47 protein-coding genes and 1 pseudogene (2 of these 48 cut by a window edge) are annotated in these 57671 nt (G+C 71.8%); 25 read left to right on the forward strand and 23 right to left on the reverse strand.

Going from position 1 to position 57671, the window contains the following annotated elements:
* A protein-coding gene (locus tag ACF1AJ_RS15055) for an MFS transporter (protein ID WP_391508072.1) crosses the window boundary here: on the reverse strand, window positions 1–553 show its 5' end (the start). The gene continues 659 nt to the left of window position 1, outside the view; only the first 553 of its 1212 coding nucleotides appear in the window; it begins with the start codon at window positions 551–553; its stop codon lies off the left edge, out of view.
* Window positions 554–610: 57 nt separating this feature from the next.
* Between ACF1AJ_RS15055 and ACF1AJ_RS15060 the strand changes: the two genes are divergently transcribed.
* On the forward strand, window positions 611–991 hold the full coding sequence (locus ACF1AJ_RS15060) for a MerR family transcriptional regulator (RefSeq protein WP_391508073.1): 381 nt from the start codon (window positions 611–613) through the stop codon (window positions 989–991).
* A 37-nt stretch (window positions 992–1028) separates the two neighbouring features.
* Here the strand turns inward: ACF1AJ_RS15060 and ACF1AJ_RS15065 are convergent, their stop codons facing one another.
* On the reverse strand, window positions 1029–1652 hold the full coding sequence (locus ACF1AJ_RS15065) for a TetR/AcrR family transcriptional regulator (RefSeq protein WP_391508074.1): 624 nt from the start codon (window positions 1650–1652) through the stop codon (window positions 1029–1031).
* A 157-nt stretch (window positions 1653–1809) separates the two neighbouring features.
* On the opposite strand from ACF1AJ_RS15065, the gene ACF1AJ_RS15070 reads away from it, so the two are divergent.
* Window positions 1810–2835: an aldo/keto reductase gene (locus ACF1AJ_RS15070; protein WP_391508075.1), complete on the forward strand. Its 1026-nt coding sequence runs from the start codon at window positions 1810–1812 to the stop codon at window positions 2833–2835.
* 28 nt (window positions 2836–2863) lie between these two features.
* Here the strand turns inward: ACF1AJ_RS15070 and ACF1AJ_RS15075 are convergent, their stop codons facing one another.
* Entirely contained in the window at window positions 2864–3349 is a 486-nt protein-coding gene (locus tag ACF1AJ_RS15075; protein ID WP_391508076.1) for a GNAT family N-acetyltransferase, read from the reverse strand.
* A 291-nt stretch (window positions 3350–3640) separates the two neighbouring features.
* Complete coding sequence (locus ACF1AJ_RS15080) at window positions 3641–4177, reverse strand: MOSC domain-containing protein (protein ID WP_391508077.1); 537 nt, start codon at window positions 4175–4177, stop codon at window positions 3641–3643.
* Window positions 4178–4331: 154 nt separating this feature from the next.
* On the opposite strand from ACF1AJ_RS15080, the gene ACF1AJ_RS15085 reads away from it, so the two are divergent.
* Window positions 4332–5519, forward strand: a complete 1188-nt coding sequence (locus tag ACF1AJ_RS15085; protein ID WP_391508772.1) for a Fic family protein — start codon at window positions 4332–4334, stop codon at window positions 5517–5519.
* A 32-nt stretch (window positions 5520–5551) separates the two neighbouring features.
* Here the strand turns inward: ACF1AJ_RS15085 and ACF1AJ_RS15090 are convergent, their stop codons facing one another.
* Window positions 5552–6106: a cysteine hydrolase family protein gene (locus tag ACF1AJ_RS15090; protein ID WP_391508078.1), complete on the reverse strand. Its 555-nt coding sequence runs from the start codon at window positions 6104–6106 to the stop codon at window positions 5552–5554.
* A gap of 56 nt (window positions 6107–6162) precedes the next feature.
* On the opposite strand from ACF1AJ_RS15090, the gene ACF1AJ_RS15095 reads away from it, so the two are divergent.
* From ACF1AJ_RS15095 to ACF1AJ_RS15105, 3 genes are read left to right on the forward strand one after another with little or no spacing between them, the layout of a single operon-like run.
* Window positions 6163–6600 (forward strand): MarR family winged helix-turn-helix transcriptional regulator, encoded by a 438-nt coding sequence (locus tag ACF1AJ_RS15095; protein ID WP_391508079.1) that lies wholly within the window; start codon window positions 6163–6165, stop codon window positions 6598–6600.
* Complete coding sequence (locus ACF1AJ_RS15100; protein ID WP_391508080.1) at window positions 6600–8069, forward strand: MFS transporter; 1470 nt, start codon at window positions 6600–6602, stop codon at window positions 8067–8069. The genes ACF1AJ_RS15095 and ACF1AJ_RS15100 overlap by 1 nt, the downstream gene beginning before the upstream one ends.
* Window positions 8066–8983: an arginase family protein gene (locus ACF1AJ_RS15105; RefSeq protein ID WP_391508081.1), complete on the forward strand. Its 918-nt coding sequence runs from the start codon at window positions 8066–8068 to the stop codon at window positions 8981–8983. Before ACF1AJ_RS15100 ends, ACF1AJ_RS15105 begins: the two co-directional genes overlap by 4 nt.
* A 13-nt stretch (window positions 8984–8996) precedes the next feature.
* Here the strand turns inward: ACF1AJ_RS15105 and ACF1AJ_RS15110 are convergent, their stop codons facing one another.
* Both ACF1AJ_RS15110 and nirD read right to left on the reverse strand, forming a co-directional pair.
* Complete coding sequence (locus ACF1AJ_RS15110) at window positions 8997–9719, reverse strand: sirohydrochlorin chelatase (RefSeq protein WP_391508082.1); 723 nt, start codon at window positions 9717–9719, stop codon at window positions 8997–8999.
* Window positions 9716–10087: a nitrite reductase small subunit NirD gene (nirD, locus tag ACF1AJ_RS15115; protein WP_309854883.1), complete on the reverse strand. Its 372-nt coding sequence runs from the start codon at window positions 10085–10087 to the stop codon at window positions 9716–9718. Before nirD ends, ACF1AJ_RS15110 begins: the two co-directional genes overlap by 4 nt.
* A 221-nt stretch (window positions 10088–10308) precedes the next feature.
* On the opposite strand from nirD, the gene nirB reads away from it, so the two are divergent.
* The 3 genes and pseudogenes from nirB to ACF1AJ_RS15130 all read left to right on the forward strand — a co-directional run bounded on the left by nirB (window position 10309) and on the right by ACF1AJ_RS15130 (window position 14828).
* Window positions 10309–12900 carry a nitrite reductase large subunit NirB gene (nirB, locus tag ACF1AJ_RS15120; RefSeq protein WP_391508083.1) on the forward strand — a complete coding sequence of 864 codons (2592 nt, stop codon included), beginning with the start codon at window positions 10309–10311 and terminating at the stop codon, window positions 12898–12900.
* Window positions 12897–13672 (forward strand): annotated as a pseudogene (gene cobA / locus ACF1AJ_RS15125) (uroporphyrinogen-III C-methyltransferase). Before nirB ends, cobA begins: the two are co-directional and overlap by 4 nt.
* A gap of 1 nt (window position 13673) precedes the next feature.
* The gene (locus ACF1AJ_RS15130; protein WP_391508084.1) at window positions 13674–14828 is read left to right on the forward strand and encodes a uroporphyrinogen-III synthase; all 1155 of its coding nucleotides are present in this window, start codon (window positions 13674–13676) and stop codon (window positions 14826–14828) included.
* Between the two features lie 19 nt (window positions 14829–14847).
* Here the strand turns inward: ACF1AJ_RS15130 and ACF1AJ_RS15135 are convergent, their stop codons facing one another.
* The 3 genes from ACF1AJ_RS15135 to ACF1AJ_RS15145 are packed head-to-tail and all read right to left on the reverse strand — an operon-like array spanning window position 14848 to window position 19967.
* The gene (locus ACF1AJ_RS15135; protein ID WP_391508085.1) at window positions 14848–16425 is read right to left on the reverse strand and encodes an FAD-dependent oxidoreductase; all 1578 of its coding nucleotides are present in this window, start codon (window positions 16423–16425) and stop codon (window positions 14848–14850) included.
* Window positions 16422–18524, reverse strand: a complete 2103-nt coding sequence (locus ACF1AJ_RS15140) for a molybdopterin oxidoreductase family protein (protein WP_391508086.1) — start codon at window positions 18522–18524, stop codon at window positions 16422–16424. The genes ACF1AJ_RS15135 and ACF1AJ_RS15140 overlap by 4 nt, the downstream gene beginning before the upstream one ends.
* A 12-nt stretch (window positions 18525–18536) precedes the next feature.
* A complete protein-coding gene (locus ACF1AJ_RS15145) occupies window positions 18537–19967 on the reverse strand; it encodes an MFS transporter (RefSeq protein WP_391508087.1) in 1431 nt (476 codons plus the stop codon).
* 218 nt (window positions 19968–20185) lie between these two features.
* On the opposite strand from ACF1AJ_RS15145, the gene glp reads away from it, so the two are divergent.
* Complete coding sequence (gene glp / locus ACF1AJ_RS15150; protein WP_391508088.1) at window positions 20186–21430, forward strand: gephyrin-like molybdotransferase Glp; 1245 nt, start codon at window positions 20186–20188, stop codon at window positions 21428–21430.
* Between the two features lie 19 nt (window positions 21431–21449).
* Here glp and ACF1AJ_RS15155 read toward each other — a convergent pair whose 3' ends face one another.
* On the reverse strand, window positions 21450–22688 hold the full coding sequence (locus tag ACF1AJ_RS15155; RefSeq protein ID WP_391508089.1) for a DNA polymerase domain-containing protein: 1239 nt from the start codon (window positions 22686–22688) through the stop codon (window positions 21450–21452).
* A gap of 321 nt (window positions 22689–23009) precedes the next feature.
* On the opposite strand from ACF1AJ_RS15155, the gene ACF1AJ_RS15160 reads away from it, so the two are divergent.
* Window positions 23010–23450 carry a hypothetical protein gene (locus ACF1AJ_RS15160; RefSeq protein ID WP_391508090.1) on the forward strand — a complete coding sequence of 147 codons (441 nt, stop codon included), beginning with the start codon at window positions 23010–23012 and terminating at the stop codon, window positions 23448–23450.
* Window positions 23447–23797 carry a hypothetical protein gene (locus ACF1AJ_RS15165; protein WP_391508091.1) on the forward strand — a complete coding sequence of 117 codons (351 nt, stop codon included), beginning with the start codon at window positions 23447–23449 and terminating at the stop codon, window positions 23795–23797. Before ACF1AJ_RS15160 ends, ACF1AJ_RS15165 begins: the two co-directional genes overlap by 4 nt.
* A 28-nt stretch (window positions 23798–23825) precedes the next feature.
* On the opposite strand, the gene ACF1AJ_RS15170 is transcribed toward ACF1AJ_RS15165, so the two are convergent.
* Complete coding sequence (locus ACF1AJ_RS15170) at window positions 23826–24107, reverse strand: hypothetical protein (protein WP_391508092.1); 282 nt, start codon at window positions 24105–24107, stop codon at window positions 23826–23828.
* Between the two features lie 82 nt (window positions 24108–24189).
* On the opposite strand from ACF1AJ_RS15170, the gene ACF1AJ_RS15175 reads away from it, so the two are divergent.
* The 10 genes from ACF1AJ_RS15175 to ACF1AJ_RS15220 all read left to right on the forward strand — a co-directional run bounded on the left by ACF1AJ_RS15175 (window position 24190) and on the right by ACF1AJ_RS15220 (window position 43295).
* Entirely contained in the window at window positions 24190–24741 is a 552-nt protein-coding gene (locus tag ACF1AJ_RS15175) for a hypothetical protein (RefSeq protein WP_391508093.1), read from the forward strand.
* A 138-nt stretch (window positions 24742–24879) separates the two neighbouring features.
* Window positions 24880–26520, forward strand: a complete 1641-nt coding sequence (locus ACF1AJ_RS15180; protein ID WP_391508094.1) for an ABC transporter substrate-binding protein — start codon at window positions 24880–24882, stop codon at window positions 26518–26520.
* On the forward strand, window positions 26498–27535 hold the full coding sequence (locus ACF1AJ_RS15185; protein ID WP_391508095.1) for an ABC transporter permease: 1038 nt from the start codon (window positions 26498–26500) through the stop codon (window positions 27533–27535). Before ACF1AJ_RS15180 ends, ACF1AJ_RS15185 begins: the two co-directional genes overlap by 23 nt.
* Window positions 27532–28410 carry an ABC transporter permease gene (locus ACF1AJ_RS15190; protein ID WP_391508096.1) on the forward strand — a complete coding sequence of 293 codons (879 nt, stop codon included), beginning with the start codon at window positions 27532–27534 and terminating at the stop codon, window positions 28408–28410. Before ACF1AJ_RS15185 ends, ACF1AJ_RS15190 begins: the two co-directional genes overlap by 4 nt.
* Complete coding sequence (locus ACF1AJ_RS15195) at window positions 28407–30128, forward strand: dipeptide ABC transporter ATP-binding protein (RefSeq protein WP_391508097.1); 1722 nt, start codon at window positions 28407–28409, stop codon at window positions 30126–30128. The genes ACF1AJ_RS15190 and ACF1AJ_RS15195 overlap by 4 nt, the downstream gene beginning before the upstream one ends.
* Window positions 30125–31549, forward strand: a complete 1425-nt coding sequence (locus ACF1AJ_RS15200; protein WP_391508098.1) for an NtaA/DmoA family FMN-dependent monooxygenase — start codon at window positions 30125–30127, stop codon at window positions 31547–31549. Before ACF1AJ_RS15195 ends, ACF1AJ_RS15200 begins: the two co-directional genes overlap by 4 nt.
* Window positions 31550–31660: 111 nt before the next feature.
* On the forward strand, window positions 31661–32650 hold the full coding sequence (locus ACF1AJ_RS15205) for an NADP-dependent oxidoreductase (RefSeq protein ID WP_391508099.1): 990 nt from the start codon (window positions 31661–31663) through the stop codon (window positions 32648–32650).
* 316 nt (window positions 32651–32966) lie between these two features.
* A complete protein-coding gene (locus tag ACF1AJ_RS15210) occupies window positions 32967–34790 on the forward strand; it encodes an ABC transporter ATP-binding protein (RefSeq protein WP_391508773.1) in 1824 nt (607 codons plus the stop codon).
* Entirely contained in the window at window positions 34787–35578 is a 792-nt protein-coding gene (locus ACF1AJ_RS15215) for an energy-coupling factor transporter transmembrane component T family protein (RefSeq protein ID WP_391508100.1), read from the forward strand. Before ACF1AJ_RS15210 ends, ACF1AJ_RS15215 begins: the two co-directional genes overlap by 4 nt.
* Before the next feature lie 166 nt (window positions 35579–35744).
* The gene (locus ACF1AJ_RS15220) at window positions 35745–43295 is read left to right on the forward strand and encodes a DUF5979 domain-containing protein (protein ID WP_391508101.1); all 7551 of its coding nucleotides are present in this window, start codon (window positions 35745–35747) and stop codon (window positions 43293–43295) included.
* A gap of 867 nt (window positions 43296–44162) precedes the next feature.
* Here the strand turns inward: ACF1AJ_RS15220 and ACF1AJ_RS15225 are convergent.
* From ACF1AJ_RS15225 to ACF1AJ_RS15240, 4 genes are all read right to left on the reverse strand, one after another.
* Window positions 44163–46301, reverse strand: a complete 2139-nt coding sequence (locus tag ACF1AJ_RS15225) for a sigma-70 family RNA polymerase sigma factor (RefSeq protein ID WP_391508102.1) — start codon at window positions 46299–46301, stop codon at window positions 44163–44165.
* A 46-nt stretch (window positions 46302–46347) separates the two neighbouring features.
* The gene (locus ACF1AJ_RS15230) at window positions 46348–46818 is read right to left on the reverse strand and encodes a hypothetical protein (RefSeq protein WP_391508103.1); all 471 of its coding nucleotides are present in this window, start codon (window positions 46816–46818) and stop codon (window positions 46348–46350) included.
* A 221-nt stretch (window positions 46819–47039) separates the two neighbouring features.
* A complete protein-coding gene (locus tag ACF1AJ_RS15235) occupies window positions 47040–47495 on the reverse strand; it encodes a hypothetical protein (RefSeq protein ID WP_391508104.1) in 456 nt (151 codons plus the stop codon).
* A gap of 150 nt (window positions 47496–47645) precedes the next feature.
* Entirely contained in the window at window positions 47646–49247 is a 1602-nt protein-coding gene (locus ACF1AJ_RS15240; protein ID WP_391508105.1) for a LuxR C-terminal-related transcriptional regulator, read from the reverse strand.
* 173 nt (window positions 49248–49420) lie between these two features.
* Here ACF1AJ_RS15240 and ACF1AJ_RS15245 point away from each other — a divergent pair, with 173 nt between their 5' ends.
* Window positions 49421–50026, forward strand: a complete 606-nt coding sequence (locus tag ACF1AJ_RS15245; RefSeq protein WP_391508106.1) for a hypothetical protein — start codon at window positions 49421–49423, stop codon at window positions 50024–50026.
* Between the two features lie 16 nt (window positions 50027–50042).
* Here the strand turns inward: ACF1AJ_RS15245 and ACF1AJ_RS15250 are convergent, their stop codons facing one another.
* The 6 genes from ACF1AJ_RS15250 to ACF1AJ_RS15275 all read right to left on the reverse strand — a co-directional run bounded on the left by ACF1AJ_RS15250 (window position 50043) and on the right by ACF1AJ_RS15275 (window position 56160).
* Window positions 50043–51641 (reverse strand): response regulator transcription factor, encoded by a 1599-nt coding sequence (locus ACF1AJ_RS15250; protein WP_391508107.1) that lies wholly within the window; start codon window positions 51639–51641, stop codon window positions 50043–50045.
* A 219-nt stretch (window positions 51642–51860) separates the two neighbouring features.
* A complete protein-coding gene (locus ACF1AJ_RS15255; RefSeq protein ID WP_391508108.1) occupies window positions 51861–52766 on the reverse strand; it encodes a hypothetical protein in 906 nt (301 codons plus the stop codon).
* A 68-nt stretch (window positions 52767–52834) separates the two neighbouring features.
* Window positions 52835–53200, reverse strand: coding sequence for a UBP-type zinc finger domain-containing protein (locus ACF1AJ_RS15260; RefSeq protein ID WP_391508109.1), 366 nt, complete (start codon window positions 53198–53200; stop codon window positions 52835–52837).
* Window positions 53197–54021, reverse strand: a complete 825-nt coding sequence (locus ACF1AJ_RS15265; protein ID WP_391508110.1) for an MBL fold metallo-hydrolase — start codon at window positions 54019–54021, stop codon at window positions 53197–53199. The genes ACF1AJ_RS15260 and ACF1AJ_RS15265 overlap by 4 nt, the downstream gene beginning before the upstream one ends.
* A complete protein-coding gene (locus ACF1AJ_RS15270) occupies window positions 54018–55304 on the reverse strand; it encodes an APC family permease (protein ID WP_391508111.1) in 1287 nt (428 codons plus the stop codon). Before ACF1AJ_RS15270 ends, ACF1AJ_RS15265 begins: the two co-directional genes overlap by 4 nt.
* Window positions 55305–55368: 64 nt before the next feature.
* A complete protein-coding gene (locus tag ACF1AJ_RS15275; protein ID WP_391508112.1) occupies window positions 55369–56160 on the reverse strand; it encodes an NAD-dependent epimerase/dehydratase family protein in 792 nt (263 codons plus the stop codon).
* A 124-nt stretch (window positions 56161–56284) separates the two neighbouring features.
* Between ACF1AJ_RS15275 and ACF1AJ_RS15280 the strand changes: the two genes are divergently transcribed.
* Window positions 56285–56410: a hypothetical protein gene (locus ACF1AJ_RS15280; protein WP_391508113.1), complete on the forward strand. Its 126-nt coding sequence runs from the start codon at window positions 56285–56287 to the stop codon at window positions 56408–56410.
* 109 nt (window positions 56411–56519) lie between these two features.
* Here ACF1AJ_RS15280 and ACF1AJ_RS15285 read toward each other — a convergent pair whose 3' ends face one another.
* A complete protein-coding gene (locus tag ACF1AJ_RS15285) occupies window positions 56520–57284 on the reverse strand; it encodes an SDR family oxidoreductase (RefSeq protein WP_391508114.1) in 765 nt (254 codons plus the stop codon).
* A 95-nt stretch (window positions 57285–57379) separates the two neighbouring features.
* Between ACF1AJ_RS15285 and ACF1AJ_RS15290 the strand changes: the two genes are divergently transcribed.
* On the forward strand, window positions 57380–57671 hold the start of the coding sequence (locus tag ACF1AJ_RS15290) for a LacI family DNA-binding transcriptional regulator (protein ID WP_391508115.1). The gene runs 707 nt beyond the window's last position; the window shows 292 of its 999 coding nt (coding positions 1–292); it begins with the start codon at window positions 57380–57382; the stop codon falls past the right edge of the window.

Consider the following 57671-nt stretch of genomic DNA (forward strand, 5'->3'; position numbering starts at 1 on the left):
CGATCACGAGGCCGGCCGCGCCCAGGAAGGCCCATTGCCACGCACCCGCTGCGGCCAGTGCGGCACCGGCGGGGACCCCGAGGACGGAGGCGAGGGTTCCCCCGCCGAGGACGACGGCCATGGCGCGGCCCAGCCGTTCCGGCGGCGCCAGCATCGGAACGTACGTGAAAACGACAGACCATGACACGGCGGCCGCGAGCGCCGAGACGAGACGGGCCACGACCACGACGGCGAAGACGGGAACGGCGGCGACGACGACGGTCGCGACCGCGAGCACGGCGAGCGAGACGACCAGCAGCGGCTTGCGCGGCACGTGCCGGGTGACCTGCATGGCGGGCACGGTGCCGACGACGATCGTCACGGCCCACACCGCGACCAGAGCGCCCACGGCTGATGCGTCGATGCCGAGGGTCGAGGACATCCCGAGGATGAGGGCGGGAGGGAGGAGTTCGGTGCTGACGGAGGCGAACAGGGCGAGCCCGAGGCCGAGCAGGAGCGGCGTCCGCATGCGGGCGGTCGGAGACGGGGCGATGCTTGCCGGGGATGCTGTCATGCTCGTACCGTAAACATTGACATCGATGAGAAGGTCAAGAGGATGGGGAGGAACGGCATGAGGATCGGCGAGCTCTCTCGGCGCACGGGTGTCGTCACCCGTCTCCTGCGCTACTACGAGGAGCAGGGGCTCCTCGAGTCGACGCGGTCGCCGAACGGATATCGGGACTACGCCGAAGAGGACGTCGACACCGTCCTGCGGATCCGCGGCCTGCTGGCCTCGGGGATGACGACCCGGCTCATCCGCATGGTGCTGGACATGGAGGGGGTGCGCGGGACCGAGTCCGCCGCCCAGTGCACCCGGACGGTCGCCGGAGAGGTCGCGGAGGAGCTCGCCCGCGTCGAGGAGCGGTTGCGCTGCCTCTCGCAGAGCCGCGAAACGATGCGGGAGTGGCTCACCACGGCCGGCTATCCGGAACTCCTCGCCGAACCGGCCTGACGGGTCGACGGACGGCTCGGCGGCCGCGTCGGACCGCTCAGACCTCGTCGGCCGGCGCCCGCAGCCCGGCCAGCAGGATGCGCACCATGCGGTCGGCTCGCGGCGACACCCCGCCATGCGGACCCGCGCCGTGGCAGAGGTTGGCGACGGCGCCGAGCAGCTCGGTGGCTTCCACGTCCTGCTCGATGTCGCCGGCCGCTCGCGCCGCGGCGAGGAGGCGATCGAGCGTCGGGGCGAGGTGCGTGGAGAAGTAGTCGGCCAGGGGTTCGTACGCGGGATCGCCCGAGTGAAGGGCCGCGGCGAGGCCGCGCTTCGTGCCGACGAACTCCGTGTAGCGCATGATCCAGCGATCCAGCGCCTCGCCCGGCGGGGAGGTCGCCTCGATCTCGGTCGCCGCGTCGGCGCAGGCGTCGATCTCGGCGCGGAAGACCGCGGAGATGAGGTCGGACCGCAGCGGGAAGTGCCGGTAGAGCGTCCCCACACCGACGCCCGCGCGGTCGGCGATGGCGCGCACGGGTGCCTCCACTCCGGACTCGGCGAAGACCGCCTTCGCGGCCTCGGTCAGCGCGGTGACGTTCTGGCGGGCGTCCGAGCGCTTCGGCCGGTTCGCCGCGGGGGCGACGGCGTCCGCGGTCGCGGAGGTGCGGGTGCTGGCGGCCATGGCGACTCCTCCGGTGGGCGGGCAGAAACGACGGGTGTTGTAAGTGGAACGTTGTTCCGGTACTGTTCGAGTTATCCGGAGTGGCGTTCCGCTTCTTCGGATTGTAGAGCACGGCAGAGGGCTGTGCCACGTCCTAACCACGTCTGGAGCAGAAGCAATGCAGTATCGAACTCTCGGCCGCACCGGCATCAAGGTCAGCCCGTACGCGCTCGGCGCGATGATGCTCGGGGCGCTCGGAAACCCCGATCGCGCGGAGGGCGTCCGCATCATCCACCGCGCGCTCGACGCCGGCATCAACTTCATCGACACCGCAGATCGCTATGGCGATTCCGAGGAGGTCGTCGGCGAAGCGATCGCGGGCCGCCGCGACGACGTCGTGCTGGCCACCAAGTTCTGGGGACCGGTCGACGACGACATCAATCATCGCGGCGCCTCCCGGCGCTGGATCATGCAGGCCGTCGAGCGCTCGCTCCGCAACCTGAAGACGGACCACATCGACCTCTACCAGCTGCACCGGCCCGACCCGGACACCGACATCGACGAGACCCTCTCCGCACTCACCGACCTGGTGCGTCAGGGCAAGGTGCGGGCGATCGGCTCGTCCTCCATGCGCGGCTCCGAGATCGTCGAGGCGCAGTGGATGTCGGAGCGCCGCGGCTACGAGCGCTTCCGCACCGAGCAGCCGAACTACTCCATCATCGACCGCGAGATCGAGCGCGAGATCCTCCCGGTCGCGCAGCGCTACGGCATGGGGACCCTCGTCTACAGCCCGCTGGCGGGTGGAACGCTCACCGGCCGCTACCGGGCCGGCGGCGAGAACGACAACTTCCGGTCGACCCGGACGGGGATGCGTCACTTCCGTGACGAGCGCCGGCTGGCGGCGGTCGAGGAGCTCATCCAGCTCTCCGACGAGATCGGCGTGAAGCTCACCCACCTGGCCATGGCCTTCGTCATCGCGCACCCGGGCGTCACCTCGGCGATCGCCGGACCGCGCACGATGGAGCAGCTGGAGGACACCCTCGCCGGCATCGACGTCGCCCTGTCGGACGAGGTGCTCGACCGGATCGACGCGATCGTGCCGCCCGGCGAGAGCATCGGCGCGATGGACATGGTCTACCGCGGCCCCGAGGTCGGCGACGCGTCGCTCTGCCGGCGGCCGGTCGCCGCGCGCTCGGCGGCGTGACGTCAGCCAAGGAGAGTGCGCGGCGGCGTCAGCCGAGCTCGCGGTGCATCGCGTAGCGCTCCAGCTCCGCTTCGCCGCGCTGCACACGCTCGACGTCGTCGACCACGAACTCCGCTCGTTCGAACACGGGACGGGCGACGCGGCTGGCATGCGTGGTCAGCCGGGTCAGCGAGCGCTCCCGTGCGAGTCTGATCACATCCGCGAGCAGGGCCGCCGCGACCCCTTGGCGCGCGGCGGCCGGAAGGGTGAAGAGCCGGTCGATGTAGCCGTCTCCACTCAGGTCGGTGAAGCCCAGAACGACACCGTCCCGCTCCGCGATCAGGGTTCCTGCCGCCAGGCGTTCGGCATCCCACGTCGTCGCCCGCGGCTCGTCTCCCAGCCACGCGTGGGTCTGCTCCTCGGAGTATTGTGCGCGCGCGGTCCCGAGGATCGCCCGGATGAAGATCTCGAGCGTGGCGGCGGCATCGGACGAACGGTACGCACGGATGATGATGTCGGTCGGTGGCGTATTCACGGTCTCTCTCTCGGCCGGTCGGTCGGCCACAGAATCCTACAAAGCCGCGGTCGCGGGATTGCCGCCGGTGTCGCTGTCACGTGGTCATGATCCACGAGGGGGCCGCGCACCAACCCCCCGGTACGGTGCGCGGCCCGGTCCTCGTCCGGTGGACGGAAGTTCAGGCCCCCGGAGCAGGGATGCACGTTCAGCGGGCGCCCCTTCTCGCCGTCCTGATTCGTGTCCCTACAGAGAGATGTCCGGACGGGGCGGAAAGGTTCCATTTTCCTTTCGAGCGCGGAACTCGGAGGCTCAGACCGGTGCGAGCGCCTCGAACGGCTCCGCCGGAAGGCGCACCTCGATGGCGTCGCCGGGGCGCACGATGCCTCCGGTCACGACGACGGCCATGACCCCGGCCTTCCGGACCGTGGCGCCGTCGGCGTCGGTGCCCACGACCTCCTTGAGCAGGCCGGGCTCGAACCGGTCGATCTGCACGCACGGGTTGCGCAGCCCGGTCAGCTCCACGACGGCCTCCTCGCCCAGGTGCAGGCGGGTGCCGCGGGGGAGGCCCAGCAGTTCGAGCCCGTCGGTCGTCACGTTCTCGCCGAGCTGACCCGGCGCGACGTCGGCCGTCACCTCGTCGAACAGCTCGCGATGGATGAGGTGGACCTGTCGCAGGTTCGGCTGCGTCGGGTCGCGCCGCACGCGGGAGAGGTGCTGCACCGTCGCGCCGAAGTGCGCATCTCCTTCGACACCGAGGCCGGCGACCAGGGTGATGGACTCCTGCGGCGGCTTTGAGAAGCGGTGCCGGGCGTCGCTGTTCACCGAGATCACGCGTGCGGTCGTCATCTCCCCATCGTGCCGCATCTCTCATGGAGTTGATCTTGCTCACACGATGAGCGCACTGCTTATGCTCCACTTGAATTACGACCCTGTAAGTTCAAGTAAATCGCGCTTTACTTGAGTACCCAGTCCGCGCGATCAAGCTAACTTGAAGGACACGATGGAAGCGCGAAAGTTTGCGAATAGTCCAATCGGCAACCTGATCCCGATTCGAGGTACCGATAGGCGGGGAGCGCCGTATCAGGACTTCGCTTTCGCTGCGCATCCCCTTGGGCAGCCACCGGCTCTGGCTACGTCGACATGGGCGCAGGTTTCGACTGCTAATCGAGCGCTCGGTCGGTTGCAGCAGGGCTCTTTAGTGGTCATCAACCCTGGGCTGCTCAGGCAGCCGACGGTTCGCCGCGAGGCGCAAAGCACATCGGCGCTCGAAGGAACCTACGCTCCCCTGGAGGATGTGCTCGCCGCTGACGTCATTGAAGGAAGCGAGCGGTCGCCAGCGCTCAACGAGGTGCTGAACTATGTGACTGCAGCTGAGGGCGGTTTTCAGTGGGTACAGCAGGGGCGCGCCATAACGTCCGGGCTTCTTTGCGACCTCCACCGAACCCTGGTGGCGGGCACCGCCGCGGACACTACTGAGGCGGGTCGGATCCGGCGAGTGCAAGTCGTCATAGGCTCACGGGGAGGAAGGGTCGAGGACGCGCGGTTCATTCCCATGCCGGAAGGACCTGCACTTGAAGCGGCTGTAAACGATTTGCTGGCGTGGATGCAGTTTCCACCGACTGATCTCGACCCGATCGTCGCCACGGCGATGGCGCACTACCAGTTTGAGACACTCCATCCATTCAACGACGGCAACGGCAGGATCGGTCGACTCCTGATTGTGTTGCAACTGGTCGCGCTTGGTGTTTTGCCCGAGGGTCTTCTGAGCGTGTCTCCGTGGTTCGAGCAGAGACGCGAGCAGTACCAGGACCTCTTGTCCCATGTCAGTGCTACTGGCGAATGGGACGACTGGGTGGCCTTCTTCGCGAAGGCAATCGAAGTTTCTGCGGTTGATTCGGCGAATCGAATCAGCGGCCTGGTGGACCTCCAGACTGCTTTCCATGAAACGCTGCGCGACGCGGGTGCTCGAGGCGCAGTGCGAGACATCGCCGACATCCTTATCGGATCGCCTTTCGTGAACATTCCGAATCTTCGCGACAAGACCGGTCTTACGTATCAGGCAGTCAGCAATGCCGTCCGACGTCTGGTCGAACTCGGAATACTCGAACAACGCAATAGCGCCGGGGTCATGGCATTCCGTGCGCCAGCGGTGATTGACATCATTTCCGCGCCTAGTTCAGCGGGCTAATTCAACTCGACTGGACTGAGACGCGCGCCGGCTCAGAGCGCCGCGGCCCACTCGTCGACGCTGGTGACGGTGGCCTGACGCGGGAAGACCTTCTCGGTGAGCACGCGGTGCACTTCGGGGTCGGCGTCGCCGCACGCGTCGGCGAGCACGGTGAGCCGGTAGTCGAGGTCGGCCGCCTGGCGCAGCGTCGACAGCACGACGCCGCTGGTTGCGATGCCCGCGAGCACGAGGTCGTCGGCGCCGAGGCCGCGGAGCAGCACCTTCAGGTCGCTTCCCGTGAAGGCGGAGACGCGCCTCTTCACCACGACCGGCTCCTGGCCGCGGGGAGCGAGCGCATCGACGACCTGGGTGGCGGGGCTGTCGACCAGCATGGCGTCGCCGGCGCTCGCCGCGCGGCCGCCGAACGCCAGGTTGGAGGCGGCGACCTCCGGGTAGCCGGGGCGGAAGGCGACGCGCACGAAGACCGGCGGGATGCCGTGGTCGCGCGCGGCGGCGAGGGCTCGGGCGGCCGCCTCGACCGTCGGCTCGAAGCCGGGGCGGCCGGCGATGCCGTTCTGGAAGTCCATCAGCAGCAGGGCGGTGGTCATCGGGGATCCTCTCGACAAATCTAGACAGGTACAACTGTGCAGTCTAGACTGTCGATATGAGCACAGGTCAACCGGATGTGACACCGCAGCAGATCGCCGTCGACCTCCGGGCGGTGCTCGCCCGGCTCCTTCGCAAGCTGCGTGAGGCCACATCCGACGCCATCACGCCCTCGCAGGCGTCAGCACTGTCACGGCTGAGCAAGGGCGGTGTATCGACGGTCAGCGCGCTGGCGATGGCCGAGCGGGTGCGCCCGCAGTCGATGGCGGCCATTGTGGAGGCGCTGGAAGGGCTGGGCTTCGTCACCCGCAGCCAGGACCCGAACGACGGCCGCCGGCAGATCGTCGACCTGACCGAGGCAGGATGGGCGCAGGTCGCGGGGCAGAAGGAAGCGGGTCTCGCCTGGCTCGACCAGGCGCTGTCCGAGCAGGCGTCGAAAGCAGAGCTGATCACGCTGGCAGCCGCGACCGCGATCCTCGAACGGATCCTCGACTGATGGCTCTCAAGCCTCCGCCGCCCCACCGCTTCGATCGGCGCCTGCTCGCGCCGATGATGCTCGGGGCGGTTCTCAACCCCATCAACACCGCCATCATCGCGGTGGCGCTCGCCCCCATCGGGATCGCGCTGGGGGCGCCGGCGTCCGAGACCGTGTGGCTGGTGTCCGCGCTCTACCTTGCCACGGCCATCGGCCAGCCGCTGGTCGGCCGACTGGTCGACATCTACGGGGTGAAGCGCCTCTTCCTCGCGGGCGGCACGCTAGTGGCGGTGGCGGGCGCGATCGGCCTCCTCATCCCGGAGTCCCACGACAGCATCTGGTGGCTCGTCGTCGCGCGGGTCGTGCTGGGCCTGGGCACCTGTGCGGGCTATCCGGCGGCGATGCACATGATCCGTGCGGAGGGGCAGCGCACCGGCGTCGCTTCGCCCGCCGTCATCCTCACGGTCCTCTCGGTGACGACGCAGACGGTCGCGGTGATCGGACCGACCCTCGGCGGTCTGCTCATCGGAGCGTGGGGATGGCGCGCCACGTTCGCGGTGAACCTCCCGCTCGGCGTCGCCAGTGTGATCCTGGGCTGGATCCTGCTCCCGCGCACGACGGGCCTGGAGCCGCCGCGTGACCAGCGGCCGCGCATCGACAGCCTCGGCATCCTCTTCTTCGCGGTGACGATGCTTGCGCTGCTCGTGTTCCTGCAGAACATCTCGGTGGCGGCGCTGTGGATGGTCGCCGTGGCGCTGGTCGCCGGCGCCGGCCTGGTCTGGTGGGAGCTCCGGGTGGATGCGCCCTTCATCGATCTGCGCGTGCTCGGCGGCAACGGGCCGCTGCTGCTGACGTACACCCGCTCGCTGCTCACCGCGACGATCTCGTACACGTTCGTGTACGGGTTCACACAGTGGCTGGAGGAGGGCCGGACGCTCAGCCCGACCGCGGCCGGCCTCGTGCTGCTGCCCGTGTTCGCCGCGGGAATCGGGGTCGCGCTGGCCTTCGGCCGCCGTCCGGAGGTGCTCTGGAAGCTCCTGATCGGTTCGATCGCGCAGCTCGCCGCCGGCATCCTCGTGCTGTTCATGGGCGGGACGACGCCGATCTGGTTCCTCATCGTCACGATGCTCGTGCTCGGCATCCCGCAGGGGCTCAACAACCTCGCGATCCAGAACACGCTGTACCACCAGGCCGAGCCGGAGCGGATCGCGTCCTCGGCCGGGCTGCTGCGCACCTTCTTCTACCTGGGCGCCATCGTCGCATCCGTCGTCTACGGCAACGTCTACGGAGCCCACGCCACCACCGGTGGCCTGCACGTGCTCGGCTGGGTGGTCATCGGCATCTCGGTGGTCTTCTTGCTGATCACCGTGCTCGACCGCAGCCTGCGTGCGATCGGCCACGAGAGTGTAGGCGGCGGGGATGCAGGCGGCGCGGATGCGGGCGGCAGCCCCGCCACCGGCGAACCGTCCGCTCGTACGATGAGGGCGTGAGCAGGTCACGTCAGTGGGGAGTCGTCGGTGTGCCGTCGAGTGCCGGCGGTCACACGCCCGGCATGGACCTGGCGCCGGCTGCGATCCGTGACGCGGGCCTGATCCGGCTGCTCGAGGAGCAGGGACACGACGTCCGCGACTTCGGGGATGTGCCCGGCTTCCGGCGGCGACCCGATCCGGCGAACCTGGACCGGCAGAACATCGGCGAGGTGCATCGGGTCGCCGTGGAGACGGCGGGCGCCGTCGCTGCGGTGATCGCCGCCGGGCGGACGCCGCTGGTGATCGGCGGCGACTGCACCGTGACGGTCGGCGTGGTCGCGGGCTTCCGGCGGGCGGGCGCGCCGACCGCACTCCTGTACGTAGATGGCGGCCCCGATCTGTACACGCCCGGCCGCATCGCGTACGGCAACGTCGACGCGATGGGAGTGGCGCATCTGCTGGCGCTTCCGGGCAGCGACCCGATCCTGACGACGCTGCAGGGGGACCCGCCGCTGCTGCGCCCGGACGAGGTGGTGCTCTACGGCGATGCGCTCCCGGAGGACGGCGACGACCTCGAGCGCACCCTGGTGGAGCAGCTGGGGCTCGTCCGTGTTCCGGCGACGCGCATCCACATGGATGCCGTGGAGGCCGCGCGCGCGGCGCTCGCAGCCGTGGAGGCGGCGGGAGAGCGCTTCGTCGTCCACTTCGATGTCGACGTGCTCGGCCACCTGCACCTGCCACTGGCGAACATGCCCAACCCCGACGCCGCCCCCTGGGGACTGAGCATCGCGGAGGTCATGGCCAGCCTGCGCGTGTTTTCGGACAGCGACCGGTTCGCCGGGATCGTGCTGACCGAGGTGAACCCGAGCAACGCCCCCGACGGCGGGGCGATGCGGGAGTACGTGGAGCTGGTCGCGAGCGGCCTGAGCGGCTGAACGCGCGTGGCGCTTACCTCGAGATCGATGACGCCGAGCGCGCGGCCGCCGCCGCATCCACCCGGTCGCGCACGACCTCGACCATCGCGTCGGGCGTCGACCGCGGCGTGAGCAGCGGTGCGGTCGCCACGTCGCCGCCCGCCCGCTCGGCGAGCGTGGCGAAGTAGCCGGGCGCGAGCAGGTACGTCGCCACGACCACGCGGGCGCCGGGATGCGCCTCGCGGGTCTGCCGGATCGCCTCGGGCAACGGCGGGGTCGCCGCCGAGATGAAGCCGACCGTGACGGGGCGCGCCAGCCGCTCCGCCAGGAGCGCTCCGGTGGTGCGGCAGTCCGCGACAGCGCGGGCGTCGGAGGAGCCGGCGGCGGCGAGTACGACCGCGTCGGAGTCGCGGAGACCCGCTTCGGTGAGACGCTGGACGAGCACGTCGACCAGGCGGGAGTCCGGGCCGAGGGCGCCGGTGACGGACGCGGGCAGGGGTGCCTCGGCCGCGCTGTCCGCCAGGTCGACATAGACGTGGTACCCCGCCGACAGCAGCAGGGGAACGATGAGGGCGTCGTCCGCGACCGCGGCGGCGGACGAGAGCGCGGTGGGCACGTCGGGCTGCTCGACGTCGACGTGGCAGCCGAGCACAGGCGCGTCCGTGGATGCCGCCACGCGTTCCACGAGACGGCGGACGGCGGTCTGCCCCTCAGGTGAGGAGGTGCCGTGCGAGGCGGCGACGACCGCCGTGCTCATGCGTCCTCCAGCTCGATCTCGATGAAGCCGCCGACGATGCGGGTGCGGAAGGTCTGCAGCGCGAGAGCGGGGTCGGTGAAGCACTCGCCCGTTCCCAGGTCGTACACCTGTTTGTGCAGGGGGGACGCGATGGTCGGGCGGTCGCCGCGGGAGCCGACGATTCCGCGAGCCATCACCGGTGCGCCGCCGTCGGGGTCCTCGTGTGCGACGGCGTAGACCTCGCGCGGGCCGAGGAGGAAGACGGCGATCTGGCGCATCCTCAGCAACACGGCCTCGCCCCAGGACGGCTCGAGGTCACCGACCCGGCACGCGCGCACCCAGTCCGCGCTCCGGGACTCCGAGAGGGGGGAGGTCTGCGTGATCGTCATGCCCCGAGACTAGGCAGCCGATGTTTCGGACGGCGGCCGCTGCTGTTACTTCCTCATGAAGCGGTCCTCACATCCACCGACCGCCTGTGTGCGTCGCGTGTTAACGCGCGGTTACAACCGCGAAATTCGGGGGAAACCGCACCGCCCTACGCTCGAAAGGCACGAGGCGGGAGCGAATCCCGCCGGTGCGGCGGCAGCCGCCACGACCGGAAGGGGCCCGCATGACCGGACGCACAGTGATCGTGGGAGGCGGACCGGCCGCCCATCGGCTGGTGGATGCGCTGGTCTCGCGCGGAGCCGGGGCGACAGCCGGCGAGCGATCCATCGTGGTGCTGGCCGAGGAGCCGCACCTGCCGTACGACCGCGTGCAGCTGAGCAAGCGGCTCGCCGACGGCGACGTCGACCTCACCCTCGAGCCGGCATCCCACTGGGAGGATGCGGCGGTCGAGCTGCGCGTCGGGGAGGCCGTCACGGCGATCGACCGCGTGGCGCGCACGGTGACCACCTCCTCCGGCGCGGTCATCGCGTATGACGACCTGGTGCTCGCGACCGGCTCCTCCGCTCCGGTCCCCGACATCCCCGGAGCGCACGCCAGCCGTGTGTACCGCACCATCGCCGACGTGGATGCGCTGGTCGCCGAGGTCGCGGGGCTGCGGGAAACCCTGGGGCGCGCGCCGCGGGTCGCCGTGGCGGGCGGCGGCCTGCTGGGGCTCGAAGCCGCCGGCGGTGTCGCCGCCCTCGGCGCGGAGTCCGTCATCATCCACTCGGGTGGCTGGCTCATGTCCGCCCAGCTGGACGAGGGGGCCGGCCAGGCGCTCGGCCGGCTGATCCGGGCGCGCGGCATCGACCTGCATCTCGGCACCAGGCCCCGCGAGATCCTGCTCGACGACGACGGACGCCCGACGGCCGTCCGCTGCGCCGACGGCCGCAGCGTTCCGGCCGATATCGTCGTCTTCGCGATCGGCATCCGGGCCCGGGACGAACTGGCCCGCGACGCCGGCATCGAGACGGAGGAACGCGGCGGCGTGATCATCGACGAGGCCTGCCGCACCTCCGACCCGGCCGTCTGGGCGATCGGGGAGGTGGCGGCGATCGACGGCCGGACGGTCGGTCTGGTCGCCCCGGCCAACGCGATGGCGGAGACCGTCGCCGACCGACTGCTCGGCGGCGACGCGACCTTCACCACCGTGGACGACGCCACGAAGCTGAAGCTCTCGGGGGTGGATGTCGCCAGCTTTGGCGACGCGCTCGCCCGTGAACCCGGGGCGCTGGAGATCGTCTACGCCGACCCGGCCCGTGGGCTCTACCAGAAGCTGGTGGTCAGCGACGACGCCCGTACCCTGCTCGGCGGCGTCTTCGTCGGCGACGCCTCCCCGTACACGAGCCTCCGGCCGCTGCTCGGCCGCGAGCTGGACGCGGAACCGGCCGCCTACCTCTCTGCGGCGGGAGCAGAACCGCCCGCGGGTGGCGCGCTCCCGGACGATGCGCTGGTCTGCTCGTGCAACAACGTCACCTCCGGCACCGTGCGGTCCGCCGTGGAGGACGGCTGCCACGACCTCGGCGAGCTGAAGGCCTGTACGCGGGCGGGTACGCAGTGCGGGTCGTGCGTCCCCCTGGTGAAGAAGATCCTGGAGGCTGAGCTCACCCGCACCGGCGCCACCGTCTCCCACGCACTGTGCGAGCACTTCGACCTGTCGCGCCAGGAGCTGTTCGAGTCGATCCGGGTTCTCGAGCTGACCAGCTGGGAGGAGACGATCGCGCGTCTCGGGCGCGGCCGGGGCTGCGACATCTGCAAGCCGGCGGTGGGCTCCATCCTCGCCAGTCAGCACAGCCAGTACCCGCTGGACGGCGGCCGCGGTCAGCTGCAGGACACCAACGATCGCGCCCTCGCCAACATGCAGAAGGACGGCACCTACTCGGTGGTGCCGCGCATCCCGGGCGGCGAGATCACCCCGCAGAAGCTGGCCGTGATCGCCCAGGTGGCCACCGACTTCGGGCTGTACACGAAGATCACCGGCGGCCAGCGCATCGACATGTTCGGTGCACGTCTGGAGCAGCTCCCCGAGATCTGGAAGCGGCTGGTGGACGCGGGCTTCGAGTCCGGTCAGGCCTACGGCAAGGCGCTGCGCAACGTGAAGAGCTGCGTCGGATCCACCTGGTGCCGCTACGGCGTCCAGGACTCGGTTGGGATGGCCGTCGACCTCGAACTCCGCTACCGCGGCCTGCGCGCGCCGCACAAGTTCAAGTTCGGCGTCTCCGGCTGCGCGCGGGAGTGCGCGGAGGCCCGCGGGAAGGACGTCGGCGTCATCGCCACCGACAAGGGATGGAACCTCTACGTCGGCGGCAACGGCGGCTTCCAGCCCGCGCACGCGCAGCTGCTGGCCTCCGACCTCGATGACGAGACGCTCATCCGCTACATCGACCGCTACCTCATGTACTACATCCGCACGGCCGACCGGCTGCAGCGCACGGCCCGGTGGATGGAGGACCTCGACGGCGGCGTCGAGCACGTCCGCGCCGTAGTCGTCGACGACTCGCTGGGCCTCGCCGACGAGCTGGAGGCGGCGATGGCGAAGCACATCGACACGTACGAGGACGAGTGGGCGGCGACGCTGCGCGACCCGGAGCGGCTGCGCCGGTTCCGGTCGTTCGTGAACGCGCCGGACACCCCCGACCCGTCGATCGCCCGGGTCGAGGAGCGCGGCCAGCTGCGCCCGGCCACCGCCGAGGAGCGCGCCGCAGGCCCCGTCCTCGTCGCGGGCTCGACCATCCCGGTCCGGCCGGGCGCCGCAGACGGAGGAGAGACACGATGACACGCACAGGAACGGTCACCCTCGTCGGCGGCGGACCCGGCGACCCGGACCTCCTCACGGTCGCGGCGGTGCGGGCGCTCGCCGCGGCGGACGTGGTGCTGTTCGACCGCCTCGCCCCGCATGACACGCTCGCGGAGCTCGCGCCGCGCGCGCGGCTGATCGACGTGGGCAAGCGGCCGGGACACCATCCCATCCCGCAGGATGAGATCGAGCGCATCCTCGTCCGGCACGCTCTGGAGGGCTCGGACGTCGTGCGGCTGAAGGGCGGCGACCCGTTCGTGTTCGGCCGCGGCGGCGAGGAGGTGGAGGCCTGCCGGCGGGCGGGCGTCCCGGTGCGCGTCGTCCCGGGAGTGACGAGCGCGATCTCGGTACCGGCCGCTGCGGGCATCCCGGTGACGCACCGGAACACCAGCAGGATGTTCACCGTCGTCTCCGGGCACGCCCGCTCTCGCCGGCCGAGCTGGAGCACCTGGCCGGCCTCGGCGGCACCATCGTCATCCTGATGGGGATCACGAACCTCCCCTCGATCACCGCGGGGCTTGCGCGGTTCGGGATGGACCCTGGCATGCCGGTCGCGGTCGTCGAGCAGGGCTACTCCGCGCGGCAGCGCACGACGTTCGGGAAGCTGTCGACCATCCTCACCGAGTCGGTGCGAGCGGGCGTCGGCTCGCCGGCGGTGGTCGTCATCGGCGAGGTGGTCCGGCTGGCGAACGACGGGGATGCGGCGTCGGCCGCCGCCCTCGCCGACGCGGCCGCGGTGACGGGGCCGTGAGATGAGCGACGAGCGCCCCGGTGACGAGCGCCCCGGCATCGCCGCGTTCCGCCCCGACCAGCTGGCCGGATTCCGCATCGGCGTCACGAGCGACCGCCGGTCCGCGGACCTGATCGACGCGTTCGAGCGCCGGGGAGCAACGGTTCTCCACGCTCCGACGGTGCACATGCGTCACGCCGACGACGACGCCCCGGTCATCGCCGACACGGAGCGGATCATCGACGCGGCGCCCGACGTGCTCCTGGCCACCACCAGCTACGGGATGCGCCGCTGGTTCGAGGTCGCCGACTCGGCCGGGCTCGGGGAGGCGCTGCAGCACACGCTCGCGGAGTCCACCATCCTGGTCCGCGGCCCCAAAGCGCGCGGCGCTGTGCGTGCCGCCGGCCTCGACGACGCCGGGATGAGCGACGAAGAGACGACCGCATCCCTCGTCGGCAAGCTGATCGCCGAGTACCCGCCCGGCATCACCGTCGCGGTGCAGCTGCACGGTCAGCCGGATGAAGCGCAGCTCCAGCGGTTGCGCGATGCGGGCGACACGGTGATCACGGTCGCCCCGTACTCCTGGTCGGTCGCCGCGGACACCGACGAGCGCGTCACCCGGTTGGTCGAGGCGATCGCCGCCCGGCAGCTCGACTGCGTGACGTTCACGAGCGCCCCGGCGGTCGACGGCCTGTTCGCCGCGGCGCTCGCCCGCGGCCGCTACACGGAGGTGGTGGATGCGCTGCGCGGCGACGTCGTCGCGGCCGGGGTCGGCCCCGTCACCGTCGCCCCGCTCGTCGCGGCCGGCATCGAGCCGCTCCAGCCGGACCGCTTCCGCATGGGGGCGCTCATCCGGCTGGTCTGCGAGCACCTGGAGGCCCGATCCACCCGCCGGGTCACGACCCGGCACGGCGACGTCGAGTTGCGCGGGAGCATCGCGATCGTCCGCGGGACGCCGATCCGGCTGACCCCGACCTCGCTGTCGCTCTTCCGGGCGCTGGTTGCCGCCAACGGTGCGGTCGTGTCGCGCAGGGAGCTCTCGATCGCGCTGGCGGACGCGTCCGACCAGTACGACGAGCACGCGATGGAGGTCTCGCTCAGCCGCCTGCGGCAGAGCCTCGGAACGCCCGGCCTGGTGGCGACCGTCGTGAAGCGGGGGTACCGACTCGACGTGTGAGGCGCCGTGACACCGGGCGTCATCCCGGCACCGCCTGCGCCGCCGCGAGGAGGCTCGCGATCCGGCCCTTGCATCCCCCGCATCCGGTGCCAGCGCGGGTCTCGCGGCCGACCTCGTCGACCGTGCCGCAGCCTCCCGCCGCGGCCTCGGAGATGCGCCCGGCCGTCACGCCGTTGCACCAGCACACCGTCGCCTCCGGACCCTCGGGGTCGTCCGCGAGAACGTGCGCGTCGTCGGCGGCGTCCAGCCGGAGCAGCGCGGACGGCTCGGCCGGGAGCGCGCCGCCGCGCTCGAAGAGCAGCGTCAGTTCCGCGCCGGCGTGGGGGAGTCCAACGGAGACGAATCCGGTGAGCGCATCGTCGCGGACCACGGTCTTGAGGTAGGCGCCCCGGGCCCGGTCGAGCCAGACGGCGACCTCGGCGGTCTCGTCCCAGGCGTCGGCAGCATGATCGCCTCCCGCGACCACGTCGAGGCCGGTCGCCTTCAGCATCACGACGGCCGGACGCTCGCGTAGCGCCACGGCGGCGTCCGCCCCGGCGGACCGGCCGGCCGCCTCGGCGCGCAGGCGGCGCGCGAGGGCGGCGGCCTGGCGCCAGCCCGGACCGATCAGCCCGGATGGCGCGCCGGGGACCCGACCATCGGCTCCCGCGTCCTCGGGCGACGCGACCTGTGCGCAGTCGCCGAGGGCGAAGACGTCCGGATCGCTCCAGCTGCGCAGCTCCTCGTCGACGAGGATGCCGGACGCGCACGCGAGACCGGCGGCCAGCGCCAGCTCCATCCGTGCGCCGACGCCGCAGGACAGCACCAGCAGGTCGCCCGCGATGTAGGTTCCGTCAGCGCAGCCGATGCCGTCGAACACTGGTCCGCTCGGCTCGTCGCGGAAGCCGATGCTCTCGGCGCGCGCATGCGCGGCCATGCCGACGCCGAGCGTGCGGGCGGCGCGGCTCAGCATCCGACCGCCCGGCTCGTCGAGGTTGCGCGCCATCGGCGTCGGACCGTGATGGACGACGACCACCTGCGCGCCGTGCTCGGCGGCGAGGAGCGCGAACTCCATCCCGAGCACGCCGGCTCCGAGCACGACGATGGTGCCGCCGCCGGCGACCACGGGTGCGACCGCCTCGGCGTCGGCCAGGTCGCGCAGGGCGACGACGCCGGTGGGCAGAGGACGCGCACCCTGGTCGAGCGCGACTCCGGGCGCCGCCGAGCGGTCGCGCCGGGCGTGCTGGAGGCCGTCGAGCGTCGGGATGTTGGCGCGCGCACCCGTGGCGAGCACGAGCCGGTCGTAGGGGAGCTCCTCGCCGGTGTCGAGCAGCACACGCTGGCGCTCCCGGTCGATCGCGACTGCCACCTCCCCGAGCCGGATATCGGCACCGGCAGCGCGTGCCGCAGCGGTGTCCGTGAGGTCGAGACGCTCGCGTGCGGCCGCCCCGACGGCGTATTCGGCGACGAGGACGCGGTTGTAGGCGTCCTCGCGCTCGGCGCCCACCACGGTGAGCGTCGCCTCCCCGTCGGCGACGGAAGGCAGCAGCTCCTCCACGAAACGGGCACCGACCGGGCCGTAGCCGACCAGCACGACGCGCAGCGGGCGTCCGCTCATGCCGCCTCCTCTTCCGCAGCGGGGCGGACCGTCACGGCGGTCCGCTTGAACTCGGGCATCGCCGAGATCGGATCGACGACCGCCTCGGTGAGCAGGTTGGCGCACTGCCGGCCGGCGAAGTGGAACGGCAGGAACACCGTGTCGTGGCGCATGCCGGCCGAGAGCAGGGCGCGTGCCGTCACAGCGCCGCGTGCGTTGCCGACGGTGACCCGGTCGCCGTCGGCGATGCCCAGCCGGGCGGCCGTCGCCGGGTGCAGTTCGGCGCGCACCTCGGGCTGTGCGGCGACCAGCTCGGGCACCCGGCGCGTCTGCGCGCCCGACTGGTAGTGCTCCAGCAGGCGCCCGGTGATCAGGGTGAGCTCGCCCGGGAGCCGTCCGGTCGTGAGCTCGCGGGCCCGCACGGGGACGAGACGCGCTCGCCCGTCGTCGTGGCCGAAGCGGTCGAGGAAGAGGCGGGGCGTGCCCGTCGACCCGGCGGGGTACGGCCAGTGGGCCGCCTCCCCGGTCTGCGCCTGTGCGTCGAGGAGGGCGTGGCTGAGCCCGGAGTAGTCGGCGACACCGCCCGCGGAGGCCCGGGCGAGTTCGTCGAAGACCTCCGCCGGGTCGGTCGGCCACACCGATGCCGCGTTCAGCCGGTGGGCGAGGTCGGCGAGGATGTCGAGCTCGCTGCGCACCCCGGGCGGCGGGTCGAGCGCGCGCCGCCGTCGCAGGATGCGGCCCTCCAGGTTCGTCATCGTGCCCTCCTCCTCCGCCCACTGCGTCACCGGCAGCACCACGTCGGCCAGCTCGGCGGTCTCCGAGAGGACGAAGTCGCAGACGACGAGGAGGTCGAGCGCCTCGAGCCCGGAGCGGATGACGCCGGCGTCCGGGCCGGAGACGACCACGTTGGAGCCGTGGACGAGCAGCGCCCGAACGCCGTCGGGCCGCTGGCCGAGCATCCCGAGCAGTTCCACCGCGGGGACGCCGGGGCCGGGGATGACGGCCGGGTCGACGCCCCAGACCGCGGCGACCGCGGCGCGGGCCGCCGGGTCGGTGATCTTGCGGTAGCCCGGCAGCTGGTCGCATTTCTGCCCGTGCTCCCGCCCGCCCTGCCCGTTGCCCTGCCCGGTGAGCGTGCCGTAGCCGGATCCGGCCCGGCCGACCAGGCCGAGGGCCAGCGCCAGATTGATGGCGGCTGTCGCGGTGTCCGTGCCGTCCACGTGCTGCTCCACGCCGCGCCCGGTGAGGATGAAGGTCCCGCGCCCGCGCGCGAGCCGGCGGGCGACCTCCCGCAGCTGCCCGACCGGGACGCCCGTGTGCTCCTGCACCCGCTCGGGCCACCATCCCGCGACACTGCGGCGCACCGCGTCGAAGCCGGTCGTGCGCGCTTCGAGGTACGCGGTGTCGGCGAGGCCTTCGGCCAGCACCACGTGCAGCAGCCCGAGCAGCAGGACGAGGTCGGATCCGGGCGCCGGTTGCAGGTGCATGCCGGCGCCATCCGCCGTGAGCTGCGCCGTCTGCGACCGCCGCGGGTCGACCACGATCAGCCCGCCGGCCGCGCGGGCCCCCGCCAGGTGTCCGAGGAACGGCGGCATGGTCGCCGCGACGTTCGAGCCGAGAAGCAGGATGGCGTCCGCGTCGTCGAGGTCGGTCACCGGGAACGGCATCCCGCGGTCGACGCCGAACGCCCGGTTGCCCGCGGCCGCCGCCGACGACATGCAGAACCGTCCGTTGTAGTCGATGCGCGAGGTGCCGAGCGCCAGCCGGGCGAACTTGCCGAGCAGGTAGGCCTTCTCGTTGGTGAGACCGCCGCCGCCGAAGACGCCGACCGCGTCGGCCCCGTGCTCCCGCCGGATGGCCGCCAGCCGTTCCGCGACCAGACCGAGGGCGTCATCCCAGCTCGCGGGCCGCAGCTCGCCGTCGCGACGGACCAGCGGGACGGTGAGCCGGTCGGGCGTCCGCAGGAGCTCGGCCGAGGTCCAGCCCTTCTTGCACAGACCGCCGCGGTTCGTCGGGAACGCGCGCCCGGCCACGGTGACCGGGGTCGCTGCGAGCGGGTCCGGCGTCAGGGTCATCGCGCACTGCAGGGCGCAGTACGGGCAGTGGCTGTCGGCGGTCATGGAGCGGCCGGCCTAGATCCGGACCCCGCGGCGACGCCCGTGCAGGGCCACACCGACGGTCACCGCGAGCAGCACGGCGTACGCGGCGACGAACCAGAGCAGGCCGGACTCGTAGCCGCCGGTCGAGGTCTTCGACAGGCCGAGCACCTGCGGGATGACGAACCCGCCGTATGCGCCGAACGCCGAGACGATTCCAAGGGCGGCCGCCGCGGTGCGCTGGGCGGAGACGTCGCCCGCCGTGCTGTGGCCGTCGGCGGCGCCGGCACGCAGCGCGAACAGGGTGGGGATCATCCGGTAGGTGGCCCCGTTGCCCGCGCCGCTCGCGATGAACAGCACGAGGAAGAAGGCCAGGAACAGCCAGAAGTTGTCGAGCGGAAGCGTGAGCACCACCGCGAGCGCGCCCGCGCCCATGACGACGAAGGCCGCGATCGTGATGACGCTGCCGCCGAACCGGTCGGCCAGTCGCCCTCCGAACGGACGGGCCAGCGAGCCGACCAGTGCGCCGAGGAAGGCGAGCGAGAGCGTCGCTCCGGCCACGGGGAAGGCGCTGAAGGAGGGGAACTGGTCGGCGATCAGCTTCGGGAAGACGCCGGAGAAGCCGATGAACGACCCGAACGTCCCGATGTAGAGCAGGGCCATCAGCCACAGCTCCGGGGCCTTGAGCGCCGCGAGGGAGGCGGTCAGGTCGGCCCGGGCGTTGGTCAGGTTGTCCATGCGCCGCCAGGCGCCGACGATCGCCACGATGATGAGCGGCACCCAGATCAGGCCCGCGAGGGGCAGCTGCAGGGTCGCGCCGGCTCCGATGGTGATGACGATCGGGACGGCGAACTGCGCGACGGCCGCGCCGAGGTTGCCGCCGGCCGCGTTGAGGCCGAGCGCCCATCCCTTCTTCCGCTGCGGGTAGAAGAACGTGATGTTCGCCATCGAGCTGGCGAAGTTGCCGCCGCCGAAACCGGCCAGCGCCGCGACCAGCAGCATCACGCCGAACGGCGTCTGCGGGTTGGCGACGCAGACGGCCAGGCCGATCGCCGGAATGAGCAGCAGCGCCGCCGAAATCATCGTCCAGTTGCGCCCGCCGAAGCGCGGGACCATGAACGTGTAGGGGAAGCGAAGTGTCGCCCCGACCAGGCTCGGCATCGAGATCAGCCAGAAGGTCTGGGCGGTGTCGAAGGTGAAGCCGGCCGCGGGCAGCGACACGACCACGATCGACCACAGTTGCCAGACGACGAAGCCGAGGAACTCGGCGAAGATCGACCAGCGCAGATTGCGCCGGGCGATGGCTGCGCCCTGGTCGCGCCACTGCGCCGGGTCTTCGGCGTTCCATCCCTCGATCCAGCGGCCGGGGCGGACGGTCAGGGCGGTGCCGGGGGCGGTCGCTTCGGAAGCGGTCGCATCGGGGGTGGCGTTCCCGGTCGTGGCCGGTGCGGAGACGGTGCTGGTCATCGGTGGACCTCCTGCGGGGAACCTGCGGGTGAAGTGGGTGTCCCCACGCTAGGAAGCGCGTGTTTCCGCCGACCGCTCCGTGCGTGAAAGCGGCGTAACGAACACCTCTCGGCCGGCGCCCGGCGCTGTGAGGGGAACGTAACGGGGCGAGCGCCTCCGGGCAACGGGTCCGTCATCGTCGCCGCATAGCGTCTCTCTGACAGACCTCGGAGGTGGAGATGGATGCGACAGCGCTGACCGTCGACGGCTACCGCGCCGCCGTGCTCGAGCCGGTGCGGCCCCTGCCCGCGGAGGAGGTCGCGCTCGTCGACGCCGTCGGCCGCGTGACCGCGCGCGAGCTCGCCGCCCGGCAGCCGGTGCCGCTGTTCGACAACTCCGCGATGGACGGCTACGCGGTGCGTGCGGCCGACCTCGTCGGCGCGAGCGCGGCCCATCCCGTGACGGTCAGGGTCGCCGACGGCGCCCGCGCCGGTGACCGGCGCCCGGCACCGCTCCGGCCGGGGGAGGCGGTGCGCGTGATGACCGGGGCGCCGCTGCCCGCCGGCGCAGACCTCGTGGTCCCGGTCGAGCTCACCGTCGCCGGACGGTTCACGGGTGACGCGACGGTGACCCTCTGGCCGTCCGCCAAATCGAACATCCGTCGTGCGGGGGAGGACGTCGCCGCCGGGGCGCCGCTGCTGCCCGCGGCCACCCCGCTCACCGCTCGTGCGCTCGCCCTGCTCGCGGCGACGGGGCACAGCACGGTGGAGGTGCGCAGGCGTCCGCGCATCGCCGTTGTCTCCAGCGGCGACGAACTGGCGGGAGCAGAGCCGTCGTCCCGCGACCAGCAGGATGTCGCCGCGTGCGTCATCCCCGATTCGAACGCGGTCTACCTCACCGCGGCGGCCCGGTCACTGGGCTGCGAGGTCAGCGGTGTGCACCGCGCCGGTGACACCGAGGAGGCCCTGCGGGCAGCCCTCGACGCCGCGTCGCAGGACGCCGACCTGATCGTCTCGACCGGCGGCCTCGGCGCCGGGACGCACGACCTGCTGGGCCGGCTCGTCGCGGCATCACCGGGAGGGATGCTCGCCCGCGTCGCGATGCGGCCCGGCCGCCCTCAGGCGCACGGCAGCTGGAGCGGCGTGCCGTGGCTCGCCCTCCCCGGAACGCCCACCGCCGCCTTCGTCTCGTTCGAGGCGTTCGTTCGACCGGTGCTCGACCGCCTCGCGGGCAGGGCGACGACGGACACGTCGGGCGCGGAGGTCGTCTCGTCCGGCTGGGCCGGGTCCGCCGGGGCGGTGCGCTACGTGCCGCTCGCGGTGACCGACCGCGGCGACGGCGTATCGGTGACCCCGGTGGGCGCGCCGGGTGCGGCCTCCCACGCGCTGTCCGCGATGTTCACCGCACCGCTCATCGGCGTGGTCGGAGCCGACATCGAAGACGTGGTCGCGGGTCAGCTCCTGCCCGTGATCGCGCCGGCCTGAGCGGGCGTACTCGCGGCGGCTACTCCCGGCCGGGCCACTGCCGCCCGGCCCACGGGTCGTAGTCGGCGATCAGCGGCTCCTGCTCCGGGCGATCGGGCTCGGGAACGTGCTGCAGGTTCACCCGGACGCGGTACCAGAGCGAACTCGAGCCGCGCATCCCGTCGACCAGTTCGTCCGCCGGGTGCAGCTGCGCCGCGACGTCCGGGTGGGCGGCCTTCCACTGTTCGAGCGCATCCACCGCCTCCGGCTTCGTCTTCGTGCGGGCGACCTCAATAAGGGGCATCTGCGAGACGCGCCGCCCGGCGCCGTCCCCGCTGCGCGGAGGTTTCTCGGCCGGCCCGAGCTTCTTCGCGAGCGCGAGCAGGGCGTCCAGCGAACCGACGGCGTCGTCGATGCCGTCATGGGGGTCGCCGCGCTCGGCGAAGCGGTCGAGCACCGTCCGGACGGTGAACTCCTCCGGGCGCCGATCGCGCACCTCGTCCCAGTCGAGCGGGGTCGAGACGCGCGCGTCGGGCAGCGGGCGGATGGAGTAGGCCGAGGCCACCGTGCGGTCTTTCGCGTTCTGATTGAAGTCGACGAACACGCTCTCGCCGCGCTCCTCCTTCCACCACCGGGCCGTCGCGAGCCCCGGCGCGCGGTTCTCGACCTCGCGGGCCAGCGTCTCCGCCGCCAGCCGCACGTCGGCGAACCCCCACTCGGGCGCGATGCGGACCAGGATGTGCAGGCCGCGCGATCCGCTCGTCTTCGGCCAGCCGACCAGCCCGTGATCGTCGAGCACCTCCCGGGCGACGAAGGCGACGTCCACGATCTGCGACCAGTCGACACCCGGCATCGGATCGAGGTCGACGCGGAGCTCGTCGGGATGGTCGAGATCCTCCGCGCGGACCGCATGCGGGTTGAGGTCGAGGCAGCCGAGGTTGGACACCCAGGCGAGCCCGGCCGCATCCCGCACCACCGCCTCCTCCGCCGACGTGCCGCTGGCATAGTGCAGCGTCGCAGTGTCGATGTAGTCGGGATGCCCCTCCGGCACGCGCTTCTGGAAGAACGGCTCCTGCGACAGCCCCTTCACGAAGCGCTTCAGCACCATGGGCCGGCCGCCCGCGCCGCGCAGCGCGCCGTCGGCGACCGCGACGTAATAGCGCGCGAGGTCGAGCTTGGTCAGCCCGGGCTCGGGAAAGACGACCTTGTCGGGGCTCGAGATGCGCACCTCCTGCCCCTCCACCTCGAGGAACGTCTCGGACTTCTTCGACGGGCTCATGCCCGCCACGGTAGCCGTGCCCGCGCGGCCGGGCCAGGGTCGGGTCGCGCGGCCGTCCGCCCGCGCAAACGGAGGACATCTCGCACCTCTGGTCTCGAACTCCCTCCCTTCGTGTCCGATCCACGGCGCGCCGCGCCGGATCGCCTCCCTTTCCGCATCGGGCAGCCCGCCCCGGCGCCGCGTCGCAAAGGGAGGAGAAAAGCAGGATGCGCCCGCGCGCCGACGGGGAACGGAGGTGTTCAGGGCAGGTATCGTGCCCGACCACCTCCGTTTCTGCGGGCTGCCCGCAGGCTCTGGGCCGCCGGGCCGGCTGCTGCTAGCGTGCCGTTCGGGGGGTACGCGATGCGGCAATGGGTGTTCGCGACGGCGATGGCGGCGGTGGTCGCGGTGGGGCTGAGCGGGTGCGTGTTCCCGCCGACACCGTTCGACGGGAAGCGCACGGCGGAGGACCGCATCCCGACCGACCTCATCCCGGAGGTCCAGGGCGGCGACATGTCCACCTCCCGCTACCAGGGCAGCGCCGACGGCTGGGACATCTACCTGCTGCGCGGCACGCATCCGTTCGGCATCTGCCTGGCGTACACCGACGGCACGCCGGAACGCTCCGGCGCCGCGTGCTCGGGCGGGACCTGGATGCGAGCGGGACTGCCCGACGGCGACGAGTTCGAGGTGAGCCTGAACGGCTTCATCGACACCCCGAAGCCGGGCCAGACGGTCCTCTCGACCTGGGTGCGTCAGGTCAGGCACGGAACCGGCGGATGACCGGCCGGTGGGGCCGTCGGCGCTGGGCCGGGCTGGCGATCGGGATCGTCTGCTGCGCCGTGCTCGTGGGAGTCGCGACGTTCTTCATGCAGGTCCACGACGCAACCGCCGACTGGTGGCCGCGCGCCATCCCGACCCGGGTGCAGTACGACCACCGCGACTTCACGTGCGGCGACAACCCGCGGATGTATGACGTCGAACCGGAAGCGCTGACCGGCCTCCAGCCACGGGGACGCACGATCGGCGGCGGCGTCATCTACGCGCCCCCGGGCTACGACCTGCCGGCGGGCATCGTCGTCTCGGCGAACGGCGAACTCCGAGCGTGCCCGCTCAGCGGCGGGTTTTGATCCGTGCCTCGACCCGGCCGCACGCCCTTCAGGCCCGCGCCTCGCCCGCCAGCCGCGAGTTGATGAGGGAGAGGGCCGATGCGAGGGTGTCGGTCCGCGCGCTCTCGGTGAAGCCGGGTCGGAGTATGAGCACGCTGAATCCGGTGTCGTCACGCTCCACGTATGCGAGCAGGCCGGCCGGGTCGGTCGGCGCGACGCGGGTGTCGGTGATGCGCCATGATGTGTCGGTCAGCGGGATGATCTCCAGGGCGGGGTCCACGGGGATCCCCTCGAAGCTCGCCAGCATCGCCGTGCCTCCTGTTGCTGCCATGATGCCACTCGATCACCGGGCTCCGGAGACGGCCAGGGATTGACAGAGGCGCCGGGCGGCCTCGTCGGACACAATGGGTGCCATGGGATCCATGGACCTCAACCCGCCCGTCGACGAGCACGACGGCGTCCGGGTCCACCGCGCGCTGTGGCGGCACTGGGGAACGCCCGCGGCGATCTACGGGACGATCGTCTACGCCAGCGTGATCGCGGCGACCTCGGTCGATAACGAGGACAGCGGCTCGGCCGTGCAGATCCTCGTGTTCAGCCTGGTCAGCATCGTCGTGTTCTGGCTGGCGCACGTGTACTCCGACGCGCTCGGGTTCCACGGCGACGCCGACCGTCTGGGCGACCGGATGCGCGACTCGCTGCGGCACGCGCTGTTCGAGTCGAGCGGGATGCTGGAGGCCGCCGTCATCCCGAGCGTCCCGCTGCTGCTCGCCTCGCTGCATGTCCTCTCCGCCACCGCCGGCGTGTTCCTAGCCCTGTGGCTGTGCGTGCTGCTTCTCGCCCTGCTCGGGTTCCTGGTCTTCCGCGTGCGCGGCCGTGGGGTGTGGGTGTGCCTGGTGGGGGCGGTGGTGACCGGGCTGTTCGGCGTGGTCGTCATCGTGCTCAAGTCGCTGCTGTCGCACTGAGCCCATAGCGCCGCCGGGCGCGCCGCGGAAGCATGCGTGACGGGATGTGACGGCAGCGAAACAGAAGGACACGCAGCATCGACGCCGCTTGCGGACTCCCGCATTCTGATGCGCATCCCCGATGCCAGAGGAGTCCTCATGCGTTCCCGTCCCACCCGTTCCCTCGGCGCCGCAGCCGTCGTCCTGACCGGCGCGCTGGCGCTGACCGCCTGCGCCGCAGGCTCCGATGCCGCCGCCGGAGGCGGCACGAAGGTCGACGGCGGCACCATCGTGTACGCCCACCAGCAGGAGCCGGCCTGCGTGTTCGGCGGCTGGATCGAGCAGGCGTACCTCTCGTACCAGGTGCTCGACAACCTGACGTCGCTGGATGAGGACCACAAGGTGGTCCCGTGGCTCGCGACCTCCTGGAAGCAGTCCGACGACGGACTGACCTGGACCTTCGACCTGAAGAAGGACGTGAAGTTCACCGACGGGACGCCGCTCACGGCCGCGGCCGTCGCCTACAACTTCGACTACTGGCTGAAGGGCGGCAACAGCACGGCGCAGGTGTGGCTCGACGGCTACTACAAGGATGCGAAGGCCGTCGACGACACCACCCTCCAGATCGACCTCTCCCGGCCGTATCCACGCCTGGCCGACAACCTGTCGCAGGGCTACTTCGGCATCCAGTCGCAGCACGCGCTCGAGACCCGCAGCAAGGAGCAGAACTGCGAGGCGCCGATCGGCTCCGGGGCGTTCATCGTCGACAAGTGGAACCGCGGCCAGGACATCATCCTGAAGAAGAACAAGGACTACACGTCTCCTCCGGCCAACGCGAAGCACACCGGCGCCGCCTACGTCGACGAGATCGACTGGAAGTTCGTGGCCGACCCGACCACCCGCGTCGCCGCGCTGCAGGGTGGCCAGGTGGACGCCATCTACGACGTCCCCGCTGTCCAGTGGAGCACGCTGAAGTCCGGCGGCTACCAGCTGGAGAAGTACGTGACGCCGGGCCGTCCGCAGCAGATCTCGTTCAACACGCAGCAGGGCCCGTTCACCGACGAGAAGGTCCGTCAGGCGTTCGCCTACAGCCTCGACCGCAAGCAGATCGTCGACACCATCGGCCGGGGAGTCATCCCGTTCGAGGGCAACGGCGGTGTCAGCCAGACGACCCCCGGCTACAGCGAGAAGGCGGCGGACTGGTACAGCCAGGACCTGAAGAAGGCGGATGCGCTGCTCGACGCGGCCGGGTGGACGCGCCAGGGAAGCACCGGCGTCCGCGAGAAGGACGGCACGAAGCTGACCGTGTCGCTGCCGTACGGCGCAGGCTCGATCATCAACGCGGACGGCGCGGCCATCCTGCAGGGCGTCAAGGAGCAGGCCGCGAAGGCCGGCTTCGACGTGAAGCTCGTGCCGGTTCCGCAGAGCGAGTTCTTCTCGGGCAAGTACGCCGGCCCGGACACCCACGACCTGGCCGCCGGCTACTGGACGGCCGTCACCGCGGGCATCCTCTACATCAACTGGCGTCCGTCGACCCCGGACCACCCCAACTACTCGAACGCCGCGTTCTACAACGACCCGACGCTCGAGCAGTACATCCTCGACGGCAACTCCGCCCCGACCGTGGAGGCGCAGAACGCCGCCTACGAGAAGGCGCAGGACTACATCGCCGAGCACGCGCTGTCGATCGGCGTCTACGACCGGCTGAGCACGCTCGCGGTCGCGCCGAAGCTGCGCGGGGTGTGGCAGGAGAACGCACAGGGAGGGCCGACGTTCTATGACGCCTACTTCGTCAAGTGAGCTGACCGCCGCTTCCCCGTCGGGAGCTGCGACGGGGCCGATCGCGCAGAACGCGATCCGGCCCCGCCGCGGTCGCGCGGTCGCGATCACCCTGCTGCGCAAGATCGGCGCCGCCGTCGTGGTGCTGTGGGGCGCGGCCACGGTCGCGTTCTTCGCGCAGCTGGCGCTGCCCGGCGATCGCGCGACGACCATCCTCAACATCCGGGCCGGCCAGGCGCAGGCGCGCACGCCGGAGGAGCTGGCGCAGATCAACCAGCAGTACGGGCTGACCAAGCCCGTGATCATGCAGTACCTCGACTACCTCCGCGGGCTGGTATCCGGCGACTTCGGCACCTCGTACCAGCAGTACCGGCCGGTCACCGCGGTGATCGGCGAGCAGCTCGGCAGCACGCTGACCCTCTCGCTGACGGCCATCGCGTTCGCGTGGCTGATCATGGTCGTCTGGGTCACGCTGACGGCTGGTCGCGGCCCGCGGCTGACGGCCTTCGGGTCGACGGTGGATGTGGTGACCGCCGGGCTGCCGGCCTACTGGCTCGGCATCATCCTGCTCCTGGTCTTCGGCCTCGGGCTGCACTGGTTCCCGATCATCAGCGGATCCTCGCCCGCCGGCATCGTGCTCCCGGCACTGACGCTGGCCATCCCTCTCGCCGGGTTCATGGCGCAGAGCGTGCGCACCGAGTTCGAGCGGTCGCTGGATCAGCCGTTCGTGCTGTCGGCGCGGATGCGCGGCATGGGCGAGTGGGGCATCCGGCTGCGGCACGTGCTCCGGCACGCGGTGATCCCGGCCGTGACGCTCTCCGGCTGGGCGCTGGGGGCGACCCTCTCCGGCGCCGTGATCGTGGAGTCGATCTTCTCGCGCCCGGGCATCGGCTCGGTGCTGGTCAGCGCGGTCAACGCGCAGGACCTCCCGGTGGTCACCGGGATCGTCACCCTGGTGGCGGTCGTGTACGTGGCGGCCAACCTCATCGTGGACGTCGTCTACACCGTCATCGACCCCCGCCTGGAGCTGACATGACCGCGCTCGGCACCCCTCCCTCCACCGCCGCTGCGGCCGTCCGCCCGACTCTCGCGGCCCGTGTGGGTCGCGTCCCGTGGGGCCTCGTCGTCGCCATCGCGTTCGCCGTGCTGCTGCTGGTCGCGGTGATCGCGCCGCAGGTGCTGACGACGCACCTCCCGACCGCGATCGACTACCAGGCGGCGCTGCAGCCGCCGAGCCTCGCGCATCCCTTCGGCACGGATGAGTCCGGCCGCGACCTCTACACCCGCGTGGTCTGGGGCGCTCGCGACTCGCTGACCATCGGGCTGGGCGCGGCGGCCGTCGGCGTGGGCCTCGCGCTCGTGCTCGGCACGCTCGCCGCGCTCGGGGTGAAGCCGGTGGCGGTTGTGATCGACCGGTTCGTGGAAATCCTGTTCGCCTTCCCGGCCCTCCTGCTCGCCCTGCTGCTGATCGCGATCGCCGGGCCGAGCGCCGCGACGCAGGTCTTCGCAGTGGGCATCGGAACCGCCCCTGGGTATGCGCGGATGATCCGCGGGCAGATCCTCGGAGCGCGCGACTCGGGATACGTCGAGGCGGCGACCGCGCTCGGGCACTCGCGCTGGCGCATCCTGCGCGCGCACATCCTGCCGAACGCCCTGCGTCCCCTGGTGGCGGTGTTCGCCCTGTCGATCGGGCAGTCGATCGTGTGGGCGTCGAGCCTCTCGTTCCTCGGTCTCGGTGTCGCGCCGCCCGCATCGGAATGGGGTGCCCTGCTGGATGCGGGGCGCCAGTACCTGACGACGGCGTGGTGGCTCGTCGTCATCCCCGGACTCGTGATCGTCGCTGTGGCGCTCGCCGCGACGACCATCGGACGGCACATCCAGGCGCGCCTGGAGAAGGGAGAGCGGTCGTGAGCATCAGTACGGAGACCACGGAGACCACGGAGACCGACGCCATCGTCCAGGAACTGGACTGGCCGGCGACCCGGCTGCGGGTGCGCAACCTCCGCACCGCGTTCCGGGTCGACGGCGCGCTGCGTCCGGTCGTCCACGGCGTGAGCTTCGACCTGCGGCCCGGGGAGTGCGTCGCGATCGTCGGCGAGTCAGGCTCGGGCAAGTCGGTCACCGCCCGCTCGCTGGTCGGCCTCGCGGGCCGCTCGGCGGTGGTCGAGGCGGACGAGCTGACGATCCACCACGAGGACGTCCGCGGGTTCGGCCCGCGCGAGTGGAAGCGCATCCGCGGCCGCGACATCGGATTCGTGCTGCAGGATGCGCTGGTGTCGCTCGACCCGCTGCGCCCGGTCGGACGGGAGATCGACGAGGCGCTCCGCCTGCACGGCTGGGGCGGACGCCGGGCGCGCCGGGAGCGCGTGCTCGACCTGCTGACGCGGGTGGGCGTGCCGTTCCCGGCCGTCCGAGCGAAGCAGCGGCCGGACCAGCTCTCCGGCGGCCTACGGCAGCGTGCTCTGATCGCCTCCGCCATCGCCCTCGATCCGGACATCGTGATCGCGGACGAGCCCACCACCGCACTCGACGTGACCGTGCAGGCGCAGGTGCTCGACCAGCTCGAGCTGATGAAGGAGCGCGGTGCCTCCGTGATCCTGATCAGCCACGACCTCTCGGTGGTCGCCCGGCTCGCCGATCACATCCTCGTGATGCGGGGTGGCGACGTGCTGGAGCAGGGGCCGGCCGACCAGGTGCTCGGGGCGCCGGCGCACGAGTACACGCGCGCTCTGATCGCCGCGGTACCCGGCGAGGCGACCCGCGGGCACGCGCTCACCCCGGGGGCGGCGGCGGTACCGGCCAAGCCGCCGGCCGGCGCCGTGGTGCTCGAAGCGACCGACCTCGTGAAGCGCTTCCACACCTCCGACGGCACGGTCACCACGGCCGTCGACCGCGTCTCCTTCTCGCTGCGTGCCGGGGAGACGCTCGGCATCGTGGGCGAGTCCGGATCGGGCAAGAGCACCACCGCGCGTCTCGCGCTCGGACTGGAGGCGCTCGACGGCGGAACCGTCCGCCTGCTCGGAGAACCCTGGGCGCCGCTCGCGGAGAGCAGGCGGCGGGGTCTGCGCAGCCGGATCGCCGTCGTGTACCAGGATCCGCTGAGCTCGTTCGATCCGCGCTGGAACGTCGAGCGCATCCTGCTCGATGCCCTCCGCTCCGAGCGGTTCGCGTCGGCGGAGGAGCGGCGCGCCCGGGTGCTCGAACTGCTGGAGCAGGTCGGCCTTCCGGCGAACGTCCTCCCGAGATTCCCGCTCAAGCTCTCGGGCGGCCAGCGGCAGCGCGTCGCCATCGCCCGCGCGCTCGCCCCGCGCCCGGACGTGATCGTGCTGGACGAGGCCGTCTCGGCGCTCGACGTCACCATCCAGGCGCAGATCCTCGACCTCCTCGCCGAGCTGCAGCGCGAGTCGGGCGTCGCCTACCTGTTCATCTCGCACGACCTCGGCGTCATCAGTCACCTCAGCGACCGCGTCCTCGTCATGAAGGACGGGGTGGTGGTGGAGGAGGGCTCGCCGGATGATGTCTTCGAACGGCCCGCGCACCCGTACACTCGTGCCCTGATCGCCGCCATCCCGGAGTTCGATCCGGCCGCGCGAGCCGCCACCAGCCCTGAAAGCGAGACCGCCGCATGAGCGAGCCAAAGCAGCTCTTCGTGAACCTCTTCGAGATGGCCTGCGTGAGTCACATCACGCACGGCCTCTGGACGCTGCCCGGCAACAACCGGGAGCGCTTCGCCGACCTCGACTACTGGCTGGAGCTGGCGCAGCTGCTCGAGCACGGCGGCTTCGACGGCATCTTCCTCGCCGACGTGATCGGTGCGTACGACGTGTTCCGCGGCGGCCCGGAGACGGCCCTGCGGGAGGGGCTGCAGAGCCCGAACCTGGATCCGCTGCTTCTGGTCCCGGCGATGGCCGCAGTGACCGAGCGGCTCGGATTCGGCGTCACCTTCTCGACGACGTACGAGCCGCCGTTCGCCTTCGCCCGCCGCATGTCGACGCTCGACCACCTCACCAAGGGCCGCATCGGCTGGAACATCGTCACCTCGTACCTGCCCAACGCGGCCCGCAACTTCGGCCTCGACGGGGAGGTGCCGCACGACGAGCGTTACCGCTATGCCGACGAGTACCTCGACGTGCTCTACAAGCTGTGGGAGGGGTCCTGGGATGACGACGCGGTGGTCGCGGACCGTGCGGCCGGCGTCTTCACCGACCCGTCCAAGGTGCGGTACATCGACCACGTCGGGGAGCGGTTCCGCGTCGCTGGCCCGCACATCGTCCATCCCTCCGTCCAGCGGACGCCGACGCTGTTCCAGGCGACCGGATCGCCCGCCGGCATCGAGTTCGCCGGGCGTCACGCCGAGGTCGTGTTCACCGGCGGCCGCACGAGCGAGGAGTTCCGCCGGAACGCCGACGGGATGCGCGACGCGGCCGTGCGGCACGGGCGCGAGCGCGACGACATCCGCTTCATCGCGATGGCCGGCGTCATCGTCGGCCGGACGCAGGAGGAGGCGGAGGACAAGTGGCGCCTGTACCGCGAGCGCGCGAGCCTCGACGGCATCCTCGCGCACAGCAGCCTGCCGGTCGACCTGACCGCGTTCCCGCGCGACATCACCGTGCGGGAGGCGCTGGCGCGCGCCGAGTTCCCGGCCGAGAAGGTGCCGTACCTGCCGCTCGACACCACGGTCGGGCAGGCACTCGACTTCATCAAGGTGGGCCGCGACGAGCGGTTCCTCGTCGTCGGCGACCCGAAGACCGTCGCCGACGAGATCGAGCGCTGGCTGGATGAGGACGGCCTCGACGGCATCAACCTTCGGCAGTATCACTCGTTCGACACCGCGCGCGACTTCGCCGAGCTGGTGGTCCCGGAGCTGCGTCGCCGCGGACGGCTGCCGGAGGAGGGCGCCACCTCGGCGACGCTGCGCGAGCGGCTGTTCGGGGCCGGGAACTCCCGGCTCCCGTCGCGTCACATCGGCACCCGGTACCGCGGTGGAGCGAACCTGGATGTGCCGGTCGAGCCCCTGCAGCTGCACTTCGAGCACGCGGCGTCGTTCTGACGGCGGTTTCCTCGGGTTCCTGGAAGAGAACCGTAGATTGTAGAGTTTCTAGCCAAGCTAGGTATATCCTGACGCCACGGCCGGCCCGGCCGATAGTAGAAGGAGCATCCCATGGCGAAGAAGCCCGGGGAGACGGTGGTCTTCGAGTACGACGGCAACGGGGATGTGGACGTCCTCGAGAAGCGGAGCCGGCCGCTGCCGAATCCGAGCGCGGACGAGGTGCTCGTCGAGGTCATCGCGACGGGCATCAACCACATCGAAGGGTTCATCCGCACCGGCCGTGAGGAGGCGTGGGCGGACGAGCCGTTCCCGCGCGGCTCGGGAAGCGACTTCGCGGGGATCGTCATGACCGCGGACGCCGGCGGTCGCTTCCGGAAGGGGGCACCGGTCATCGGGCACGTCCGGACCGGCGCTCATGCGGAGCACGTCGTCGTCCCGGTCGGGGCACTGGTGCCGAAACCGCCGCACGTGCCGTGGGAGGTCGCCGGCGGTCTCTACCTCGCCGGTGTGACCGCCCTGGACACGTTGGACGACCTCAGCATCGGACCCGACGACACCGTCGTGGTGTCCGCAGCGGCGGGTGGCGTCGGCAGCATCGAGGCGCAACTGGCGAAGCATCGCGGCGCCCGGGTCATCGGCACCTGCGGTGACCGCAACTTCGACTATCTGCGCCAGCTCGGCATTCGGCCGGTGCGATACGGCGAGGCGATCGAAGAACGCATCCGCGCCGAGGCGCCCGGCGGAGTCACTGCCCTGATCGACAACTTCGGGCAGGACGGCCGCGCCCTCGCAGAGTCGCTCGGCGTTCCGCCGTCGCGGTACCGGTCGAGCGAGGACCGCCGCGACACCGAGCTGCGACTGCTGCAGGACGACCCGGAGACGATGGCGCACGGCACCGCACAGCTCGGGCGCGTGGCCCAGTTGGCGGAGGAGCGTGCGTTCACCCTGCTGATCTCGGGGTTCTATCCGCTCTCCGACATCAAGTACGCCTTCGACGACCTCCAGACCCTGCACTCGCGCGGCAAGATCGTGCTGGGGACGCATCCCGTCACCACGTACTGGACCCTGAAGACCCGCGACGTGCAGGAGGCGCGGGCGTAGCGTCCGCGGCCCGGCCGCCCGCCCGCCTGCCTGCCCGCCGCTGCCGAAACGGAGGAGATCCGGCCGCATCCGCTGCTAACCGCCTCCGTTTCCCGCTGTTGTGCGGCGCGTCGCGCTCGATCTCCTCCCTTTCCACAACGCACCGAAACGGAGGAGAACTCGGGGGACGCGCGAGCGCTGCGGCAGAAACGGAGGTGATGAAGCCGGATGCGGCCCGGCGCCCCTCCGTTTCCGATTTCTTCGCGCCGTCCCGACCCGTGCCGTAGCGTGGACGAGGTCGGCGAGAGGAGGGGTGTCCGTGGGCGATCGGAGGTCCGTGGACGCCGTTCCGTCCGCATCCGGCGCCCCCGCATCCACCCCTGCATCCGTCCCCCCCGCCGAGGCGCACGGCGTGCGCGTGCGACACGACGGAGCCATCGGCTGGACCCCCGACGGCATCGACGTCACCGTCGCGCCGGGTGAGGTGCTGCTGGTCCTCGGATCGAGTGGATGCGGCAAATCCACGTTCGCGCTGACCCTGAACGGGCTCGTGCCGCACGCCGTCCCCGCCGACCTCGAGGGGACGGTCCGGGTCGGCGGTGTGCCGACGCGGGATGCGACCGTCGCCGAGCTGAGCGAGCACACCGGCATGGTGTTCCAGGATCCGGATGCGCAGCTCGTCGCGCGCACGGTGCTGGACGAGGTGTGCTTCGGGCCCGAGAACCGTCTGGTCCCGGTCGCCGAGGTCGAAGCCCGGGCCGAGTCGGCGCTCCGGGCCGTCGGCCTGTGGGAGCGCCGGAACGACGACCCCGACACGCTCTCCGGCGGCGGGCGGCAGCGGCTGGCGATCGCGTGCGCACTGGCGCTCGATGCCCCGCTGCTCGTCCTGGACGAGCCGACCTCCAATCTCGACCCCGTCGGCGCCGAGGAGGTGTACCGGCTTCTCGGGCGACTGACGGGCACGGGATCGACGCGGTCGGTGGTGCTGATCGAGCACGACTTGGACCTGGCGCTTCCGATCGCCGACACCGTCCTGGTGCTCGGCGCGGCGGGCCGTCCGTTCGCGTACGGTCCGGCGCGCGAGCTGATCCGCGATCGTGCCGAGGAGCTGAACGAGCTCGGCGTCTGGCTGCCGACCGCGACCGCCGCGGCGCTGCGCCTGCGCGCCGCCGGCCTCCCCCTCGATCCCCTGCCCCTCACTCCCGCCGACCTCACCCGAGCCCTCTCCCCAGCCCCCGTCCCCCCACCGTCGAGTACGCAAACTTCGCACGCTCCGGAGCCGGATCGTGTGCAATTTGTGCGTACTCGACGGCGGGTGGAGGCCCCCGAGGGCGAGGAGCACGAGGGTGAGGAGCACGGGGCGGCGGCGGTTCGCGTCGACGGGCTCACCGTGCGGCGCGGGCGGCGGACCGTGCTGGAGGATGTGTCGCTGCGCGTCGGGCGCGGGGAGTTCCTCGCGGTCGTCGGGCCGAACGGCGCGGGCAAGACCACGCTCGTGCAGGCGATCGCCGGCGTCATGCGCGCCCCGCGCTCGACCATCGACGTGCTCGGGCTCGACCCGGCGCGGGCGTCCGTCCGGGCACTGCGCGAGACCGTCGGGTTCGTCTTCCAGAACCCCGAGCACCAGTTCGTCACGCACACGGTCGAGGACGAGCTGGCGTTCGGGCTGCGGCAGCGTCGCCTGTCCACGGCAGAGATCGCGGACCGAGTGGATGCGATGCTCGCGGTCCTGGGACTCGCCGACCACCGCTCCGCGCATCCCTTCCTCCTCTCCGGCGGGCAGAAGCGCCGCCTGTCGGTGGGCGCGGCGCTCATCGAGGGAGCGCCGGTGCTCGTGCTCGACGAGCCGACGTTCGGCCAGGATCGCGCACGCGCGACCGAGCTGCTCGACCTCCTCGCCGAACTCAACCGCGGCGGCACCACCGTGATCGCCGTGACGCACGATCTGGGGCTGATCGGCGAGTACGCCTCCCGCGTGGCGATCGTCGCGGGCGGCCGGCTGCCCGTCGTGGGCGGAACGGCCCGAATCCTCGGCGACCCCCTGCTGCTCGAATCGCACGGACTCCGTCAGCCCGTCCTGGCGCGCGCCCTCGCGGATCCCTCGGTGCCCGAGCCACTGCGAGGCCTGACCCGGCTCGCCGACCTCCCTGGCGCCCGATGACCGCGACTGCCACCGCACCGCATCTCGCGGAACGCCCACCCGGCTTCCTCGCGCGTCTGAACCCGCTCGCGAAGGTCGGCGCTGTCGTCCCCGCGTGGATCGGGCTGCTCGTCACCCGGGATGCGCTCGTGCCGCTCGTCCTCCTCATCGCGGCTGTCGTCCTCCTCCTGGTCGGCGCTCGGCTCTCGCCTCGCGCACTCGTGCTGCTCCTCGTCGGGATCCCGGCCGGCGTCCTCGTGACGGCGATCGGCTTCGGCCTGTGGGCGGAACCGGGTAAAACCGCCGACCCGACCGTGATGTTCGCGGTGGGCTCGTACGAGTTCACGACCGGCGCGCTGATTGTCGGTCTGACGACCGCGCTGCGAATCGCCGCGATCCTCGCGCTGGCACTGATCGGCGGCCTCACGACGAGCGGACCCGACCTCGCCCGCGCGCTCACCGCGCAGCTGCGCGTCCCCTACCGGTTCGCGTACACCGCCGTCGCGGCCTACCGGTTCGTGCCGCTCTTCGCCTCCGAGCTCGCCGCGATCCGTCGCGCGATGCGGGTGCGCGGTGTTGCACCCGGTCGCGGGCCCATCGCCGCCGTTCGCCGGGGCTCCGCGATGGTGGTGCCGCTCCTCGCCTCCAGCATCCGTCACGCCGATCGGGTCGCACTCACCATGGAGTCCCGCGCTTTCGGAGCCCACCCGCGCCGCACCGAACGCACCCCACCCCAGTGGCGGCAGCGGGACACGGTGTTCGTCGCCGCCCTGTGGGCGGCTACGGCTGCAGTGCTCGTCCTCCTGTGACCCGTTTTGCCCCCAGAACGGGGCAATACGGCTCGGATCCAGGGTGAAGCCGGGGTGAAAAACGCTCAATTGCGTCCCTGATTCCGAAAGACTCCGGCAGTAACCGACGCGTCGCGTGTTCCCGCACCTTCGCGATCTCCGACTGTTCTGCCCTAAGGACTACGTCTTGCTTACCCGACTCCGTTCGTTGTTCCTGCCTGCCCGCGGTGCGCACGCCCGCCGCCGTACGCTCCGCGCCCCGGCCAGCGTCGCCGCGGGCATCGTTCTCGCGCTTGTCGGCGCGGTGGCCGTCGGTGCTCCCGCGGCGAACGCCGACGATCTGGGCTCCGGTGTGCTCAACCTCTCCAAGACGGCGAACATCACGGAGGTCACCCCCGGACAGAGCTTCCTCTACACGATCAACTACGGCTGCTCGTCCACGACGACGGGATGTGTCAACGCAGTGCTGACGGACCCCGTCCCGGCGCCGCTGCAGATCGTGGGCAAGCCGACCGTTGTCGGTGCGGGCAGCGCCACCACGACGGTCGACGGCAACACGATCACGGTCGCGTTCGCAGACAGCGTGCCGAACACCGTCCCGGCGAGCACGGGTCTCGCCGCGGGTACGACCGGGTCGGTGCAGATCCAGGTCACCATGCCGCAGAACGTTGACAAGTCCCTCGACGGCACGCAGCTGACCAACAACGCGACCTTCACGGCGACGAACGCGTCGACCGTCAGCGGCTCCGTGCCGGTGACGGTGCACGTACCGGACGTGATCACCGCGTCCGTGTCCAAGACCTGGACTCCCGGCTCGACGCAGTACAACCCGGGCGAGACCTCGCAGGTGGCTCTGACCGTCGCGAACACCTCCAACATCCCCGCCACCAGCCTGACGATCGCCGAGCCGGCAGATCCCGCCGCGGCCGGCAGCACCTTCGAGTTCTATGACCTCGCGGGCTTCGGTGCCGTGACGTTCCCCGCCGGAGCCGATCAGGTCCAGGTCATCGCGCTCACCGCCGGCGGCCCGGTCGACGGACCGGTCGGCGCCACGCCCCAGCTGCCATCCGGCGTGCAGCCGGGTGACGTGACCGGCCTCCGCTTCGTGTTCTCGTCGAGCACAGGTGACACCATCGACGCCGGCGGCGCCGCCGGATCGGTCGCCCTCAGCTTGGTGCAGCGCGCGACCGGCCGGACCGGAGGCGCGAGCCTGGTGACCGGCGGAACCCGCACCAACCAGGTCGGCGCGACCGTCAGCACCCCGAGTGGAGACGGCCAGGCGCCCCTCGCGTCCGCCCAGCAGATCGTCGCCCCGCTCACCGTCTCGGTGTCGGCCGACAAGTCGTTCGTCGACCCGCAGATCCCCGCGGGTGACTCGTCCGTCGCCACGGTCATCGCCAAGAACACCTCGACCGGCCCGCTCACCAGCCTGACGGTGACCGAGCCGGGGTCCGGCACCTTCTTCACGAACAAGGTCACTTTCGGTGGCTTCACCTCCGCGGCCGCGTGGCCGCAGGGCGCGACCGGCGCCACCGTCCACTGGCTCGTCAACACCGGGACCGCGCCCGCCGACTCGACCGTCGACCAAGCGTCCGGTCTGCCCGGCGCACCCACGCTCAGCGGCGGGCAGTACCTGACCGGCTTCCAGATCGTCTACACCGGTTCGATCGCCCCGGGAGCTACCGCCAGCATCCCCTTCACGGTCAACACGACGACGGACGCGGGACCCGCCGGCTCCGGTTTCGTCACCTACCCGAACGCCGCGACGGTCGAGGGTGCCAACCCGGCCGGAACCGCGACCGACACCGCGAACGCCAACCTCGACGTGTACTTCCCCGAGGTCAAACTGACCCTCGACAAGACCATCACGCCCAGCACGGTCATCCCGGGAGGGACGAGCCTCGTCCAGCTCTCGGCACAGACGCCGACCGGCACGAGCTCCGTCCGCCCAGACACGATCGTCATCACCGAGCCGCAGGACACCGCGAGCGCGCCCTACTGGAACGCCTTCGACGCCACCGCGATCGCTCCGACCGGTGTGCCGTCCGGCTCCAAGCTGACCATCGAGTACACGACAGACGGCACGACGTGGAAGACGCTGACCGTCGTCGACGCGACCGCCGCCTCCAAGACGTACTCGGCGACGCTCGACAGTGTGCTGCCGAACGGGACGACGCACTCCGACGTCCGCGGCCTGCGCTTCACCTTCACGGACGCCGACGGCTTCGGCCAGGCGACCAACGTCAAGCCGGCCATCACCTTCACCGCTCGCGGCCAGCTCCGCGACGGCAGCGGCCCCACCAACCCCGGCACCTACCCGACCATCACCCCGTACCAGAACTGCGCGGTCAGCCAGGCGTCCGGCACCGTCGCCGGCTCCGGCATCACCAGCCAGCCCGTTGCCGACTGCGCCACGGTCGGCGTGCAGGCGACGCAGGGCGGCCCCGGCCCGCTGCTCGCCGCGAAGAGCTGGGACGGCACCAAGGTCGTCCAGGCGCAGTCCGGCGCCACCACCGGCGTGACGCTCGGTTGGGGCAGCCAGGTGAGCGGGATGCAGTCGATGACCATCCAGGATCCGGCCGCGCCGAGCCCGATCGAGGGCAGCGTCTTCCAGGCGTTCGACCTGGTCCGCATCGACGCGATCACGCCCACCTCCACCGCGGGGGCGACGCTCGACCCGCAGATCCGCTGGGACAAGGTCTCCAAGGTCGAGCTGTTCGATGGGACGCAGTGGAACGACATCACCTCTGCCGCCTGCCCGACGGCCAACGCCTGTGACGGCGTGTTCCCCGGCTACACCCTCACCGCGGCGGAGCGCGCGAGCACCCAGGGCGTGCGCCTGACCGTGATCGAGAGCCCGAACCGCGCTGCGCGCATCCAGTCCACCGGCGATCCGACCGCCCCCGCGGTCGGCAGCGGCGTCGCCGCGGTGAGCGCGAGCGCCCAGCCGGGCGGCCGCGCCGTGCACCTCGACCTCGCCATCCGCAACGCCGTCCGGGGCGGCGCCGCCACCGACTGGGTGACCGGCACGCGCACGTACAACCTCGCCGGTTCGCCAGGGGCGGTCGACAACACCGTGCGGGTCGGCGCGCAGCCGTTCAGCGGCGCACCGGTCAGCCGGGACGCGAACGACCACGTCACGATCATCGACCCGACGTTCACCACAAAGGTCACGAAGACGGCCTCTCCGCAGACGCTCGTCATCCCGCAGCCCGACGTCCCGGCCTCCGCGTACCCGAGCACGACGTACACGACGACGGCGACCAACACGTCCACCAGTAACACCTGGCAGCTGCGACTCTCCGACCCGACCGAGTGCGCGAACGCGGCCACCTCCGACCCGTGCGTGTTCGCGCCGTACGACGCTGCGGCCAACCCGTTCGAGCAGCTGAACCTGACGAAGATCGTGGTCGACCTGAGCCAGGCGTCGGGCGTCCAGACGAACGCCAGCAGCGTCTCCCTGCTCCACCTGGCCGCCGACGGCAGCACCACGACCGAGACGGTCACGCTGGCGCAGGCCATGGCGATGACCCCGGCCGACCTCAGCGACGTCGTCGCGGTCAGCACGCTCCTCCGCGGCACCAACGCCCAGGGAAGCGACGGCACCGGCGGCACGATCGCCCCACTGCAGAAGGTCGGCCTGACGCTGACAGCGCAGCTGCGCAAGACGACTCGCACCGGCGGGACGCCTCCCGTGCCCAGCACCATCATCAACAACGCGCACGCCACGCTCCACGACGACGTCTATCCGGCCGTGCAGGCCGCCGACGAGCAGGGCGTCACGGTGACGCTCCAGAACGGCAACCTCCAGGTCACGACCGGCAAGACCATCAATCCGACGAGCACCCTGCAGGCGAACCCCGTCGACCCCATCCAGGTCAACCTGCGTGCCCGGTCGACCGGGACCCTGTCGCCCAAGGTCCTCGTCATCGAGGATTCGGATGACAGCTTCTGGAACGCCTTCACCCTGAAGTCGTTCACGCTGCCCAACACGCCGACTGGCGCCGACCGCGTCCAGGTGGATGCGCGCACCGGTCAGGGCGCGAACGCCCAGTGGCAGTCGGGAACGCCGACCGCGATCGGTTCGGCCGCCCTGCCCGCCGGCGTCGCCGCCGCGGACGTGACCGGCCTGCGGTACACCTACACGCGTGCTGACGGCGCCGCCTTCTCCGCCTCGGAGGACAAGGACGACGTCCGGCTCAACGTGTCGCTCCGGACGACCCTGCGTGACGGCAGCGGTCCCGTGACCTCGACGGTCGTGGCCCAACCCATGCCGGGTGAGACCGCTGCGGGCACGGTCTCCGACACGGTCACCGCCGACGCGTCCTACAACGACGTGCACGCCACCCAGGCGAACGCCAGCGCGACCTTCACCGTCGACCCGGGCACCGCGAAGCTCCAGGTCGAGAAGACCAGCCCGGGTCAGGCGGCCTCCGGTCGCGAGGTGAACTGGACGCTGCGGTTCAAGAACAGCGGAACCGGCAGCCTGGCGAACCCGGTGGTGACGGACACCCTGCCGGCCGACGGTTCGCTGCTCTACGTGCCGACCAACGTCCCGACGTTCAGCACCACCACCGGGGGCACGCTGCCCGTCGACGGCGCGGTGATCACCCGCACCTACGATGGCGCGACCGGCACCATCCGGTTCACCTGGCCGGCAGGCTCCCAGCTCGCGCCGGGAGAGACCTACAGCATCACCATCGGCCTGCAGATCAAGCCGGGACTCGCCCCGGCGAAGACGGCCGTGAACACCTTCGGCGTGTCCACCGACCGCCAGCTCACCAGCGCGGACTGCACGGCCCTCAACCCGGGCAACGGGCGAGCCGTGACCTTCGTCGGCAACACCTGCTCGACCAGCAACGTCGTGACGACGCTGTCGCAGGGATCGTTCACCGCATCCAAGGGCGTCAAGTCGTCCACCGGACTCGCGCAGAACGTCGTCAACCCGGCCCTGCCCTGCACCGCCGACGCGGACGGCTACTACCGGTACCCGTGCGCCGCGGTCAGCGCGATCGGCGCGACCGACGACTGGAAGCTCGAGATGGTCAACGGCGGAAACGTCGCGGCGAAGACGCTCACCGCGGTGGACGTCTTCCCGTACCCCGGCGACACCGGCGTGGTCGACTCGTCGGCCCGCGGCTCCGTCTACACGCCGAAGTTCCTCGGCGACCTGACCTTCCAGCCGACCGGCGACGCCGCGGGGGCGGTGATGACCTGGTACGTGACGACCGCCGCGAAGCCGTGTGCGGCCGACATCACGCCGGGCTCCTCCTGCCCCGCCGGCGCGTGGGTTCCGTCGAGCCAGGTCGGCTCGACCATCCAGGCGGCCGATGTGACGGGCGTCAAGATGGTCTTCGACTTCAGCGGCACCGCATCCGGCACCCTCGCGGCCGGCGCCGCCGTGAAGGTCACCTACACGAGCACGAATGTGCCGACCGTCGCGGCGGGCGACCACCGCGCGCCGGTGACCGCACCGGTGACCGGGGTGCGCGCCTGGAACTCGTTCGGCTTCTACCCGACGTATGTCACGGGCTCGCAGCCGGCCGGACCCCAGGAGCCGATCAAGGCGGGCGTCATCCTCACGGGCGGTCCGCTGCAGATCACCAAGACCGTCACCGGAGCGGCGGCGCAGTACGCGCCGACCAGCTTCCAGGCGGATGTCAGCTGCACCATCGGCGGCGTCGCCGTGGGTCTCGCGGCGAACGCCACGGTGACGCTGAGCGCGGCGAACCAGTACACCGCGCGGATCGACGGCATCCCGACCGGCGCCCAGTGCGCGGTCGTGGAGCACGGCGCGGACGGCTCCTACGGCGAGGCGAGCCGGACCGTCACGCCCGGTTCCGTCACGATCGCAGCAGCCGACGCGACGGCGCCCGTGCCTGACGCGCAGAAGGTCTCGATCGTCAACGACTACGGCACGACCGACCTCACGGTGACGAAGCATGTGGACACCGCGGCGACGGCCGGCTCCTTCGGGCCGTTCGGCGTGAGCGTGGTCTGCACGGCCCCGCTCGGCCAGAGCATCCCGCTCGCAGCCGGTGACGCCGCCTTCACGCTCCAGGACGGCGGGTCGCACACGATCAGCGGTCTCCCCGCGCGCTCCAGCTGCGTCGTGACGGAGACGGACGCGGACGGCGCGGCGGCAACGCCGAACCACGTCGCCATCTCGGTCGACGGAGCCCCGGCGACCGACGGGACGCAGGCGACCGTGCTGCTCGGAACCGGACCGCAGGCGACGACCGCCGACATCACCAACCACTACGCGGCCGGTACCCTCGCGATCACCAAGATCGTCGACGGCGACGCGGCGGCGGGATACGGTGACGGGCCCTTCACCATCCACGTCACCTGCGTCTACGCGGGCGACCAGACGCTGTTCGACGGCGACCTCTCCATCGTGGGCGGCCAGACCCTCACCGTGCCGGGCGTCTACCCGGCGGGCACCGAGTGCTCGGTGGTGGAGTCGACCGACGGCGGCGCGACCGGAAGCACCGTGGACACCCCGACCGTCACCATTCCCGGGGCGACCGACGGCTCCGTGCCGGCGGTCACCGTGAGCGTGACCAACACGTTCTCCGCGGGCAGCGTGACGATCGTCAAGCAGCGCGTCGGCGACGGCGTGGCCCGCTACGGTGCCGGTCCGTTCACGGCGCAGCTCGTCTGCACCTGGCAGAAGGACGGCCAGACGCTCACCATCCCACTGCCGAACGCCGGACTCGTCACGCTCGACGACGCGAACGGCTACACGGCCACGGTGACCGGCCTCATCCAGCGCGCGCACTGCGACGTGACCGAGACCGCGACCGGTGGGGCGACCGCCGTGTCCATCGCACCGAGCAGCGGCGTGACCGTCCCGGCGGGGGCACCGGCCGGGGTGACGATCACGAACACGTTCGACACCGGCTCCCTCGTCATCGACAAGAAGCGGGTCGGCGACGGCGTCGCCTCGTTCGGCGCCGGCCCGTTCACCATGCAGGTCACCTGCACCTACGAGGTGGACGGGGTGGTCACCCCGATCGACCTCGGCACCGACGGCACGGTGGTCCTCTCGAAGGCGAACGGCTACTCCGCCGGCATCGACGGCCTGATCGCGGGCGCATCCTGCGCCATCGAGGAGACCGACGCCGGGCTGGCGACAGCCACGACGATGGACCCGGCCGACGGAACGGTGACGATCGCGGCGGGCACCGCAGCGACCGTGACCGTCACCAACCGCTTCGACGTCGGACACCTGCGGATCGCGAAGACCGCCGACCGGTCGACGGCGGCCGTCGGCGACACGATCGTCTACACGATCACCGTCACCAACGACGGACAGATCGACGCGAAGGATGTGGCCGTGACCGACCACCTCCCCGCGGGAATCCAGGTGCTCGGTGCCAAGCCTGCGGCTGCGAAGGCGACCGACGGCGAGCTGCACTGGGTGATCCCGGGCATCGCTGCAGGTGAGAAGGCGACCATCACGCTGGCGGCGAAGCTCATCGCGCCGCAGGACACCACCAACCGAGCCAGCGTCGAGACCCCGAACGGCCCGTGGGACCCGTCCACCGGCGACGAGCGGTGCGGCGACGGTGCGACGGCATGCGCCACGGTGACCGACCCGCCCGTGCACGGGCTGGCGAGCACCGGAAGCGAGCTGCTCGGTTCGCTGGCCTGGGCGATGACCGCGCTGGCCGCGCTCATCGCCGGAGCCGGACTGCTCCTGCTGCGTCGCCGGCCGAGGCTCCGGAAGCGATGAACCAGACCCGATCTGGTCAGCGACCGGCCGAGGGAGAGGCTGGGTAAGCCCTCTCCGTCGCGCGGCGGGGAGGACGGGAACCTCCCCGCCGCACTTTTTTGCGAAACCCGCGTCATGATCCGGCCCTTCGGCACTCTCTTAAGCAGGGTCGCTCGACAGGGCCCGTGAGCGCGGCGCATTCGGCCCGCCGCCTCGCGGTGCCGCTCGTGCGGTCGCGGTGGGCCGGGTTTTCCCGGCTCGGTCCACCGCAGCGCGTCTCCCGGACTCCCGGAGGCGATCCGGACCTGTCCTCGCCCTGTCACCCTCCGTTCTGGTGGGCGCCCCTCGGTTCCTATCGCAGCCGAAAACGGAGGATGCGGCCCCCGACGCGCCGCGTCCGTGCGGGGAACGGAGGGGACCGCGGAGCGGTCGGGCGGAATGTCCTCCGTTCGCGCGATCCGCCGGTGTGGCGGCGCGGATGTCCTCCGTTTCTGTCCCAGTCGGGAACGGAGGATGCGGCCCCCGACGCGCCGCGTCCGTGCCGGGAACGGAGGTGATCGCGGAGCGGTCGCGCGGAATGTCCTCTGTTTCGTGCGGGCGGGCGGTGTGGCGGCGAGGATGTCCTCCGTTTCTGTCCCAGTCGGGATCGGAGGATGCGGCCCCCGACGCGCCGCGTCGGTGCGGGGAACGGAGGGGACCGCGGAGCGGTCGGGCGGAATGTCCTCCGTTCGCGCGGGCGGGCGGTGTGGCGGCGCGGATGTCCTCCGTTTCTGGAGCGGTGGGGAAGGGAGGATGCGGTGGGCGGCGCGCCGGCAGGCCGCGCAAAACGGAGGAGGGATTCGGGAGTCCGGTGATGGGTCGCCTCCGTTGGCGGCGGGCGGAGGCGCGTCAGGGGAGCGTGACGGGCACGTCGCTGAGGACGCCGTGGCGCGCGCCGGAGAGGTACACGGCGCCGATGCGGTGGTCGCCAGCGGTCCAGCTGTAGACCTGGGACGCATCTCCCGCCGCATCGAGGGTGAGGGTGTAGGGCGTCGACTCGCCGTCGGCCCAGACCTGCACCGTCGAACCGGGGATGCCGTGCACGGTGATCGCGACGGTGCCCGGTGACCCCGTAGCGGTGACCGTCGGCACGATCGCCGTCCCGACGAGCGGTGCGGATTCGGCCGACACGTTGCCGAGCACGTCCGTCTGCCGGGCCGACAGGCTGTACGCGGGGGAGATCGTGATCAGCTCGGGAGACGTCCACGTACCGTCCGCATCGGCGGTGACGGTGGCGACCGCCGTGCCGCGGTCGGACACCACGATCGTCGCGCCGGACTCCGCCGTGCCGGTGAGGATGGGCGCGAGCCGGGCGGCGAGGTCGCCGGCGCCCGTGTCCGCACCGACGATGACGGGGGGAAGCGCGGTGCGGTCGACGCCGATCCGCACGGACGCGGGTGCCGAGGTCAGGCCGCTCCGTGTCTGCGTGACGGAGAGGTCCCAGGTGCCGTCCGCGAGCCCGCTCAGGTCGGCGTCGAGGCTCCACGAACCGTCCGGGGCGACCGTCGCGCTGCCCAGAACGGCCGAGGACGAAGTCGAGAGCGAGGACGAGGTCGCAAGCCGGGCGGCCGATGCAACGGGCGATCCGGTGACGGCGATGGTGGCACCGGGTGCGCCGCTCCCGGTCAGAGCGAGGGACGTCGCGGCGGTCTCGAAGCCCGAGGGGAAGGTCGAGGCGACGACGGGTGCCGCCGGCGGAACGGCCGGAGGACCGACCGGCGGCGCGACCGGCGGCACGACGGCCGGCACCGAGACGGTCGGCACCGCGGGCACGACCGGGCCCGCGACCGGTGGCGCATCCTCACGAGCCGGATCGGGATCGGGCACCACGGGCGCGTCCGGCGGCGGCGAACCCACAGGCGCGTGCGGCTCCGGCGTGGTGCCGGTCGTCGCACCGGGCGCGTCCGGCACCGCAGCCGACGGGGCATCCGTCGGCTGCGCTGCGGTCACATCCTGTCGAGTGGAGGCGAAGAGCTGCGGCCCCAGGACGACCGCACCGACCACGCCGGCCGCCGCCGCCACTCCGACGATGGTCGCGCCGACGCCCAAGGCGGCTCCATGCCCGCCACTCCGCGCCGCCCGCCCGGCGCGCGCCGTACCCGCCGCACCGGCGGAATGGCCGCCTGAGGCACCCGTCCCGCCACCAATGCTCCCGCCGCCAGCCCCGCCGCCACCCGCCACCGCGCCCCCGACCGCACCGCCCGCCACCGCCGCAGCCCCGCGCTGCAGGCTGGCCGCGTACGCCGCCGCCCCGCCCACGCCGAGCAGCAGCGGAAGCAGCACGAGCGTCAGCCGAGAGCCCACGTTCTGCGCCTCCGCCGCCACGATGGAGCACTTGGCGCATTCGGTCAGGTGCCGTTCGAGCCGGGCGGTCTCGCGTTTTCCGAGTCCGCCGCGGCTGTAGGCGCCGAGGCGTTCGGTGGTCCAGCGGCAGTCGGATCCTTCGGGGCTGGCCGAGATGTGCGCCTGGATCCATGCCTGGCGCAGGCCTTCGCGCGCCCGGTACGCCAGCGCCGCCGTGCCGTTCGGGGTCAGGCCGAGCAGCGGTGCGACGGTGGCCGGGCTCATCCCTTCGACCTCGCTGTACCAGAGCACCTCCTGCCAGCGCTGCGGCAGCGAGCGGAACGCGCGGGCGGTGAGCGACCGGTCGAGCGCATCCATGCTGGCCGCCTCGGTCGTCTCCGGGTCTTCGATCGTCGTCGCGTCCTCGATCGGGACATCGCGGCGGGCGCCGCCCCAGGCCGCGGCGACGTTGCGGATCGTGGTGAAGAGGTAGGGCCGGAACCCGGCGCTCGGTCCGCGCCCGTCCCGCACCGCCTTCAGGATGCGGGCGTAGGCCTCGGCGACGACGTCATCCGGGTCCTCGGTGCTGAACGAGCGGGCCACCGTCCGGCCGGCGGAAGCGTGACGGAGCCACAGCTCGGCGAACGCGTCGTCGTCTCCGGCGCGCGCGGACTCGACGAGGTCCGTGTCTGAACGGTCGGACACGGTCTCCTTTTCGTCGTCGTCGCGCACGTTGTGCTCGTCCGCCCGGTCAGCAGATCCCGGCGAGAGCCCGCCGTCGCCGGAGGTCCGTGGGTTCATGGCGCGCGCCGCCGACGCACACCAGGAAGAGGAACGGGGCGCCGTCCCAGGGCACGCGGATCGTGCTCGAGATGCCGCCGGCGTTGTCGACCAGGATGTCGTCAGGGAGGGCGAAGAGCTCCTGACGCCGCCCGGAACCGTCGGTCGCCAAACCCTGCACGGCGTCGGTCAGGTCGGTGAAGCGCGGATCGTCCGCCTCCACCGCCCAGCCGGTGAGCGGCTGCAGCGTGTCACGGCTGATCGGCAGGATGTCGAAGACGGTGGCGGCCACCCGCTCGAGGGAGGCGTCGACGGTCAGCGACCGCGTCCTCTCGAGCATGGGCGCGTTGACCGAGGCGAGGGCGAGCCAGTCGCCGGGGCGGAGGTCGTCGAGCAGGGCGAGCAGTGCGCCGGTCATCGGCGGCGCGAACGGGTCGGGCATGACGGGGGCTTTCTGTGTGCACGCCGAGAGCGCCCGCCGGGTCGCGGGCACTCTCGGCGTCGAGCGGGGTTCGGGTCTCCCGGATTCGGCACCGTTCGATCGGCGCCGATCTACACGGCAGCGTTTCGGGTCGCCGCCGGTGGCGCACGTTCGGGTCATGCACCACCTAAGAGATCGCGAATATCCGGAATCATGACGCCGGTTTGCGAAGTTTTTTCCGGTCACGCGCCGACCACGGTGTCCCGGGTGCCGGAGGATGCGGCGGACGCGGAGAGGACACGCACCAGCTGGTCGCTGAAGAGGCGGCCGTCGTCGATCACGACGGCGGTCGCGACGCACCGCCGGGCGAGCTCGCGCTCGTCGAGGCCGGTGAGCACGGCGATGTCGGCGAGCCCGATCCATCCCGCCTGGGCGCGGGTCCGGATCGATTCGCCGCGCACACCGAGCTCGGCGGCGACCAGCCGCGCCGGGTATCCGGCGTGCAGCAGCCCGCTGATCACCTGACGGGTCAGCAGGTAGGCCGCGCGTCGCTGCGATCCCAGCGCCTCCTGCTCGTCGGCGTGCGCGTTGCGCAGGAGGGCGGCCAGGTCGTCCGGCAGGGCCCGGTGCCACCGCGAGGCGGTGCGCGCGTCGAGGCCGGGACGACGGAGAGTCGGGGTGCTCTCGTCGATGGTCATGTCGTTCCTGGGGGGAGGGATGGGGCGGGAGGGTGAGCGGGCGTGCAAGAGAACGCTACGTGCCCCGGGGCCACCGGCGGACCGAATTCACCCCGCGCTCACCCCGCGCTCACCCTGCGCTCACCCTCGGCGCTCTCCGCCCTCTCCGCCTCAGTCGCGCTCGACGAGCAGGTTGCGCGTGAGCGCGACGGCGATCGCATCCTCCCGGTTGTTGACCCCGAGCTTTCGGTAGACGCTCCGCAGCTGCGATTTGACCGTGTTGGCCGACACCACGAGGACTGCGGCGATCTCCGCGACGGATCCCGTCTTCATCAGCTCCGCCAGCACGGCGAGCTCGCGGTCGGTGAGCAGCAGGTGCGGCTCGGCGACCGGGAGCAGGGAGCGCAGCGGCACGTCACGGGTCACCTCGCCGTAGCCGACGTCGTCGAGGGCGGACACGACCCGGTCGAGGTCGTCCGCGGGGAGCAGGGCCAGCGCCAGTCGTTGCTCGGTGCGCCCCAGCACCGCGCCCAGGTGTTCCACGACGCCGCGGGTGCGGGAGGTGGGTGCGAGCCGGAGCAGCACCGCAGACTCCAGGGCGGCCGCCTCCGCCGTCTGCCGCGCGGTGAGGGGGCCGCGCACCGCCGCACGCAGTTCGCTCAGCGCCGATCCGTTCCGGCCGAGCGACACGTGGACCCGCGCTCGGGCGATGTGCTGGTCGGCGCCCGCGACCGTGTCCCGTTCGACGATGACGGAGGCGGCGTCGGGGTTGCCGAGCGCGAGTTGCTGCAGGGCGCGCATCCGGCCGAGTTCGTGGCGTGCGGCGGCTGACCGCGCCTCGCCGGCCCTCATCGACGCGTACGCCTCGAGCCCCGCCAGGGCCTCGCCGGGTCTGCCGTCCACCAGCAGGGCGAGCGCTTCGACGCGCGCCTCGGCGACCCAGTGCTCGATGCTCCGCCGGTCGTGCTCCATCTCGGCGAGATGTTCCCGCGCCGTGGCGGCGTCCAACCGCTCGAGCGCGAGCATCGCCTCGGCCAGCTGGTAGAAGGTGCCCGTGTACATCCTCCGCTGCCGGTCCGTCCACGGGCCGGTGCGGGCGTACTCGACGTGTGCTCGTGCTTCGGGCAGGTCGCCCTGGAGCGCGTGGATGCCCGCGAGCATGGCGAGGTTGCCGAATCCCGGGGAGGGCGGTGTGGTGGGGGAGGCGGCCAGACCTTTGGAGAAGGTCTCCATCGCCAGCTCCACCTCGCCTGCGTAGTAGAGCGAGATGCCCACCTGCGCGTACATGCGCGGAAGCTCGGTCAACTGCCGGCGCTTGTCCTCATCGAGGCGGTCGAGCGTCGCGACGGCCGCGTCGGCGGGCCCGATCGCCATTCCCGGCCGCCCGATCAACCGGTACGCGCTCGCCTCGGCGGACCGGATCAGGGCGCGGTCCACGGGACTCAGGGCGGCGTTGCGCGGTGATCGGGCCGAGCGGACGGCGATCACGAAGTAGCGCAGCGCGCGCACCCGGTGGAACCCCAGCCCGTTGTAGGCGATGCCCAGAAGCATGGCGAGGAGCGGGTGCGACCGGAGCTCCGAGGTCGGGACGCGCTCGAGCAGCAGGCGGGTGGCTTCACCATGCCCGCTGGCCAGAAGGAACCATCCGGTGCGGACGGCCTCGGTCGCCGCGTCCCAGTCGCCGGCGTCGACCGCGTCCGTGAGGGCGTCGAGCGCCACTTGGTCGGCGGATGAGCGCTCGGGCCCCGAGCCGCCGACCGTCTCGTCGTCCACTGATCCTCCCGAATCCATCATTCACCCCTCGTCGGGCGCACCGCGCCGCTGGGCCACCGTGGTGTACGCAACGCGACCACCATCTTTCTTTATTCGCCGACGAAGTGTTTCGGGCCGCAGGAATGTGGGAAACCGGGCAAGATGAAATGCCTGTATTCGGAAGGAGGCGCGGGATGTCGACGAGCCCGACCCGGCGGGGTACCAGGCGACTGAGCACGCGCGCGCTTCTCATCATCGCGGCGTTCGGTGCGCTCGGGGCGCTCCTACTCATCCTCGTGGCGCCGGTGACCGCCCTGCTCGCGGCGCTCTTCCCGCCCGCTTATGCGCTCGCGGCGGGCATGCACAGCATCCTGCCGTTCCTCGCGCGACGGCTGGTCGGCTTCCCCTGGACGACCACCATCGCGTTCGCGCTGGTCGGCCTGCTGGCGATCGGCTTCACGCCACTCGGCGCGCTCATCCTGATCCCCCTCGTCATCGCTGGCGTGGGATTCGACGTCACCCTGCTCGCGCTCGGCCGGCGCGGGACGCTCCGGCCCTGGCACTATGCGGTCGGGGCGCTCGTCACGGCCGTCCTGCTGTTCCTGGTCTCGCTGCCGGTGATGTCGCCGGACGATCTCGCTGCGCCCATCCTTCTGCTCACCCTGCTGGGCCGTGTGGTGAGCCAGCTCGCCGCGGCCGGGATCGCCTGGCTGCTGGGCGACCGCGTGCTCCGCGCAGGCATCATGCGGGCGCCGACCGGAGACCGCGGCGACGGCGCGGAGCCCGCCCTGCGGCACTGAGTCGCTCCCACGATCCTCACTCCCTCTCCACCAGAAGGTGGCGATCGAGCGCGACCGCGATCGCCTCATCGCGCGTGGAGACGCCGAGCTTCCGGTAGACGCTCCGCAGCTGCGACTTGACGGTGTTCACCGACACGTTGAGCGCAGCAGCGATCGCACTGTGCGACGGATGCTGCAGCAGCGTGGCGAGGACGGCCGTTTCGCGCGGCGTCAGGGGGATGTCCGGTCCGTTGCCGCGCACCAGCGTGCCGATTCGGTCGAGCTCCAGCGTCTCGTCGTATCCCAGGGCGGTGAGGGCGTGGCTGACGCGGGCGAGGTCCGCGGCCGGGAGCAGCGCGAGGGGCAGGAGCAGCCCGCTCCGTTCGATGATGGCGCCGAGGTGGTCGACGACCGACGTCACGCGGTCCTCGTCGGAGAAGCGCAGCAGGGCCGCCGCCTCCAGGGCGACCGCCTCGGCGCGCCGACGGGTCGTCAGCACGGCGTTCGAGAGGGGCCGCAGCTGTTGCAGCGCAGCCCCGTGCCGGCCGAGGAAGAGCTGCACGCGCGCCGCGCCGATGCGCTTCTCGACCTCGCCGGCGTCGCGTTCGAGCACGGCCTCCGCCGAATCGGGATGACCGAGAGCGAGCTCGAGGACCGCCCGAGCGGTCGCGAGTGAGGCCCGCACGGCGACCGACCGGCCTTCCGGGCCTCGTCCCCCGATCGTCTGGTCGAGGTGGGCGAGTCCGCGGCCCGGGTGACCGCAGACCAGTTCGAGCGTCGCGGCCGTGACGGCGTAGGGCATCCAGTGCGGGGTCGTCCGCAGGTCGACCGCCGCGTCGGCGAGGTGCTCCCTCGCCGCATCCTGATCGAGGTCGTCGAGGGCGAGGATCGCCTCCGCGACGCTCAGCAGCATGGCGTCGTCGTGCCCGAGCTGCCCAACACGCGAGCGGGCCGTACGGATGTGCTCTCTGGCCTCTCCGCCGTCGCCGTTCCTCGCGTTGAGCAGGGCGAGCATCACGACGCTGCCGAGCGACGGCCCGGTGGCGAGGGGATGCGCGTGCGCCAGGCCGCGTTCGAACGCGGCCAGCGCCTCCCCGCTGTTGCCGGTGTACAGCAGACTCGTGCCCACGTGCGTGTGCAGGCCGCTCACCGTGTCCGCGTTCCGGCGATCCTCCGCGCTGAGGTGCTCGAGCTCTGTCGCGGCACCTCGCGCCGCAGCCGCGGCGCTCTGCGCACGGCCGAGCGCGAGGTGCATCTGCGCCTGGTCGGCCAGCAGGATGGCCCGATCGATCCGGCGCAGATCGGAGCCGGTGTCCTGGAGCGCGGCGATGGACTCGCCGACCCGCCGCAGACCACCCGCGCGATGCGGGAGCGCGGTCGGGTCGGTGTGGCCGGCCAGCAGCGTCAGCAGCGGCCGCCCGGTCAGCGACCCGCGCGGCAGCGCCTGGATCGTCGCGGCGCGATCCGGAACCGGGCCGGCCAGGAGGTCAAACCATCGACGACGGGCCACCTCCGTCGCCGCATCGGGACCATCGGACGCGAGGGCGTCATCCAGTTCGGACCAGGCCCGGTCGAACAGTGTTCGCTCTCCGCGGCCGGTCGTACGTTCTTCCGTTGTGCTTTCTGCTCGTTCCACGAGCTGTCCTCCGAGATTCAGGACGCGCGTCCACGCGTCCGGGCCCAGGAGGATGCAGGCGCCCGCGCAGAGGGGTCGCCCTTCTCCGGGGCTCAGGAGCGCGGGTCGGCGCGTCGGCTCACGCCCAGCGCGGGCGCCATTCGAACCGGCGCGACACCGAAGCATGTTCGGGCCGCTGCTGTGAGTGGAGGCGTCATGCCTCCATCCGGAGGAAGGGGATCAGCCGGGGCTGACGTCGTGGTCGCCCGGTGGAGCGGAGGAGGGTTCGGTCGAGCGTGCGGCGCACGACGTGTCGTACGGCGCGAACGGCGGGATCCAGGCGTCTACCGGCTCGGCTGCCGAGCCGGAGCCAGTGGAGGCGGACGAGGTGAGCACGCCCTCGGTCGACGAGGTGGGGCTGAAAGCAGGCCCGCGGATGGGGCCGTCGGCCGGAGTGGCCACGGCCGAAGCAGCGTCCGGGGAGGGAGCGGGAGTGGCGGTCGGAGCGGGGGATGCCGCGGCGTGGTCGGCGACGGAGTCCGCGTCGGACTCCGTGGCCGCGGACGCGGCGGCTGCAGCTGCGGCGGGAACGGGCGCGGCCGCGGGATCGACGGTGCCCGTCGCGGTGCCCGGGGTGGCGCTCCCGTCTCCGGGAGCAGTCGTGGTGGGGGGAGGCGCCGGCTCACCCGCAGGCGGCGCGGGCGGGGTGGGCGACGTCGTGCCGCCTCCCGAGCCGGTGACGCCGCCGACGACGCCGTCGACGACTCCGACGACCGAACCCGTCGGCGTCGGACCGAGGAGCGTGTCGACCACACCGCCCACAACGGGCAGCGAGGTGACCAGTGGATCCACGGCACCGGTGACCGGCGCCAGCACCGAGCCGACGAGCCCGCCTGACGAGCCGGATCCGGCGCTCGGCGACGGCGAGCTGCCGGGAAGCAGCGCACCGACCGTTCCGTTGACGACGGATCCCAGCAGAGAGTGCTGAGGCGGAGCAGCCTCGTCCGCGGAGGCGGAGGCAGGCTGGAGGGCGAAGCCGAGGGCGGTCAGCAGACCGGCTCCCGCGAGCCCCAAAAGGGCAAGGCGAACGATCCTGCGGCGGGGTTCGTCTGCGGCGCGCGGCAGAGGTTCGACCGGGTCGGTCACGATTCCCCCTTTCGCACGTCGCTGATCGGGACTATAGCGAATATGTTGTCGACGCGGTGGAATTCGCGTTACGCGCGCTGCTCCAGTTGGCGCTCCCAGTCGCGCGGAACGCGCTCCGCGGGGCCGGGGACGGTCTGGTCCTCCGGGTGGCTGAGCGGCGGTGCGAGTTCGGGGCCGCCGACGAAGCCCTGGCGGCGGTAGTCCCAGAACCAGTCCTCGCCGGGCTCGTAGCTGCGGATGATGGGATGCCCGGTGGCCTCGGCGTGCTTCGTCGCGTGGGTGTTCAGCGAGTCGTCGCAGCAGCCGACGTGACCGCAGGCGGCGCAGCGCCGGAGGTGGAGCCACCAGCTGCCGGTCTGCGTGCATTCGACGCAGCCGGGGCCCGAGGGCGGAACGCTCGGGTCGATCGCTTCGGTGCGGGCGTGGTCGGTCATCGCGGCTCCTCGGTGTGGTCGGTGTGGTCGGGGTCGTCGGTCTGTTCGGTGCGTTCGTCGATTTCCACGATCCCGCCCGGCGGGACCATCCGCAGCCGAGCGGTCAAGCCGTGCTCCGCGAACGCGGTACGCACGTCCTCCTGGCCCTGGGTGAAGTGCGCCCAGCCCTCCGCGTGCACCGGGACGACGACGGCGTCGCCCAACAGAGCAGCCGCGCGGGCCGCCTTCTCCGCGGTCAACGTGAGGAACGCATCCAAGCGCGCCGTGCGGGCTGCGCCGACGTGGAGGACAGCGACGTCGATCGGCCCGAGGTTGTCGGCGACCTCCTCGACGACCCGCAGCGAGGCGTTGTCGCCGCTCACGTACACCGTCGGCATCCCGTCGCCGGCCAGGACGAATCCGAGAACCGGACCTGACGACGCCTCGGTGCCGTCGGGCCCGTGCTGTGCGGGCACGGCGTGCACCCGCAGGTCGGAACCGTCCGGGCGCGGGATGGTCAGGTGCGTCCACGGGCCGAGCCCGCGAACCGTCCCCTCGACCCGCTCGGCGGCGGCCGTCGTGCTCACCGTCAGCGGTGCGTCGCGGACGAAGTCGCGCCCGCGGTCGTCGAGGTTGTCCGGGTGCTGGTCATGTGAGAGGAGCACGAGATCCACTGCGCCGATCTCCTCCGGGGTTCGGCTCGGCCCGGTCGTCTTCACCAGCACGCGCTCGCCGACAGGGTGGTCGCCGGGCGGGTCGAACGTCGGATCGGTGAGGATGCGGAGGCCGCCCAGCTCGATCAGGGCCGTCGGGCCGCCGATCAGTTCGATGCGGACGGTCATCGGTTCTCCTCTCCGCGCTGCGGTCGCCGGGTCACCCGCAGTCGCACGAAACGGTAGCCGATCCCGACGGCGATCACCACGATCCCGGCGACGATGGCGGCGACCGGGAGGGTGGCGACGAGCACGACGCAGCCGATCGCGCCCGCGAGGGCGAGGAACCGCGGATACCTCCGGTGCGTGCGGTCCTGCGTCCACGCGGACGCATTGGCGATCAGGTAGTAGAGCAGCACGCCGAAGGACGAGAAGCCGATCGCGCCGCGCAGATCCGTGACAGCGACCAGCACGCAGACGACCAGTCCCACGGCGAGCTCGGCCCGGTACGGAACACGGTAGCGCGGGTGCACGGCCGCGAACCACGAGGGGAGGTCGCTCTGGCGCGCCATCGCGAGGCTCGTCCGCCCGATCCCCGCGATCATCGCGAGCAGGGCGCCGAGCGCTGCGGCCGCTGCGCCGATCCGGATGACGACGCCCGGCCAGGCCGCGCCGCTGGTGTCGGCCACCGCCCCGAGCGGAGCGGCCACCTCCGCCAGCCCGGTCGCGCCGAGCGCGTGCAGCGCCGCGAGCGCGACCAGGACGTAGACGACGAGCGCGATGCCGAGCGCCGTCACGATGGCCCGCGGGATCGTGCGCTCCGGCTCCACCACCTCCTCGCCCATGGTGGCGATGCGGGCGTATCCGGCGAACGCGAAGAACAGGAAACCCGCCGACTGGAGGATTCCGTAGGCGGTGACCGCCGGCCCCGGCTGCGCGGCGCTCGCGGCCGTGTGCGTGAAGCCGATGACGACCGCCACCGTCAGCGCGATCAGCGAGACGCCGACGAGGATGCGCGTCAGGAGCGCCGTCCTCGTCACGCCGACGCTGTTGACCAGCGTGAGCACGGCGACCGCAACGATCGCGACCGGCTTCACCCACGGACCGGGCACGGCATAGGTCGCGAATGTCAGCGCCATCGCGGCCGAGCTGGCCGTCTTCCCGACGACGAACGACCAGCCCGCGAAGAAGCCTGTCCACTCACCGAGGCGTTCGCGCCCGTAGACGTACGTGCCGCCCGAGGTCGGATACTGCGCGGCGAGCTGGGCCGACGACGTCGCGTTGCAGAACGCGATGAACCCGGCGATCGCCAGCCCGACGAGCAGCCCCGCGCCCGCGGCGGAGGCGGCGGGGGAGAACGCGGCGAAGACCCCCGCGCCGATCATCGACCCCAGACCGATGCCGATGGCGTCCCCGAGGGTGAGCCGGCGGGCGAGGGCGCCTCCCCGATCCGGGCCGGATGCGACGGTCACGGTCGCAGTGTACGGGAGGCGGGTGACGTGGATGCGGCGTGACGTGGATGCGGCGCAGCCGGCCTCACCACTCCTGCCCGACCGGGTGGTCGTCAGCGGCGAAGGACCCGCCGATGACGCCCCGCTCGTCCGGCATGCCCAGGTCCTCGCCGTCGCGCTCCAGCACGGCGACCGCGTCGTCCCGCGCCACGAAGCCGATCGATTCGCCCGCCGTCGTCGAGAACCAGCCGGGGCGGTTCGCCGACACGCCCCACACCACGGTGTGACCCGGCCGGTCCAGCGCCGCCGCGGCCTCCATGAGCCGGACCGCGTCGCCCGGCGAGAACCACGTGGCGACGCCGAGCGTGTCGGTCGGGCGGTCGCCGAACTGGCAGATGCGCGCCGACACGACCGTCATGCCGAACCGGTCCGCGTACAGGCTGCCGAGCGCCTCCATCGCCGCCTTGCTCACGCCGTAGTACGTGTCCGGGCGCGGCGGGAGCACCTCCACGTCGCGCACATCCGCCGCGCGCGCGAAGCCGACCGCGTGGATGGAGCTCGCCAGCAGGACGCGCTGCACCCCCGCGACCTGCGCCGCTTCGAGCACGTTCCGCGTCCCGTCGATGTTGACGGTCAGGATGTCGTCCCACGAGCGCTCGGTCGGGTAGCCCGCCAGATGCAGCACGATGTCGGCGCCCGCGAAGTGCGGTACGAGCGCGTCGACGTCCTGGATCTCGGCGACCACGTGCTCCCAGGTGGCGTCGTCGGGCGCTTCCACCGCATCCAGCGTGCGCACGCGGTGCCCGTCGGCGATCAGTCGCGGTGCGATGGTCGTGCCGATCGTTCCGCTGCCGCCGGTGATCACGAAGAATGCCATCGGTGGTCCTCCCCTTCCGTCGCCTCCATCCGTACTCCGGCGCGCCGTCGCCGCAGCCCGGATGGACCTCGGCGGCGGATCGGCGTACCGTCGCGCGGTCAGGACAGAAACGGAAGGACACGCAATGAGCGACGAGAAGAACCGCCCCGATGCCGACGACCTGCCCGACGGCTCCGGCTCCGACGGCAGCGCCCCCGAGCCCGGCGAGGACACCACGTCCGGCGGCGGCCCCGAGGACCCCTCGAACTAGCCCCTCGCATCCCCCATCCCCCGTCGAGTACACAAAAACTGCACGCCTCGGAGCCCTCCGGCGTGCAGTTTTTGTGTACTCGACGGCGGGGGCCGAGCGGCGGGGTGGGTCAGCGGCGGTGGACGGGGCGCACGCTGAGGGATTCGACGGTGCCAGTGGGCGGCAGGTCGACCGCGGTGCGGACGGTCGCTGCGACCATCTCGGGCGTGATCGTGTACGTCGTGTCGTAGTCGAGGCCCTCGCGGGCGACGAGAGCACGCTGCATATCGGTGTCGACCCGGCCCGGGTGGATGCTGCTGACGCGCACCCCGTGAGGACGCTCCTCCTCGCGAAGCGCATCCGTGAGCGCCCGAAGCGCGAACTTCGAGCCCGCGTAGACCCCGCCGCCCGGCCCGCTGGAGAGGCCCGAGCCGCTGTTGATGGCGACCACCAGGCCCTCCGCGGCCCGCAGCGCCGGAAGCGCTCGCCGCGTGAGCGCGGCGACCGCGAATACGTTCACCTCGAACACGTGCCGCCACACCTCCGCCTCCGTCTCCTCGATCGTGCCCCCGTCTTCCACGCCGGCCGAGTGGACGAGCACGTCGAGTCGGTCGGGCAGCGGCGGAAGGGAGGCGCCGGACAGGTCGGCGATCAGATCGGCCACGTACGGCTCGGCCGACGGCAGCTCGGCGACCACCGCATCCACCGCGGCCGCTTCCCGCCCGCCGACCAGGATGTGGTGCGTGCGCCCGAGCTCGACGGCGATCGCCTTGCCGATGCCGCGGGAAGCGCCGGTGACGAGAGCGATGGGCCGGTTCGGTGCGGCGGACCCGGCGGATGCGGCCGACGCGGCGGATGCGGCCGACGACGTGTCGGAAGGGTTGGATGCGGTCATGCCTCCGACATTACGGCCGAATGCTCCTACGGTCGGCCCCGGTTGGCCCTCCGAACCCGCCGCCCCTAGGGTGTGGGTGTGTCGGAGGTGCAGGCGTGAGCGAGGTCGGTCGGCCCCCGGGCGTGCGCGAGGTCGCCGCGGCCGCCGGCGTTTCGCGGCAGACCGTCTCCCGAGTGCTCAACGACCACCCGAGCATCCGGCCGGAGACCCGCACCCGCGTGCTCGCCGCGATGGCCGACCTCGACTTCCGGCCGAACCGCGCTGCCCGCATGCTGACCACTGCCCGGTCCCGGACCATCGGGGTGCTGGCCGCGTCGGCCTCCTCCCTCTTCGGCCCGGCCTCGAGCATCGACGCCGTCGAGAACGCCGGCCGCGCCGCCGGGTACA

The organism is Leifsonia sp. NPDC014704 (assembly GCF_043083605.1).
Lineage (GTDB): Bacteria > Actinomycetota > Actinomycetes > Actinomycetales > Microbacteriaceae > Leifsonia.

Bases quoted from the DNA above. Each gene is read 5' to 3' on its own strand.
- ACF1AJ_RS15130 (WP_391508084.1), top strand. From the start codon at position 13,674: ATGAGCGACGAGCGCCCCGGTGACGAGCGCCCCGGCATCGCCGCGTTC.
- nirB (WP_391508083.1), top strand. From the start codon at position 10,309: ATGACCGGACGCACAGTGATCGTGGGAGGCGGACCGGCCGCCCATCGG.
- ACF1AJ_RS15080 (WP_391508077.1), bottom strand. From the start codon at position 4,177: ATGACGACCGCACGCGTGATCTCGGTGAACAGCGACGCCCGGCACCGC.
- ACF1AJ_RS15200 (WP_391508098.1), top strand. From the start codon at position 30,125: ATGAGCGAGCCAAAGCAGCTCTTCGTGAACCTCTTCGAGATGGCCTGC.
- nirD (WP_309854883.1), bottom strand. From the start codon at position 10,087: ATGACGATCACGCAGACCTCCCCCCTCTCGGAGTCCCGGAGCGCGGAC.
- ACF1AJ_RS15110 (WP_391508082.1), bottom strand. From the start codon at position 9,719: ATGAGCACGGCGGTCGTCGCCGCCTCGCACGGCACCTCCTCACCTGAG.
- ACF1AJ_RS15060 (WP_391508073.1), top strand. From the start codon at position 611: ATGAGGATCGGCGAGCTCTCTCGGCGCACGGGTGTCGTCACCCGTCTC.
- ACF1AJ_RS15065 (WP_391508074.1), bottom strand. From the start codon at position 1,652: ATGGCCGCCAGCACCCGCACCTCCGCGACCGCGGACGCCGTCGCCCCC.
- ACF1AJ_RS15145 (WP_391508087.1), bottom strand. From the start codon at position 19,967: ATGACCAGCACCGTCTCCGCACCGGCCACGACCGGGAACGCCACCCCC.
- ACF1AJ_RS15165 (WP_391508091.1), top strand. From the start codon at position 23,447: ATGACCGGCCGGTGGGGCCGTCGGCGCTGGGCCGGGCTGGCGATCGGG.
- ACF1AJ_RS15135 (WP_391508085.1), bottom strand. From the start codon at position 16,425: ATGAGCGGACGCCCGCTGCGCGTCGTGCTGGTCGGCTACGGCCCGGTC.
- ACF1AJ_RS15230 (WP_391508103.1), bottom strand. From the start codon at position 46,818: ATGCCCGACCCGTTCGCGCCGCCGATGACCGGCGCACTGCTCGCCCTG.
- ACF1AJ_RS15170 (WP_391508092.1), bottom strand. From the start codon at position 24,107: ATGGCAGCAACAGGAGGCACGGCGATGCTGGCGAGCTTCGAGGGGATC.
- ACF1AJ_RS15285 (WP_391508114.1), bottom strand. From the start codon at position 57,284: ATGACCGCATCCAACCCTTCCGACACGTCGTCGGCCGCATCCGCCGCG.
- ACF1AJ_RS15235 (WP_391508104.1), bottom strand. From the start codon at position 47,495: ATGACCATCGACGAGAGCACCCCGACTCTCCGTCGTCCCGGCCTCGAC.
- ACF1AJ_RS15275 (WP_391508112.1), bottom strand. From the start codon at position 56,160: ATGGCATTCTTCGTGATCACCGGCGGCAGCGGAACGATCGGCACGACC.
- ACF1AJ_RS15215 (WP_391508100.1), top strand. From the start codon at position 34,787: ATGACCGCGACTGCCACCGCACCGCATCTCGCGGAACGCCCACCCGGC.
- ACF1AJ_RS15205 (WP_391508099.1), top strand. From the start codon at position 31,661: ATGGCGAAGAAGCCCGGGGAGACGGTGGTCTTCGAGTACGACGGCAAC.
- ACF1AJ_RS15190 (WP_391508096.1), top strand. From the start codon at position 27,532: ATGACCGCGCTCGGCACCCCTCCCTCCACCGCCGCTGCGGCCGTCCGC.
- ACF1AJ_RS15095 (WP_391508079.1), top strand. From the start codon at position 6,163: ATGAGCACAGGTCAACCGGATGTGACACCGCAGCAGATCGCCGTCGAC.
- ACF1AJ_RS15100 (WP_391508080.1), top strand. From the start codon at position 6,600: ATGGCTCTCAAGCCTCCGCCGCCCCACCGCTTCGATCGGCGCCTGCTC.
- ACF1AJ_RS15085 (WP_391508772.1), top strand. From the start codon at position 4,332: ATGGAAGCGCGAAAGTTTGCGAATAGTCCAATCGGCAACCTGATCCCG.
- ACF1AJ_RS15175 (WP_391508093.1), top strand. From the start codon at position 24,190: ATGGGATCCATGGACCTCAACCCGCCCGTCGACGAGCACGACGGCGTC.
- ACF1AJ_RS15140 (WP_391508086.1), bottom strand. From the start codon at position 18,524: ATGACCGCCGACAGCCACTGCCCGTACTGCGCCCTGCAGTGCGCGATG.
- ACF1AJ_RS15185 (WP_391508095.1), top strand. From the start codon at position 26,498: ATGACGCCTACTTCGTCAAGTGAGCTGACCGCCGCTTCCCCGTCGGGA.
- ACF1AJ_RS15180 (WP_391508094.1), top strand. From the start codon at position 24,880: ATGCGTTCCCGTCCCACCCGTTCCCTCGGCGCCGCAGCCGTCGTCCTG.
- ACF1AJ_RS15245 (WP_391508106.1), top strand. From the start codon at position 49,421: ATGTCGACGAGCCCGACCCGGCGGGGTACCAGGCGACTGAGCACGCGC.
- ACF1AJ_RS15155 (WP_391508089.1), bottom strand. From the start codon at position 22,688: ATGAGCCCGTCGAAGAAGTCCGAGACGTTCCTCGAGGTGGAGGGGCAG.
- glp (WP_391508088.1), top strand. From the start codon at position 20,186: ATGGATGCGACAGCGCTGACCGTCGACGGCTACCGCGCCGCCGTGCTC.
- ACF1AJ_RS15070 (WP_391508075.1), top strand. From the start codon at position 1,810: ATGCAGTATCGAACTCTCGGCCGCACCGGCATCAAGGTCAGCCCGTAC.
- ACF1AJ_RS15260 (WP_391508109.1), bottom strand. From the start codon at position 53,200: ATGACCGACCACGCCCGCACCGAAGCGATCGACCCGAGCGTTCCGCCC.
- ACF1AJ_RS15280 (WP_391508113.1), top strand. From the start codon at position 56,285: ATGAGCGACGAGAAGAACCGCCCCGATGCCGACGACCTGCCCGACGGC.
- ACF1AJ_RS15265 (WP_391508110.1), bottom strand. From the start codon at position 54,021: ATGACCGTCCGCATCGAACTGATCGGCGGCCCGACGGCCCTGATCGAG.
- ACF1AJ_RS15090 (WP_391508078.1), bottom strand. From the start codon at position 6,106: ATGACCACCGCCCTGCTGCTGATGGACTTCCAGAACGGCATCGCCGGC.